This window comes from Bacillus sp. ABP14, from assembly GCF_001831375.1.
Lineage (GTDB): Bacteria > Bacillota > Bacilli > Bacillales > Bacillaceae_G > Bacillus_A > Bacillus_A paranthracis.
Window position 1 is genome coordinate 2,233,748 of sequence record NZ_CP017016.1, and the last position, 57,671, is coordinate 2,291,418.

Consider the following 57,671-nt stretch of genomic DNA (forward strand, 5'->3'; position numbering starts at 1 on the left):
TCTCTTTTATTTATATATTATTCCTAATTTTGGTTTATGCAAAATCATGTAAAAAATGGAGTGAAATATTATTAATAGGTCACTTGTGGTAAAATATGGTTGTTAACTGGTGGGAATTAAATATTAATAAAGGAAAAGGAGGAAAGAGAGTGAAAAATAATTCATTTAAAATAATTGAAGCAGCAAAAACAGGGAGAAAAAAAGTCCATCCAATCTTTGCTGTAATATTAGCCATTATATTTTTGACTTTAGGTGAACTATTTATGTTGTTTATGTTATTTTTACCGAAAGTTGAAACAACATTCATGAAAGGGATTTATGATAATATTAGAATGCTGTTAACATTTGGAGGAGCTATACTCATTTTATTTATATGGATTCGTTTTGTAGAAAAAAGGCCATTTTCATCCATTGGTTTTTGGAAAGAGAAATGGATGAAAAAGTATTTAAAAGGTGCGTTAATAGGGTTTGTATTTATTTCAATACCAGTTATTTTGCTGTTACTAATGGGAAGTGTAAAATTACAAGTACAACATATTACCTCAACGGTAATAGTAGGTATATTAGGATCCTTAGTTGCATTTTTAATACAAGGGGCAACTGAAGAAATTATTGTGCGAGGTTGGTTATTCCCGGTTCTTTCTATTAGAGGTCGTATATGGGTTGGAATAATTGTTACTTCTTTTTTATTTGGATTTCTTCATCTCCTTAATCCGGGAATTACAATATTATCTATATTGAATATAATATTAGTTGGAGTATACGCAGCTTTATACGTATTGAAAGAAGATGGTCTATGGGGAATATGTGCATGGCACTCAATTTGGAATTGGGCGCAATATAATGTATATGGTTTCGCCGTTAGTGGTACAAATGTGTATTCCACTCCAATTTTTAAGTCTATAACAAATGGACCAGAAATATTGCATGGAGGCACATTTGGTATTGAAGGCAGTATCATTACAACAATAATGCTCTCCATCGCTTCAATTGTTTTATGGAAACAGTTATGGGGGAGAAAAGCGAAATAAAGAGATTTTAGTTAATGAAAGAGGGAGAAACTATGGGGATTATAGCATTTGAGGGAGCGAGTGCGGTTGGTAAGAGCACAACGTGTCGTGAGTTAGAAAAGAATTATGGTGCTTATATTATACCTGAAGTGAATTTATTATTTGAAAGACCAAAAAATGAACATAGAACATGGTATTTTGAAAAACAAGTAGAGCGCTGGAAAATAGCAATGCAGAAGTCAGAGCAATATAAATTAATAATACTTGATGGCGACATTTATCAACCACTTAGTTATAATTGGTGTTTCCATTTTGAAGTATTTGATCAGCCATTATCTTTAATAGAAAACTTTTATAAAGAAAAGCTGATACATAGGGAAATTGGTTTTCCTGATCAATATTTTTATTTATATACGAATGATGAAGAACTTAGAAAACGGAAAGAATTTGACGAGACAAAAAGAAGAAGAAACTTTGAAAAGCATTTACATATATCAAAAGCGTTTCAACGTTATTATGAAAATTTAAATACCGTTACAGACGGGTACTGTAAATTAATTGAGGCAAAAAGTGTAAAGTCGAATGAATTAGAAATTGTGAAAAGTTTAAACAGTTTACATGTGTGTGAAGAGAGTCGTTTTGATGTTTCAAGATTAGATGCGATTACGAAGTGGTTAAAAGAAAATCGCGCATAAAAAGAACGAGTACCTTATAAGGTACTCGTTCTTTTTATGCATATTGAATATGTAAGTTCGTTTCATAAATTGTTTTTAAAATTTGTAAGTTTGCTTGTTCATTTTTATGAATAGCATTTTTATATTTAGGTAAGAAAAGTTGAGAAGGATAAACTGGGAGTTCACCGCAAATATCAATACCATAAATAGATTTATTCATAATTAGAGAATGAATAAATTGTAAAAGTCTAGATAATTTCATGTGCCCTTGATCCCAATTGGTAATAGTAACTTTTGGATCTAAAACATCTTTATCAATGCTTACATATATTGTTTCTGTATGAATATGTGAAAGTATTGTATGTATAGATACTTCATGTGATATATCAATTGGAAAAATTTCTACGTATGGACAATCATTAGAATGAATTGTAAGAGAAGAAGGCCCAATAATGATTACCTTCTTTAAATTATCATTATTTCGAAGAGAAAATGATACCCAAGATCCACAGGAAATAAGAGTCTGTTCATTTGCTTCCTTTAAGTTCATATCAGTATGATGATCAAATAGTATAAGGGTAAAAGGTTTGTCTATTTCTTCTAGTAATAAGTAAGATACATAATGATAATTTCCAGACCCTATAAAAGTAACTCCCTTTTTCTTTCTACGATTTAATGCCCTTTTTATATGCATTAAAGAGGGATTTTCGCAATATAGATTTGCGTGTTCTAAATGAGTAAAATCAATATCTTCATGTGAATAAGAATGTAGTTTATTTTGTAATAAATACGTATCATCAAAGTTTAAAAATGTTAAACCGTTATGCAATAAACTCATATTTATTCATCTCCTTTATATTTAGGCTAGCATATATTTTTATAAATTTAAAACGAAATGCTTAGAGGTGGATCGCATTTGAAAAAGATGGGGAATTTTTACAGAATAATCTTTCGATTTATAAAGAAAAGAAATATAATATGAGGAAATACATATGTGGTTTAGAAAATATGAAATGGGATATACGGGAGGCAACAAGCAAGATGAAAACATTATTTAAAATAATAGGTATTATAGCTGGTATGGCGGTAATTGGTGTAGGTGTAACGTATGGTATGCTGTATTATTTGAATAATAGTAAACCAGCTGCAAAAAAGGTATCACCAGCGGCGCCGGCTGCAGAAGTACTCGCTGATAGCAATGTAAAAGCTGAAGATGCAAAGGTTTTAGAAAATGGCAATCATTCATTGTCAAATAGCGGATTTAATAAAAATTTTAAATGGACTGATGAGAATATACAGATAGCATTACATGAAATGGCACATCAAAAAACGAAAGCTGATCAAAAGTGGGGCTATATTTTTATTACACAAGAACGTATTGAAAGTTTACTTGATATTGTAAAGAGCAATGATCTAGTACAAGGAAAAACATATGCAGATATTTTAGAGAGATGGAAACAAGGAAAATATGAAAAAATGGATGCGGATCACAACAAGATTTGGAAATTACAAAGTGGAAATTTAGGCGAAGGAAAAGGTGTAATGTCAGAAGCCGAACAAAAAGAGTTAATTAATCAAGTGTTTATGCAAAAAGGTACATATTCAGGTAGTAAATTAATTGCAGGTGGGGGACAGACTAATAAATAAGAGGATATGTTGAAACACCTTTGTTGTCATTATTACAAAGGTGTTTTTTATTGACACAAGAAATAAATGGGAATATGATTCATATATGAAATAAATTAGAGGGGCTTAAATATACATATGAATAACAGAGAGCTTTACGGTAATATTCGTGATGTTTATCATTTACTCCAAAAAAATCTAGATAAGGCAATTGAACAGTATGATATAAGTTACGTACAATTTGGAGTGATTCAAGTACTCGCAAAATCTGGGAAAGTATCTATGTCAAAGTTAATTGAAAACATGGGATGCGTTCCAAGTAATATGACAACAATGATTCAACGGATGAAGCGTGATGGTTACGTAATGACAGAGAAGAACTCGAATGACCAACGTGAAACGCTCGTTTATTTAACTAAAAAAGGTGAAGAGACGAAAAAGCAAGTAGATGTGCAATATAGTGATTTTTTAAAAAAGAATTGTGGTTGTTTTACGAAAGAAGAAGAGGGGCTTTTAGAGGCTCTATTATTAAAGTGGAAGAAGCACTTGAATTAAATATAGTAAAAATGTAACATTCTGTTACATTTTTATTTATATAAATACTTCATATGTGAAATAAAAACTAGTACAGTGAAAATTAAAGAAGGGATAATAATAAATAATTATTTCATATATGAAATAAAGGGGAGTTATATATGGAGTTAAAGTCAATGATACGTATTTTGGCAATTGTAGCTTTTTTTGTTGGATTAGATTCATTATTAGTCGCACCTTTATTACCAGTAATTACAGAAACAATTAGTATCCCTGATGGGAGTGGAGGGTTATTAATTACTATTTATGCACTTTGTTATGGAATAACTGCACCCATATTTGGAACGATGTCTGATAGAGTTGGAAGGAAACGTATGATCATAATAGGATTTACTATTTTCTCTATTTCTACATTTTGTACGGGATTAGCGAAGAGTTTTGAAATTCTTTTATTATTTCGCGGCCTAACAGGTTTATCTGGTGCAATGATTATGCCAAGTGTTTTTGCATTAGTAGGTGATAAAGTTACATATGAGTCAAGAGGAAAAGCGATGGGAACGATTATGGGAGCAATGATAGGTTCAACAGTCATTGGAGTACCTATAGGTGCATTTTTATCTGAAGTAGGAAATTGGCAATGGACATTTTATAGTATAGGACTATTAACTTTATTTCTTACATTACTAGTCAATCACATATTAAGAAATGAAAAACAGAGAAATGATGTGCATGTTTCTATAGTGAAAACGCTAGGTGCACAATTTAAAATGGTTTCAGTTTTATTTGCATTATTAGCAACTTTTCTATGGACAATTGGATTACACGGCATGTTTTCATACATAGGTGTTTATTATGGGGATAATTTTGGCCTTTCCGTTGGTGAAATAGGTATTGTAATCTTTTTGGCGGGAGTTGGTAGTGTAGCTGGTAACATTTTGGGTGGGAAGTTAGCTGATAAAATAGGAAAGAAGAATGTTATATCCATTGCGAGTATTGTAACCTCAATAAGTGTAATATTATTCTCGCTTTCCATAGAAAATCTAGTAATTGCAATTACTTTACATATCATTTGGAGTTTATTTATTGGATTTGGCCAAGCATCACTAACGGCACTAATTTCAGAATTAAAACCAGCTGTGCGAGGGACTGTAATGGCATTAAATAGCTCTGCCATGTATATTGGGATGACTATTGCTTCTGGCATAGCGTCACTTGCCATAAGTAATGGATTTCCGTTTTCTTCTTTAGGAACAATCTGTGCAATTGCTAGTTTACTTGTCCTTCCAATCATATTTGTTCTAGTTAAAGAAAAAACATCACCTAATAAAAAGAAGATGACTATATAAGTAGTAGTAAAGAAAACGTGGGTTGATATTCTTTAAAGGATTTCAACTCATGTTTTCTTTCATATTATTTTATACTTTCATAACCTTTAAGAGTGAAAGAAACGACTGTACTACAGGGGAAATCCATCTAGATTTATGATAGATTATATGGCTTTGAATAACTGTTGGAGTTTCAATAGGCTGAAAACAGAGTTGCTCTTTTTGACAACTTTCTTGTACAACGATGTAAGGAAGAATTGAAATTCCTAACTCACACATAACAGATTGTTTAATAACTTCAACGTTGGACGTTTCAAATGTTTTAGCTGGAATATTCCCGCTTTGACGTAAAAAACGATCTACCATTGGTCTATAACCGCAGCTTTGTTCGGTAAAAATAAACTGAGTATCCTTTAATAAATAAAATGGGTTAGAGTGTATACAGTAATGGGGAGGTAAAATCCATCCAAATGTTTCATTACTAAAAGTGCGTGTAATAAAATCATTATGTTCTATACTTTCTCCAATTATGAAGACGACGTCTGTTTCTCCTTCACGTAATTTTTGTAATGCTTGTTCGTTTGTGTTTGTTTCAAGTACGATATTTACTTTCGGATTTTTCTGTTTATAAGCGCGTAATAATTGTGGTAAACGGTACACTGCTAATGATTCGTTTGATGTAATACTCAATGTACCTTCTAATTGATCGGTATTTTGAGGGATTTCTTGCGCTTTTTCATAAATTGCAAGTAATTCTAAAGCATAAGGATGAAATTGATGACCTGCTTTTGTAAGAAGTACTTTTTTTCCTAACCGATCGAAAAGAGGAATATGTAAATCGTTCTCTAATGCTTTCATATGCGCTGTAACTGTAGATTGCGCATAACCTAATGCATGAGCAGCTTTAGAAAAACCACCATACTTAACAATCGCACAAAATGTTTTAACGTGTCTCATTTCCATAAACAATCCCTCTTTTATTATCATGATTTGTGAATGATTATATCACGTATTTCAATTTTCCAAATGATTAAATTCCTTATAAAATGAAATTGTAGAAATATTTATTCATTTAACATTGGAGGAGAAAAGATGAGTGAAAAGGGCTATCATGTAGCTGTTGTTGGGGCTACGGGTGCAGTAGGTCAGAAAATTATTGAACTGTTAGAAAAAGAAACAAAGTTTAATATAGCTGAAGTTACGTTACTTTCGTCAAAAAGATCAGCTGGTAAGACAGTACAATTTAAAGGGCGAGAGATCATTATACAAGAAGCAAAAATAAATAGCTTTGAAGGGGTAGATATTGCCTTTTTTAGCGCTGGAGGAGAAGTTTCTAGACAATTTGTAAATCAAGCTGTCTCTAGCGGTGCCATCGTCATTGACAACACAAGCGAATACCGAATGGCACATGATGTACCGCTCGTTGTTCCGGAAGTGAATGCGCACACTTTAAAGGAACATAAAGGGATAATAGCAGTTCCGAATTGTTCAGCATTACAGATGGTAACAGCTCTTCAGCCAATACGAAAAGTATTCGGATTAGAACGAATTATCGTTTCCACTTATCAGGCTGTATCAGGTTCTGGTATTCATGCGATTCAAGAATTAAAAGAACAGGCTAAGTCAATACTTGCAGGTGAAGAAGTGGAGAGTACTATATTACCAGCGAAAAAAGATAAAAAACATTATCCAATTGCATTTAATGTACTTCCTCAAGTAGATATATTCACGGATAATGATTTCACCTTTGAAGAAGTAAAGATGATTCAAGAAACGAAGAAAATTTTAGAAGACCCAAACCTGAAAATGGCAGCTACTTGTGTACGTGTTCCAGTTGTATCAGGGCATTCAGAATCGGTTTATATAGAACTGGAAAAAGAAGCTACCGTTACGGAAATTAAGGAAGTATTAATGGATGCACCAGGTGTTATTTTGCAGGATAACCCTAGTGAACAGCTGTATCCAATGCCATTATACGCAGAAGGGAAAATAGATACATTTGTCGGTAGAATTAGAAAAGATCCTGATACACCAAACGGATTCCATCTTTGGATCGTTTCCGATAATTTATTAAAAGGTGCGGCATGGAACTCGGTGCAAATTGCAGAAACGATGGTGGAAGAGGGAATCATTTAGTATGAAGGAAACTAGGGAACTGTTAAAGATTACAGTTTCCTAGTTTTTATTTTATAACTGTTCGCTTTATTCCAGCCGTATTTGATTTGAAAGACAGTAAAAAACATCAAGAATGAATACAGTTTATTTGGTACGATATGGATAAATTCAATAAGGGGGAATTAGATGTATCAAGTAAAGGGGTATTTTTCATCGCTAAAAGGAAGTCATTATGAAATCGGTAAGCAACAAGGGGAATTTGTAAAACAACATCCTTACCTTATTCCGCAATTTATACAGAAAGAAAAGTTAATATCGCATCAGCATTGGACAGAATCTAGGAACATATTACATAATTATTGTCCAGGAATTAATGAAGAGATTGAAGGATTTTGTGAAGTATTAAAAATTCCATCTGAAAATATGATGTATTATTATCAAACACTATTAAAAGCAGGTTGTAGCCATTGTGCTGTTTTACCTAAAAAGACAGATTTAAAGCATACTTATGTATTAAGAAATTATGATTTGTCACCAAAAATAGATGATATGCGTTTTTGTTCAACTCATGTTGAAGGTGCGTATACACATAGTGGCTTTTCTACTCAATATTTTGGCCGAACGGAAGGGGTTAACGAGCATGGATTAGCTATTACATTTTCAGCATGTGGTCAACCAGTAGGAAATATTGAAGGTCTACGAAAGCCAGTAGTAAGTGGTTTACAATGTTTTGCAGTAATTCGACTGTTATTGGAGAAATGCAAAAATGTGCAGGAGGCTAAGTCACTATTAGAAGAAATACCGATTGCTAGTAATATAAATCTAATAGTAGCCGACCCTTTAGATGCAGTATGTATTGAAATATTTGATGGATATAAATCAATAATCACAATTGTTGAGGAAAGCCAAGATTTTATCGTATCAACAAACCATGCAATTAGCTTACCTATTCAAAAACTGAATAGTAGAAGATTAGAACAATCTACAAACAGATATCATACATTGTATGAACATTTAAATCGAAATGAACAAGTGAGTATAGAGTCTTTAAAAGGATTAGTACAAAAAGAATATCCTGCCGGGCTGACGGTGCATAATTATGAAGAATGGTTTGGAACTTTACATTCCGTATTGTTTGATTTGCATGAATGCACAATGAATATTTGTTTCGGGTCTCCACTTTTAAATGACTGGTACTCGTTGGAGGTTGGAGAGAGTCTTCCTTTTTCTGAGGTGAATGTGAACTTTGAAAATAAAACTTATACTGATTTTTGGAGAGAAGAGAATAATAAATTGATTCCAAAAGGGTAAATGGGGTAATATGGTAGCACCCAAGGAGGTTATTTATACTGGAGGGATTACCGATGCTAAACATTTTATTAATGATTGTTTTTATCATTTTTTTAGCCGTTTCCATGTATATTGCGTATCAAAAAAGAAAAAAAGCAGAAATAAAAGGATTGAAGAGTGCATTAACTTCAATTTGTTTCTTTTCACTTGCAATTTTTAATTTGTTCGCATATTGGTTTCAGTTCGGTGGTATGTTGACAGTGCTATTTTCAATCGTATTATTGTTAGTTGGGGCTTATTTTACAAAATATATTCCAATTTCCAAAAAGGTACACTGAAACTTATAGTTAATACTTTATTTCATTATGAAAAGAGATTATTCTACTAGGTCGTTATGAAATGACTTCATAGGATAATCTCTTTTGTTCGTTTAATTTTGTAAAGAATGTACGGTTAGTTTCAATTGTTTAATAAATTCTCGAGTTGCAGCACACATATATTTATCTTTTCTATAAATAAGCCCTATTTCTATTGTTGGAGTAGGATTTTCTATTTTAATAGCTTGAATGTTTGTATTTTGTAAAAAGTCTATATACGGTTTTGGTAAAACTGTAATTCCCATGCCTTTTGAAACCATTTGGATTAAAGATTCCATTGTACTAATTTCTAAAATTGGTTTTGGTTTAAAGTTGAATTTTTGACAATGAGATGTAATTAGTTCGGTTAAAAAGAAATTTTTAGGTAAAAGAATTAAAGGGTAATTCTGCAATTCAGCAATAGATACATGATTATGTTCAGCTAATTGATGACCAGTTGGTACGACTATTATAAGTTCACTTTTGTAGAGAGGGATAGAAATAATTTCTTTATCTTGCACCGGTAGAAATGTAATGCCAATATTTAGTTCGTTTTGTAATAATTTTTCACGAATATCTCCTGTGCGAAGTCCTAATACAGAAAGTTCTATATTGGGATATAAATTATTAAAATTTAAAATAGCTGGTGGTAGTAAGTAATTTACGACGGTTAATAATGATCCAATTGTTAAGGAACCTTGTTGTAATCCGTTTAAATCTTGAATAGCAGAACGGGCTTGTTCAACTTCATGAAAAATTGTTTTACTATGTAATAATAAAATTCTCCCAGCTTCGGTTAAAGATATTTTTTTACCAATTCGATCGAAAAGGGGCATTCCTACTTCATGCTCTAATGCACGTATTTGTTGACTTAGTGAAGGCTGTGAAATATTTAATTTCTCAGCTGCTTTTGTGAAATGTAATTCTTTTGAAACAGCTAAAAAGTATTCAAGTTGTCGTAATTCGATTGGAATCACCTCAAGTATAATAATAGGCTATACCTATCATTATTATATAAATAATTGAATTGAACAATGATTTTAGGGGGTTTATAATCATCTTTATATAACAGAGAGGGTTGTAAAAATTAACCGAGAGAAAATACATGTAACACCTTTAAAGGAGGAAATAGAATGGCTAATGAATATCAATTATTATCTTTAAATATAGGATTACCAAAAGAGGTTACATACGGCGGAAAAGTAATTCATACAGGCATAAATAAGAAACAAGTAAAAGAACCGGTGTTTTTATCCTTTGTAAAATTTAATGGAGATGGTCAAGCGGATTTAGTTCATCATGGTGGAGTAGATAAAGCGGTTTGTGTGTATTCGGGAGAACATTATAGATATTGGGAAAAAGAGTTGAATCAAGTACTTGTATATGGAGCATTCGGAGAAAATATAACAATTAGTGGTATGTGTGAAGAGGATGTTTGTATTGGTGATACATTTCAAATTGGAGAAGCAATTGTACAAGTAACGCAGCCAAGGCAACCTTGTTTTAAATTAGCTAAGAAATACAATATCCCGAAGTTACCACTATATTTTCAAGAAACAGGATATACAGGGTTTTATTTTCGCGTATTAAAAGAAGGATGGGTATCACCTGCTGATACATTAAAGTTACTGAAGTCGGATCTGAAAGGTGTGACAGTAGCTTTTGCTAATCGTATTATGCATAAGGAAAAACAAAATTCGGAAGGGGTGAAGAGGATCTTACAAGTACATGCACTTTCTACAAGTTGGAGAAATACATTTGAAAAGCGAATGAGAGGAGAAGAAATTAATACGAAGGAAAGACTAGAAGGGAAAAAATAATAAAAAATATTTTTTTATAAATGGTGCATTTCTATTAGTAAAAACGAATTAGAAAGCGCTATTTGTATATTATAAACTTATTAATATTCAAAAATCTTAATATCTTTTTATTCGACTTATTTTCGAATAGTCGAAACATAAAATTAATTAGACTTTTTTTTTATATTTTATGATAGTATATTGATTGGTAAGACCTATTACTTTAAGAGCAGGTTCTACAACTATATCTAATTTGATGGAATTAACATATGGAGGGACAACATGGGGAATGTTGAAAGTTTTGAAAAACTTCTTTTAGAAGAACCGAAAAGAGAGCAGTTATTTCCTTTATTTGAAGAAGTGTTTGGGATTTCAAGTCAAACATTGCATGATTTTTCAGAGAGAGGTTATTGGGATGATACATATAAAGCTTTATCATTTTTACAAGAAGATAAAGCGATTGCAAACGTTGCGGTATTCTCGTTACCATTGCTAGTGAATGGTGAAAGAATAAATGCAGCAGGCATTCAATCGGTAATGACACACCCTAATTTTCGAAGACAAGGACTCATGACACAATTAATGAGTAAAATGATAGAAGAAATCGATAAGAAATGTGAATGCACATTATTGTTTACGGAAAAACCTGAACTATATACATCATATGGTTTTAAAGTTGTGCAGGAGTATTTGATGACTATTCCATATGATAAAAAGAATAATAATGATTCTTTACTTAGAGAGCTAGATTATTATATGGAAGAGGATAGAAAATTAATACATGAAACTATAGATAGTAGCCAAAGACTTTCAAATAATTTTTCAACATTAAACTTCCGTCCTTCGTTTTATTTGAATATGTATGATTCGGAATGGAATGGAAAATTGTATTATTCAGAGAAGCTAGATGCTCTAATTGTGTATGAAGTAGATAATGAAAAGTTGAAATTATATGGAGTGTTTGCACCAGTAATTCCAGTTTTAGATGAAATATGCGGGGAAATTGCTGAAAGATTTACAGAAATCGAATTTTACTTCTCTCCAGATCAATTAGGGGTTGAGGATGTACAGTTTACAGAATTACAGTCAAGTAAGTATTTAATGATTCGAAGTAATAGAGAGTTGGATTTGAAAGGTTATAAATTCCCAGTATTAGTAGAATTTTAAATGTGTATATAGATGCTTTATATAGGGAGGAACTATGAAAATATCACATATACCAGAACATATTGAGCAACTTACTATAATGAATGTACCTGAATATTATAAGCTTAATAACAATCATGCGCTTATTGTCCGCTCGAAAGCCGAAACAGATTTTTGGCTTAAAACACATTATGGATTCGAAGTAATGAATGGTCATGTATTTTATACAGAGACGATGACAGACTTTCAAGCTGAAGTTCAATTGCGTATGAATCCAAATTCAAAATTCGATCAAGCTGGTCTTTTTGTTATGGTTTCGGAAAAGTGTTGGCTGAAAACTTCATTAGAATATATTCCAGATGGTCCATCTCATTTAGGAGCTGTCGTAACGAATAATGGATATTCCGATTGGTCCACGCAAGACTTTCCGACAGAATTAGCTAACGAGCAACTTCGTTTTCGAATTGTTCGTAAACGTGGTGATTATACAATATATGTGAAGAAGATCCACCAATGGGAACAAATAAGAATCGCTCATTTGATGGAGGATATAGGAAATAAGCCTATTAAAATAGGTTTTTACACGTGTAGTCCGTCTAAAAATAATGGATTTGAGACTGAGTTTTTAGAGTTTACAACTGAAAAAATATAGATGAAAAACCGTATTCTTTTCATTAGGAATGCGGTTTTTATATGTATATAATAAAAAGCACATTTATTGACCGTAAAGTCATTAATGCTTATCATTTAATAATGTTAAATATTAATTTACATAATATAATAGGAATAAGAAAGAAATTACAAACTACAGCGCTTAAATAAGGAGGGATATGAGTTATTCGGGGGTAATTTCATGGGAAAAGGAGATTATGTATGAAATCATTTCGTAAATTATTACAGTATTTAAAACCATACATGTTCTTCGCTATTATTGGACCACTATTTATGGTACTTGAGGTTGCGATGGACTTAATTCAACCGACTATTATGCAACATATTATTGATGTTGGGATAGCAAATCGGGATATGAATTATGTAATAAAAATGGGACTTCTTATGATAGGAGCTGCAGCACTTGGTTTAGTTGGAGGGCTTGGGTGTATGATGTATTCTACAAAAGCAGCTGTTAATTTCGCTACTGACATACGAAAAAATGTGTTTGCGAAAATAGAAACATTTTCTAGTGAAAATCGTGATTCGTTTGGAACTGGAAAGTTATTAACGATAGTGACAAATGATATTACATCTATTCAATCAGCGATGACGATGACATTACGTGTTCTCGTTCGTGGTCCTTTGTTATTTATCGGAAGTATCATAATTGTTTTTGTAACAGCACGCGAGTTATTTCCTATATTACTCGTAGTCGTTCCAATTTTATTACTTGCGATTATATTCATTGCGAGTAAAGCGAGCGGGACGTTCAAAAAGGTGCAAGAAGCATTAGATAAAGTGAATACAAAGTTACAAGAAAATTTATTTGGAGTACGTGTTATTAAAGCGTATGTAAGACAAAAATATGAAATTAATCAGTTTGGAAATGTTAATACAAATTTAACGAAGATAAATATTCGAGCGGTGCAGCTCATTTCCTTAATGATGCCAATCATAATGTTAGTTGTAAGCGGAGGGATTGTCGCAACATTATGGATTGGTGGAGAAAAAGTATTTAACGGGACTCTTCAAGTAGGAGCTATATTAGCGTTTATAAATTATTTGAATATCATTTTAATGTCACTTATGTCTATCAGTATGGTATTTATGCAAATCGCGCGAGCATTTCCGTCTGCGGATCGAGTACAGCAAGTTTTAAATACTGAGGTTGATATTACGAGCGAAACAAATGCGCTTGTACCTAAGGAAATTGAGGGGAATATTGATTTTAAAAATGTTAGTTATAGTTATACGAAAAATAATGAATATGTTTTAAAAGATATTTCATTTCGCATATGTAAAGGTGAAAAAGTAGGGGTAATCGGTTCTACAGGAAGTGGTAAATCTACTTTAGCAAAATTGTTACCACGCTTATACGATGTTGATCAAGGTGAAATATGTATTGATGGAATAAATGTTAAGGCATACGATTTACAAAAACTTCGTGGTTCAATCGGGTTTGTACCTCAAAAGGCATTGTTGTTTTCAGGTAGTATAGAAGAGAACTTACGTTATGGAAAAGAAGATGCAACGAAGGAAGAGCTGGAAGTGGCGGCTTCATCAGCTTGTGCGACTGAGTTTATTAACAAACTGGAAGATTCTTATCAATATCATGTAACACAAGGTGCGACGAATTTATCAGGTGGACAAAAACAACGTGTATCCATTGCAAGGGCGCTTGTGAGAAAGCCATCTATTCTTGTATTAGATGATTCTACATCAGCAGTTGATGCTAAATCAGAATCTAACATTCAATCAGCATTAAGGAGAGAATATAAAGGAACAACAACATTATTAATTGCTTCTAAAATCTCATCAATAATAGATGCTGATAAAATTCTCGTTTTAGATAATGGTGAATTAGTTGGTGATGGTACACATGAAGAACTGTTAGAACAATGTGAGGTATATAAAGAAATCTATCTTTCCCAAGGCGGTAATTTATATAAAAAAGGTGGGAAAGAACATGCGTAATTTTCAAGGACAATTTGCTAATAAAGGTGGGCGTAACGCATCAAAGATGGGGAAGGCTAAAAATACGAAAGGAACTGTGATGAGAGTATGGAACTATATGGGCTACCAAAAGGCTGCCCTTACGTTTGTTATATTCTTAGTGTTTGTTACGACGTTACTTGGGTTATTAGGTCCGTATTTAATGGGAGTAATTATCGATCAATATATTGTACCAAAAGATTTAAGCGGTACGGCGAGAATGTGTTTGTTACTTATCGCGATTTACGGTGTAACAGTATTCTTAACTTGGTTACAAACATTTGTAATGGTTAATATTGCATTAAAAACGATACAAAAAATACGACAAGATATTTTTGAGAAAATCCAAACACTTTCTTTACGGTTCTTTGATGTACGTTCTCAAGGGGATTTAATGAGTCGTGTAACAAATGATATAGATAATTTGAATCAAGCGTTGACACAAAGTGTTGTACAAATTATTTCATCAGCGCTAACTTTTATAGGTGTGACGATTGCGATGTTCGCATTAGATTGGATCTTAGCAATTGTTACTTTAATTACAGTACCTATTATGTTTTTCGTTACAAAAAAACTAGTTGCTTATAGTGGCAAAAACTTTGCAAAGCGTCAAAAAGATTTAGGAGAATTAAATGGATTTATTGAGGAAGCTATAACAGGAGCGGATGTTACAACGTTATACGGGAAAGAAAAAGAAACCGTACAAAATTTCAATAAAATTAATGAACAACTAAGAGTTTCAGCAACGAAGGCGGATACATTTTCAGCTTTTATTTTTCCAAGTATGAACTTTATTAACAACTTAGGTATGGGACTTGTAATTGGAACTGGATCAGTAATGGTTTTAAATGGAATGACAACTGTAGGTGTCATTGCAGCTTTTATTAATTATTCTCGTCAGTTCTCAAGACCACTTAGTCAATTCGCAACTTTAATGAATACGATTCAAGCGGCAGTTGCTGGGGGGGAACGTGTCTTTGAAATTATGGATGAAGTACCGGAAATCAAAAATAAAAAAGATGCATTCGTTGTACAAAATTTACAAGGCCATGTTGCACTCGAGAATGTTTCATTTGGATATGAGGAAAATAAAACGATTTTAAAAGAAGTGAGTCTGAAAGCGCGGCCAGGGGAAACAATTGCTTTAGTAGGACCAACTGGATCGGGTAAAACAACAATCATTAATTTGCTAACGCGCTTTTACGATATACAGCAAGGGCAAATTCATATTGATGGAAAAAACATAAAAGAATATGATATGAATTCGTTGCGAAGTAAAATAGGAGTAGTTTTACAAGATACGTATTTATTTGCTGGGACAATTATGGATAATATACGTTATGGGCGATTAGATGCTAGTGATGAAGAAGTAATCAATGCAGCTAAGGCAGCATCTGCACATTCTTTTATAAAACATTTACCGAATCAATATGAAACAAAAATAGCTTCAGAAGGATCGAATTTAAGTCAAGGACAGAAACAACTTCTTGCGATTGCAAGGGCAATTTTAGCAGATGCAGATATATTAATTCTCGACGAAGCAACATCTAATATTGATACGAGAACGGAATTACAAATACAAGAAGGACTAAACAATTTAATGAGAGGTCGAACCAGTTTCGTAATCGCTCATCGACTGAAAACGATTGAAAAAGCAGATCAAATCCTTGTTATAAAAGATGGAAGTATTATAGAAAAAGGGAATCATGAATCTCTCATGGAAGATAGAGGGTTGTACTTTGATCTGTATACGAGTCAATTTAAAATTTAATAAGAATTTCGATATGGTGCGGTTTCTCTAGAAAGAGGAAACCGCACTTTTATATTTATAAAGATAATTAGAAATATAGACTTGAATTTTTTGATACACGAATTGTTAGCAAATACTAGCAACTTCAGTGCCAGACGGAAGAAATAATTTACGTGGTATTGTAATAATCTCAAGAGCCATCTGGGCTGAATGGAGAAGTATTGGAGTTAACTCTAAAGCGTGTGTTAATAATAATATAAAGCTTGTTAGGATTGCAAAGCTTCCCCAAAAGAAACTTTTTGAAGTGTTACGGAAATCTTTTATTAAGGAAAAGAAAGAAAAAAATGCTGTAATAACAAGAATTAAAAATTTATACTTATCAGCCATTAAACCCCTCCTAAAGAACAATAACTTATATTATAGCGTATTTTTCTGTATTATTATAAAGAGATTTTAAAATGAATGATAAAAAGTAGAGGCTGCAACTTAAAGGAATGACGGATTACCTTGAGCGTAGAGGCTGGTGGTATGAAGTTAAGTAAAAATTTTATTTTAGTGAAACAGAAAAATCACTCGGCCTCAAAAAGAGGATACTTTTATTGAGTAATCCTCTTTTTTTTAATAAAGGAAATTTAATTGGTTATAATGGAAAGCGCACTGAAAACTAATAAAACGGCCATAATGATGTTAAATGATTTAGTATGCTTCAACAAAAGTTTTTGAAACATGGAACCGAATAATGTCCAACTAAATGTGCTCATTAATCCAACTACACCTAGAAATAATGAAAAAAGTAGATAACTTGAATATGAATTGTAGTAAGGAAGAATAAAAGTTGATACTACAGTTAGTCCGAATAGTATTCCTTTAGGGTTAATAAACTGAAGGAAAATCCCAACTGTAAATAAATTTTTATTATATTTTTCATCGGGATTTATGCTAGTTTTACTTGTGAGTATTTTAAGAGCTAAATATAGCATATATGCTACACCTAAGATTTTTAAAGGGAATTCGATTATAGGTAGGATTTTAATTAATACAATATTAAAGAAACTACATAAGGAAGTGAGGATGAAAAAACCGAAAGCTACTCCGAAGCAAAATTGCATACTCCTTTTTAAACCATGTTGATTAGCGTATGTCATAGCTAAAAAATTGTTAGGTCCGGGTGTGAAGCTACTTATAATAACAAATAACAAAAAAGAGAATATAGGCATTTCAAAACCCCCTAATTATTTGGTGTATGTTATAATGACCGAAAATAACAATATAATGTGTGCTTTTTATTATACATAACGGTCGTTATATTGTATATAGTTTAGGAGTGTTTCTTATGGAAGAAATTCAACTTATTCTGGCAAAAAATTTAAAAACAATACGAGAGAAAGAAAAATTAAGTTTAGAAAAAGTTGCCCAATTAACAGGTGTGAGTAAAACAATGATTGGACAAATTGAACGTGGAGAGTCAAGTCCAACATTAACAACGATATGGAAAATAGCTAATGGGTTGAAAGTGTCTTTTACTTCTTTAATTAATAATCCCCAACTGGATACGAAAGTCGTTTTACGAAGTGATGTTCAAGCATTATTAGAAGACAATGGGAGATATAAAGTGTATCCATCTTTTCCTTTTCAAGATAATAGGAACTTTGAAATCTATACAGTTGAAATTGAAACTGAAGGAAAATTAAGTTCGGAAGGTCATAAAGAAGGGACCGAAGAATTTATAACGGTGTTTGAAGGGGAATTGACAATTGAAATAAATGATTGTCAATATAAATTAAATAGTGGGGATTCAATTCGCTTTAAGGCGGATAGACCACACTCTTATCATAATTTCGGAAGAACGCTAACTAGGTTAAGTATGACCATGCATTATCCGAATATATAAATTTACTATTACAAGAAGAATATAAAGAAAAGTGCGTTGATAAACCATCTATAAAAGATGGTTTTATTTTTGAAATTCATAAAAAAGGACACTCGTTTGAGTGTCAACATAGTATTGCTCTCGCGTATAGGATTGGAGTTTGTTTCTCATATACGTATTGAGATGGTTCGCATTTGAGAAACTACCTTCACCTTTAATGTAACATTGGCAGAGAGCAGTGTAAATTGATAATGTATATACGGAAAATTTAGTATAGATACTTTGTACTATGAATATAGTACAAAGTATTTCTTATTGCATAATCACTTACGTGAAGTTATTAAAATATAAACTAAAGGAATGACCTAGTAGTTACTATTTTAGCATTTAAGAATGATTATTATAAAAAGAATGAATCATTTTTTAATCGATTCGTATAATTGTTAAAGAGGCACCTGTTGAACCACCTCCAACTAAATTAACTATGGATAATACGCCGAATAGTTGAAGTGAAATTGTATTACCAGCAGTTAAATTAATTATTAAATTATTATTATAATTTGAAGTTGATAATGCGGGAGAAAAAATAGATCCGGAAAGTGGAGTCGAAGAGTTTAATAGTAGCCTTGTACCAGCAAGTAGTGCAGTTGTTGTATTAACTTGATAGGTTAAATAATATCTCCCAGTAACAGGAATTGTAAATATATCATTTGAAGCATTCACTGTAAAATTACCGAGACTTTGGTTATTGGAAAGTGGAATATTAGTTCCGCCTAATATAACTGAAATGGGACCACCTGACGTATTATTAGCGAACATGGAGTTTGTTGTAATATTAGGCCCGGTGATGCCTGTAGGCCCGGTGATGCCTGTAGGCCCGGTGATGCCTGTAGGCCCGGTGATGCCTGTAGGCCCGGTGATGCCTGTAGGCCCGGTAATGCCTGTAGGTCCAGTGGTGCCTGTAGGCCCAGTAGGACCTGTAAGCCTGTATGGAAGTATAATTTCAAGAGCTATTGATAATAGTCCTTTTTTCATTTTTTCATTCTTATCTTGAATATAAATCACCTCATTTTTAAATTAAAATGTAACCGATTTAGTATTTTGGAATGGAACTATCATTTTATTATATTAATACTACTAGTTATAGTAACGGTAAAAAGTTTACTTTGTGTAAAATCATTTGAGTATGAAAAAGTAGTTATGGAATTTTACTAAAATGATAGAGGTTTTATTTTGTTAATTAGTAAACAAAATGTGGAATGAGGTAGTAAATTGAACAGTAATGAAAAATTATCTTTGAATAAAGGGATGGTAAGGCCAGAGAATATTGGACCTACTTTTCCGGTTCTTCCGCCAATTTATATTCCAACAGGAGCAACAGGAGCAACAGGAGCAACAGGAGCAACAGGAGCAACAGGAGCAACAGGAGCAACAGGAGCAACAGGAGCAACAGGAGCAACAGGAGCAACAGGAGCAACAGGAGCAACAGGAGCAACAGGAGCAACAGGAGCAACGGGAGCAACAGGAGCAACAGGAGCAACAGGAGCAACAGGAGCAACAGGAGCAACAGGAGCAACAGGAACAACAGGAGCAACAGGAGCAACAGGAGCAACAGGAGCAACAGGAGCAACAGGAGCAACAGGAGCAACAGGAGCAACAGGAGCAACAGGAGCAACAGGAGCAACAGGAGCAACAGGAGCAACAGGAGCAACAGGAGCAACAGGAGCAACAGGAGCAACAGGAGCAACAGGAGCAACAGGAGCAACAGGAGCAACAGGAGCAACAGGAGCAACAGGAGCAACAGGAGTAACAGGAGCAACAGGAGCAACAGGAGCAACAGGAGCAACAGGAGCAACAGGAGCAACAGGAGTAACAGGAGCAACAGGAGCAACAGGAGCAACAGGAGCAACAGGAGCAACAGGAGCAACAGGAGTAACAGGAGCAACAGGAGTAACAGGAGCAACAGGAGTAACAGGAGCAACAGGAGCAACAGGAGTAACAGGGGCAACAGGAGTAACAGGAGCAACAGGAGTAACAGGAGCAACGGGAGTAACAGGAGCAACGGGAGCAACAGGTCCAACTGGAGTTATTGGCCCCATAACAACAACTAATTTATTATTTTACACTTTTTCAGATGGAGAAAAACTTATATATACAGATTCAGATGGGCTAGCTCAATATGGTACAACTCACATATTATCTCCAGATGAGGTTTCGTACATTAATCTGTTTATTAATGGAATACTTCAACCACAACCATTATATCAGGTTAGTACTGGTCAGCTAACTTTATTAGATAATCAACCACCATCACAAGGTTCTTCAATTATTTTACAATTTATCATTATTAATTAAAAAAGACAGATTCTTAAATAAAAAGGATCTGTCTTTTTGCTCTACATTAAAGTAGTTAAAACTAAGTGACGATAAATTCGATTGTAATTGGAATTCCGCCGTCTAATGCATCTCCGCCAGGAATTGTAATAGCACCAGTAGGTCCAGTAGTAACACTGGAGTTCACACTAGGTTGAAGAATGCCGTTTACATATAAGTTATAATACGTAAAAGTCGGAAAAGCAGTTGCAGTAGTACCAGCATCGTTTAAACAAGCTGTAGCAGCAATTGCAAAAGCTGCACCAGTTCCGGTTCCAGCTCCTAGTGTAGATGTGAATCTTCTGGATGCCATAAATGGTTGAATAATTGGCAATTAATTTTCACTCCCTAAATTATTTTTTGAACAAAGTATGGGATAACTTGTCCAATATATTGTATGAAAGTTTTTGATAATAGAAACGGCTTCATGATAATAGAAGGAACACAATTTTAGTAAAGGTATTGTTGTTAATTGGTGGTTATATGCCAATGTTTAGTTTTTATACTCAAGTTAAAATGTGCTTTTAAACCTAAGAGATAAACGTGGAAAAATAAAATAAACTTTTAAGTTTAGGTGTTTAATCTAAGCAGTCAATTATTAAAAACATATAATTAATATGTGAGTCATGAACATAATTAAATATCGTTCTTTCAGTTTAATTATAATTCATGTTTCCTATTTTAAGTGAATGAAACCTATACACAATTTTATTGTTCTTATAATAGGAAAATACTCAAATAAAAGAAAGGTAAGGAGGAAATAAATGAAACATAATGATTGTTTTGGTCATAACAACTGCAATAATCCGATTGTTTTCACACCAGATTGTTGTAACAATCCACAAACAGTTCCAATTACTAGTGAACAATTAGGAAGATTAATAACTTTACTAAACTCTTTAATTGCGGCTATTGCAGCGTTTTTTGCAAATCCAAGTGATGCAAACAGATTAGCTTTACTCAATTTGTTTACTCAGCTATTGAACTTGCTAAATGAATTAGCACCTTCTCCAGAAGGAAATTTCTTAAAACAATTAATTCAAAGTATTATTAACTTACTTCAATCCCCTAATCCAAATCTAAGTCAATTACTTTCTTTATTACAACAATTCTTCAGTGCTCTTGCACCATTCTTCTTCTCTTTAATTCTTGATCCTGCAAGCTTACAACTTCTATTAAACTTATTAGTTCAACTAATTGGTGCTACTCCAGGAGGAGGAGCAACAGGTCCAACAGGTCCAACAGGTCCAGGAGGAGGAGCAACAGGTCCAACAGGTCCAACGGGTCCAGGAGGAGGAGCAACAGGTCCAACAGGTCCAACGGGTCCAGGAGGAGGAGCAACAGGTCCAACAGGTCCAACAGGAGCGACGGGTCCAGCAGGTACTGGTGGTGCAACAGGTTTAACAGGAGCAACAGGCCCAACGGGAGCAACAGGTCTAGCAGGAGCAACAGGCCCGACAGGAGCAACAGGTCTAACAGGAGCAACAGGCCCGACAGGAGCAACAGGTCTAGCAGGAGCAACAGGCCCGACAGGAGCAACAGGCCTAACGGGAGCAACAGGAGCAACAGGAGCAACTGGTGGCGGAGCTATTATTCCATTCGCTTCGGGTACAACACCAGCTGCGTTAGTTAACGCGTTAATAGCTAATACAGGAACTCTCCTTGGGTTTGGTTTTAGTCAGCCTGGTATAGCTTTAACGGGTGGAACAAGTATCACGTTAGCGTTAGGTGTAGGTGATTATGCATTTGTAGCACCACGCGCAGGTGTTATTACGTCATTAGCAGGTTTCTTTAGTGCAACAGCTGCATTATCTCCATTATCACCTGTTCAAGTGCAGATACAAATATTAACTGCACCAGCTGCAAGTAATACGTTTACAGTACAAGGCGCACCTCTATTATTAACACCAGCATTTGCTGCAATAGCAATTGGTTCTACAGCATCAGGGATCATACCTGAAGCTATTCCAGTAGCAGCTGGGGATAAAGTATTATTATATGTTTCCTTAACAGCAGCAAGTCCAATAGCTGCAGTAGCTGGATTTGTAAGTGCAGGTATTAATATCGTCTAGTTTGCTGTAATGTCTGTTAGAAATTTGAACTGGCATTTGTATATAGCCCTTCCTAATTGTATTAGGAAGGGCTATATTTTATGGAAAGATAGGCGATAAATCAATTGAGAAAGTACTCTTTGTTAAAAAATCAAAATTTATGATTTATAATCTATTGTTTATGGAATAAGTTATAGGATATGAAAAATTATCTATAAATAAAAAAGATGAATTCTATTAGAAATAGAATTCATCTTTTAAATAAAAGGGAAGTACATTATTTATCGTGAGCGTTGCAATGTTATTGTTCAAATTAATAATAAACTATTTGTTTTTATTACAGTTACATCCTTTTTTCTTTACATAGCCTTGCTCGGCTAAGTCTCTTTGTGATTGGGAATTGGAAGATTGAGAATTTGAAGACTGAGAGGATGCTGATGAACTACTATTTTTATTATTAGAGTAGTTTTTTCGATAGTTATAATTACTCATAGTACTATCACCTCCAATTAAATATATAACTATTATATGTAGCTATTCTATTAATTGTTACGATAATAAATAGGAATGGGTATACAATAAAAAAATCTCCTACGTATTTTCCGAGGAGATAAATAATTGTCCTTTCATAATATAAATTAATATCCCCAGTAAAGAGGAAAATAATACGAATCTTGGTAATATAAATTTTGTTGTGGATTAGGAGGCTGAGTTGTTGGGTTTATCGTTCCACGGTTTTTATTACAATTTACTGGGGGACCAATTACTGTAGTGGATTGAATAGGGGATACCGCTTGTTTCCATTGTTGCTCATCGAGACAGTAAGTATGGGCCATTATATTAGCGGGAGTTAATCTTAAAATATCAGAACCAAAAATAACTTCTGGTGTTGGGGCATCGAAAATTGCTAATAAATGAGTATTATCTGCTGTAGCAATTTCATAATGCCACCACGCTTGTGGAATGTTGGCAACTTGCCCTGGTTTTATCGGTAAGTTTAATAGTTGATTCGTAAATGGATTAAGTAAAGAAACAACCGCAGATCCTGAAATACAGTAAACAAGTTCAGCTGCATTTTGATGAATATGTGGTTCTACAACATTTCCTGTACTTAAATAGATATCTAATAAAGAAGTATTTTCTAACGTATTTAATTGATTCTCGCCAAGTACGTTTATATAATTTTGGGCATCTTTCTGAAAAAAATTACTTTTATTTAAATCATAAGTGAAATTAATTGAGGGGGAAGTGTAGTCGATATTAGAACTCAATTGTATTACCTGCCTTTCTATTAGTAAGTAAGGTTATAAAATTAGGATATGTGTCTAGTGTTTGTTATGTGCGGTTGTTGGTATCATAATAAATTTGCCTATGCCATAAAGAATATGGGTTGTATTTCGTATTTTGAATAACAGACCAATCCTTTTTCATAGAGGTATTGGTCTGTTATTCAAGATAGTTTTTGCTGAATAATTAATTGTGCTTTAGCGGTATTGGCGTAATTTAGCCACTCTAATGCCAAGTTTTGTTTTAAACCAAAATGGATTTCTATGATGTCAAAATGAGATACCTTTGTTTTAAGTGGAACAGGTATACCGTTGACTTTTGCATTTTTCATGTTATGTGCAATTTTTGGAAATGCAGAGAAAGTAAAATCAATAATTGTAGCACCATCTGGTAAATAAATAGGTTGTAAATCTGAAGTATAAGCCGTTATGGTATTTTCAAATAGTTCGTACGATACTAGATTGTGGAACACAATTGGATCTGTAGTTAATAAATTGTTATGCACAATTGTATCATTCATTATTTTATAAGATATGGATTGGACATTTGCAGTTCTATTATTTAATAAAGAAAAAATGCCATTATCTTTTAATGTTTTTGCTAATTGTGTTTGAATGATAATTGTTTGTTCAGTATTATTCATATTGACTTTAGTTTTTAAATTGTTATTAAAATAGCTATTTTCAAGTGCTATATTGTCTTCGAAATAGTTTATAGTTGGATTGTATAATTGATGTATCATTCCAAGAATTTTATAGCAATCTAGTACACTTGTAGTTGTAATACAAATTTGTGAAACCTCTGATACGTTTTGTATTTCTTGTAATTGTGAGTAAGCAGTATAAATCGGAGGGAACTCATAGCTTATTTCAAATGAAAGGTTAGTATCACAAAAAGAATGAATTCCTTTGCTTAAATTGGTTATATTTTTTTGAAGATGTGGAACATATCCCGTTAAGAATTTAAGTACCTTGCTATATCTTTCTTTATGTAAAAAATAAAGGTGTTGAGATGAAACTATATTCGTATATCCATTCATACTTTGGATTGATGGAAAAAAGTAAAGAACGTGTTAATTTAATATTACATCAATCATTAATAAGGGGTGAAGGTTCATGTCATTTAGTGAAATGATTAGAAATGAAGTGCTTGGCTGGGCAGGTGTCTCTGAAAAACCGCATCGATTTGGCGGCATTGAAATAAATTATGGCAAGAAAGAACTTGGTCATCTGCATGGAGATAAGTTAGTTGATTTACCATTTCCAAAGTTAAAGCGGGATGAATTAGTAAAACAAGGATTGGTCAAACCACATCACGTATTACCTGAATCAGGATGGATAAGTTATTATATAAAGAGTGAAGAGGATATACCATTTGCAATTGAGTTATTTCGTATGCAATATGACCGATTAAAAAAATAATGAAATAAAATAGATGAGTAAAAATATATTTTCATGTCACATCCCTCCTTAATCGTTCGTCTTGTATGTAGAACGATAAGGAGGGATTTTATTATGAAGAAATTTGATGTAGCCATTGTTGGTGGTGGGCTTGCTGGATTAACAGCGTCTATATATTTAGCGAAAGCTGGAAGAAAAGTGATTGTTTTAGAAAAGTCCAATCGCTTTGGTGGTCGAGGGATGACTATTAATAAAAATGGGATCTGTATGAATCTTGGTGCACACGCCTTATATAGAGGAGGAGCCGCATTTTTAACTTTTAATGAGCTCGGTATGAATCTACCGGGTGGAATTCCATCTACAAAAGCACATGGAATATGGAAAGGGGATATTTTCACCATACCAACAGATTTCCGCTCAATTTTATCAACACCACTACTTTCGTGGTCTGCAAAAGTACAATTCTCACGTCTTATGATTCGTTTAGGGAATTTAGATGTAAGAAAAGTTCAAAAAGTGAGCCTAACTACATGGGCAGAAAATGAAATAAAAGATCCAATGGTTCGAAATATATTTTATGCGCTATGCCGAACAACATATACGTTTGCTCCTACAATACAATTAGCATCATCTGTACTAAAGCAAATACAGCTTTCGATAAAAGATGGGGTATTTTATGTAGATGGTGGCTGGGAGACGATAATAACAAAATTAAGAGACATTGCGAATCATGCCGGGGTGCAATTTTTGGATAAAAAGCATGTTTTGGAAATAGAGCATTACGAAGATAAACAAAGAATATATTGTTTTGATGATGAGGTATTTGAAGTAGGTACAGTCATTGTGACGACTCCACCGAAAGAAGCTTGTAACATAATTAAAGGTGTGGAAGGAACAAGTTTGCATAGATGGAGTAAACAATCGGTACCGGTTACTGTTGCTGCATTAGATATTGGTTTGAGACGATTACCTAATCCGACACATCAATTTGCATTAGGGTTAGATCAGCCTATATTTTTCACGAATCAATCAAGAGCAGCTAAATTAAGTGATGATGGATCAATTGCAGTGAGTTTAATTAAGTACCATAATCCTGTACTAGAGATGAAATATACTCATGAAGATAAAGAACAGTTAGAAAGTACAATGGATTTGCTACATCCAAATTGGAAAAGAGAAGTTGTTGCACAACAATATTTACCGAAAATAACAGTAGTATATGATTTTCTTCATATAAACCGAGTTGAAAAACCAGGTCCTAATATACCTGAAATGCCAGGTGTTTATGTAGCAGGAGATTGGGTAGGGCATGATGAAATATTAGCTGATGCTGCAGTGGCAAGCGGAAAACATGCAGCTTTACACATTTTAAAGCATTCCGAAAGTGAGGTAGTTCATCATGGAAACGGAGCAGTTATATGAAGCATATCAACCATTATTATTTTCATTAGCATACAGAATTCTTGGGAGTGTTATGGATGCTGAGGATATCGTTCATGACGTTTTTATCTCGTTAAATAAAATAGAGGACGTTCAATCTATAGAAAATATGAAAGCATATTTATGTAAAATGGTAACAAATCGATCAATTGATAAATTACGTTCAGCAGCACATAAACGGAACGTATATGTCGGAATGTGGTTACCAGAACCATTTGTGGAAGAGACTGATGACCCATCAGAGTCATTTGTAATGAAAGAATCAATTTCTACGGCATATTTATTACTTTTACAACAATTGTCTGAAGTAGAGAGGGTTGTTTTCATATTAAGAGAAGTTTTCGATTATGAGTACGAAGAAATCGCTTCGATTGTTGATAGGAGTAGTGCGAATTGCCGGAAAATCTTTCAACGTGCACGAAAAAGTATTTTAGATAAGCCGAAGCAGTCAAAGTTAAGTACGAAACAAATGGCTGCTTATGTGGAAAAGTTTGTATCATCATTACAATGTGGAGATGCGCAAGGCATGTTAGAAGTATTAAAAACAGATGCGATATTGAAAGCTGATGGTGGTGGCAAAGTTACAACTGCAATTCATCCAATCTATTCTGCAGATAGAATTATTCGTTTATTCTCTGGAATTAGAAGTAAGTTCCCATCAGCGTACAATGTTGATTATAAGATAGTAAATGGTGCCCCAGGTGTTATTGTTAAAGTGAAAAATAAAGTGACTTATGTACTTTCATTCACATTTGAGAATGAGAAAATCTCAAATATTTATATGATGGTTAATCCTGAAAAACTTATGCACTTAAATAGAATAGTATAAAAAAGACGCATTTCTTTAGAAGTGCGTCTTTTTATTATTTCTCTAACATTTCAAGAGGTACGTCTTTTTCGCCAGCTACCTCAAATTTAATTTCCCCGTCTTCTTCATAAATACGTGAAATAATCGGTATAGTAATCATTAATTTTTTATGCTGCTTTCGCTTTCGAGCGGCATCTAAGCTAATCACGTTCATTGTAAGCATCCTTTCTTCTAATAAATATATAAACAAAAGAAAATGCGTCCGGAAAGGGCGCTTAATTGAATTTGAAATACCGATTCATTTAAATGAGGTTTATATGATTTAACAACTGCAATTGAAATAAAAATAGTATGAATGGAATAATTGCACGTAGAAATTAACTTTACCAAAAAACGAAACAATATGCTATAAAAAATTGCAAATCTTTATCATATAACGAGAAAAAGGTTTTCGTTTCGCATATAATGAAAGTAGACGGGCAACGAGAGCTTTCTCATCATATTGCTTTGGAAAGGCGATGAAAAGAATGGATACGTTAGATTCATTATTACTTCAACTTGAACAATATGGAGAAGAGCATGATCGAAATAAAAAAACACGGGAAGAAAAATTACGGAATATTTCTCGTGAGATGGGGCAGTTTTTATCAATTTTAGTAAAAGGGTGTAGCGCAATAAACATTTTAGAAATTGGAACTTCTAATGGTTATTCTACATTGTGGTTAGCTAATGCGGTAGAAGAAACAAATGGAAATGTAACAACTGTGGAGCTTTCTTCAGAACGAGTTGGAGAGGCACTTGTCAATTTTGAAAAGGCAAACTTGTTGCAAAGGATTGATGTTCATAATCAAGAAGCAGGGGCATTTTTAGATGCGCAACTAGATCATTCATTTGATTTTATTTTCCTAGATTCAGAGCGTACGCAATACATGTGGTGGCTTGAGCATATAAAACGCATTTTACAACCAAAAGGTTTTCTAGTTGTTGATAATGCAACCTCTCATGCAAGTGAATTAGCCGAGTTTAGAAAAATGATTGAAGAAGATGAAATGTTTGAAACGGTGTTATTGGCATTCCAAAATGGAGCGTTTGTAGCACGCAAGAAGAAATAGGACTGAGCGTAATATAATTATCACATTGTAAAAGGTGTATGTCAAAATATTGAGTACAGAAGGATAGGAAGAACATAATTTATATAACATACGAAGAATCGGCCTTCAGCATGTGGTTCTCTAGGTCTTAAGTCTGAGGAAAATTATGTTGATTACAGGTATACTTATAGTAAGAAACAGGGAATGACTGCATAAACAGACATTTCTAAAAAAATCGATTTCAAGCAGTCAGAATGCATATGAAATACGATATAATAGATGAAATATAGTGCATATAAATTCGCACATATAAATAAAGGAGCGATTTTGTTGACTGAACTCGAGAAAAAAGAACCTGTATCGGTTGTGAAAGATAATAATGTAGAAGTAGTAGTGGATACAGTTATAAAAGATGAAGAATTAGAGGAACTGAATAAAGAAGCTGATCTTTATGTACAAAAGTTAAATAGCGAGCAAAATACAGATTTATCAAAAGTATTGTCTCAGCTAGGAGATTTAGGGGATAAAGAGCAACAAGCAGCAGGACAAACGTTATCAGCATTAAAACGTCCTGTCACAGCGATGATGAATGGAAAGAACGAAGAAATTCCAAATACATTGTTAGAGTTACGAAAAGTGGTATCAGAGCTTGATCCGAATTCATTAAAAGCAAGTGGTATGAAAAAAATTATGTTTAAAGTATTCAAGAAAAATCCACTTGAAACATACGTGCATAAATATCAATCTATAGATAAGCAAATTGAGGAGATTATAAGATCGCTTCTAATTGGTCGTGATAATTTACAAGAAGATACAGTCGGTCTTGAAATGCTTAAAGAGCAATCACACGATAAAATTCACGCGCTTGATAAGCAAGTATACTTAGGGAAAAAACTTGCTGGCATGCTGGAAGCTGAGAAACAAAATCCAGAACGTCAAAGGGATATTCCATTAATTAATGATGCATTAGAAAAGATTTTAGTGCGTACGCGCAATATGCAGCAAGCGAAAAGTGTGTTATTACAATCTATCGCATCAGTAGACATTATTAAGAAAAATAATGAAAAGTTAACAGAGGCAATTCGTAATGCAATTACGATGACGCAAAACGTTGTAACAGTTTCTGCTGCTATCCAGTTAGCATTAACAAATCAGCGTAAAACAATTGATGCAGTGAATGCAACAAATGAAGCAATTGAGTCTATGGTATTAAGTAATTCTCAGGCATTAAAACAAAATACAGAAGAAACAACGAAATTACTTGAAAATCCTGCAATTAGCATGGATAAATTACGTGAATCATTCCAAAACGTATTTGCTGCAATTGAAGCTTCTGAAAAATCGTCAGAACGTATTATCGAGTCAAGTAAGAAGTTTGTTATTGAACTAGACACATTTAATGATGAAATGAAACAAAAACTCATTCAGCGCCCAAGAAAATAGCAGACTTTTAGAGGAGGTGAAAAAATGAGTTTTATTCAAACTGTATTATTACTACTCGGTACATTGTTTTTAATCGCATTTACTGTCGTTGTTTTAGTTGTATATTTCGGACGTAAACTGTATTTTTCGTGGACGAAGCCATATAAAAGAGCACACGATTCTTTAGATAAGTTATCGAATAAATCATTACCGTTTCTACAAGAATTTACACAACATCCACTCTTTTATCGTTGGATTCGTACGGAAGGAAAAAAAGAACAACATATATTAAATACGCTTTTCTGTGCATCAGGTCAACGTACGAGAGAGCAAGTATTCTCAATGTTACCGAAAGAAAAACAGAAAAAAGTACATGTAATGGCAAAAACGACGAAAAAGCTTACTAATGAAGATATTGATGTAGCAGCGATGAAAGTAAAAGATTTTTTAAGACAAGAAACGCAGCAAACAGTAAAACCGACAGATTTATCGTTTTATAAATTGTATTTTTATGATCGATATCCAGATGCATTAAATACAATTCAAGCGTATAAACGCTCAATAAATCCTTCATTACAACGAACGGTTGATGATATTACAATTTCAGTATTAAATGCTTTGCCATATTATCAAGAGCAGCGTATGTTTGAACAGCAACATAAACTTGAAACGTTCTTAATGAAAGATTTAATAGCGATGCTATCGTTAGTCGTACAATTACCACCTTCACAACGGCCAGAAAAAGAAGAAGAATTAAAAATCTACTTGCAAAATTTCCAAAAAGAAATGGAAGAAGTAGAGCGAGATATTCGTGACTCGATTGATCACGATTTGAATGTGAAGATGAGAGCAGCGACTGAGAAGTTTAAGAATAAATAAAAAAGGCGCCTTAAAGCTATAAATACTTAGCTTTAAGGCGTTTTTTATTACCTGTTATTTTGCTGTAACGGTAGTATGACTAGATGCAACACTTTCATTATGCAATCGATCAACCGCAGTTACTACATACGTATATGTTTCTCCAGGGATAGCCGTTTTATCTACATAAATTTCTCCAGGCTTTGTCTTTCTTACAGTAGTAAGTAAATTTTTCGGATTTTCTATATTCACTTCACTTTTTCCATTCACGCGGTAAATAGCGTAATAAGCAGAATCATTCTCTCTATTATCAATGATACCTACAGCAATACCTTCATCTCTTGGAATTGCACCTTTTAAAGTCGGTTGTTTTGGTGGATCATGATCAAGCCAAGGCATAGAGGGGATTAATGCAGGATATTTATATATGTCTTTTGAGAGTCTATCTTTAATTCCTAGTGGATTGTTATTAATATCTTTCAAGCTAAAATGCATACTACCTTTTATTTCAGGATATAACCGATTTAATTCAATTTGTCTTGGATATTCTTCTGGATTAGACCAAGCTGGGACAGAATTATTATTAATTTTATAGGCCGCCTGACCGATGTATAGGTGGATCGGTTTATTATTTGTTTCTTTTACCCACCAATCTACTAATATGTCATACGCAGCAGGAGTGAAACCTATATTCCAATATATTTGCGGTGTGATGTAGTCAATGTAACCTTTTTGTATCCACTCACGTGTATCAGCATAAAGATCATCAAAGTTTCTTTGGCCGGCAGTTGTGTTAGAGCCAGTCGGATCATCAGCTATATTTCGCCATACGCCAAATGGGCTTATGCCAAATTTCACATATGACTTTTCTTGTTTAATAGCAGTATTTAAATCTCTTACAAGTTCATTTACATTGTCACGTCGCCAATCTTCTATATTTGTAAATCTACCGTTATTATATAATTCGTACGTTTTTTGATCGGGGAATTGTTCACCCACCACTTTATATGGATAAAAATAATCATCCATATGTAATGCATCAACATCGTAATTTTGTACGATTTCTAAAGCACCTTCAGTTATAAACTTTTTTACTTCTGGAATACCGGGGTTGTAATATAATTTTCCGCCATAAGGTACAACCCAATCCGGGTGCTGTCTTGCAGGGTGATTATTTGATAATCGATTTATATCAGTGTGATTCATTGTTATTCGGTATGGATTAATCCATGCGTGAAATTCTATATTTCTTTTATGTGCTTCTTCAATCATAAATGCTAGTGGGTCGTATCCGGGATCTTTTCCTTGTGTACCGGTAATATATTCAGACCAAGGGCCGTAATTGGAAGGATAAAAGGCATCAGCAGTTGGTTTTATTTGTACAATGACTGCATTCATACCAGTGTTTTTTACATCGTCTAATAATTTAATAAATTCTTGTTTTTGATTTTCAATTGGTAAGCCAGTTTTTGAGGGCCAATCAATATTAAGAACAGATGCGATCCATACAGCACGTAATTCGTGTTTTTTGTACGTAGTAGTTACTTCAGCATAAGTAAGGTGAGGGGAAATGAAAGAGAAAGGGATGAACAAGATGACGATGCAACATATCATAAATAAACGTTTAACGATCATGTATACGCCTCCTTATCATATGATTATCTAAGATAATATACGAGGCAAGGTTGGCCTTGCAATAGAGAAAATTGTATATTGAAACATTAATTTAATAGGAAAAATATTTTTAATGAAATTTACTTTCAGTATAACTAAATTCATTTACTACTTCATATGCTTGTTAGTAAAGTGAAACTTCCTTTCATTTGAAGGGGAATAAATTATAAGTATAGGAGGATTCATAAATGAAGGTTTTGTTCGTTTGTTCTGGAGGAATGTCCAGCGCAATTGTTGTAAACGCTTTAAAAAGGGAGGCGGAGAAAAAGGGTATGAACATGGAAGTGCATGCGATTGGAACAAATGAGGTAGAGGAAGAAGTAAAGAATGGCTGGGACGTTGTAATGGTTGCACCTCAAGTTAGACATCGATTTGATTCTGTTAAAAAATTCGCAGAAGAGGAATCTATCCCGTGCGGTATTATACCGCCGCAAGCATATACACCTCTTGGTGGACCGACTTTATTAAAGACTGTAAATGATTTAATTCGTTAGGGGGAACCGTTATGAATAAGTTTGTCACGTTTCTCGATAAAAACTTATCTGGACCGATGGCAAGACTTTCTGAACAGAGACATTTACAAGCAATCCGTGATGGAGTGATTTCAGCATTACCATTTATCATCGTAGGAAGTTTCTTTTTAATCATAGCATTTCCACCTTTACCGAAAGATAGTTTCATATCCGTTTGGGCATTAAAGAATCAAACAAGTATATTAATACCATATCGGTTAACGATGTTTATTATGTCTTTATATATAGCATTTGGAATAGGATATAATTTGGCGAAAAGTTATAAACTAGATGCTTTATCAGGAGCACAGCTTGCAGTATGTTCACTGCTATTAACATTAACTCCTGAGTTAATTGATAAAAAAGGATTTATGCTTCCGATGACAAATCTCGGAGGTCATGGATTATTCGTGACGATGATTGTTTCTATTTTATCCGTAGAGATTTTAAGGTTTTGTAAGAAGAAAAATGTAATGATTAAAATGCCAGAACAAGTACCGCCATCTGTGTCGCGTTCGTTTGAAGCACTTATACCTGCTGCATTCGTTATTATTATAATGAGTCTAGTAACTGTCGTTTTTAGCATTGATTTACACCATGTTGTTGATAAACTAGCAGCACCATTAGTAAAAGCTGGCGATAGTTACTTCGGTGTAATGATTCCAGTGTTTTTAATTACGTTTTTTTGGTCATTCGGAATCCATGGTGTGTCGGTTGTTGGAACTGTTGCTCGGCCATTATGGGAAGTATATCTAGGGAAAAATGGAGAAGCAGTTGCTAGTGGAGCAGATCAGTTGCCATTTATTTCACCAGAGCCGTTATATCAATGGTTTATATGGATTGGCGGTTCTGGTGCGACATTAGGGCTTGTATTAGCTATGATTGTATTTGGTCGATCAAAATATTCGAAAGCATTATCAAGAACCTGTATTGTTCCGGGTATTTTTAATATAAATGAGCCAGTCATATTCGGATTACCGATTGTACTAAATCCAATTTTAATTATCCCATTTATCATTACACCACTTGTAACGGCAACTGTTGCATATTCTGCAACTGCAATGGGATTTGTAACACCAACGCATATTATGCCGCCATGGACATTACCTGCTCCAATTGGTGCTTATTTAGCAACAGGTGGGGATTGGCGTGCGATTGTATTAGTTTTTATAAATATAGCAATATCGTTCCTTATATATTTACCATTCTTTAAAATGTACGACAAAAATATGCTTGAAATTGAGAAGAGTGGTGAAGGCGAATCTGTTAATCCATAATCTTTATGCTTTAATTTATGAGTGATAGGTATTTTGCCTATCACTTCTTTCACATGAAGTCCAGAGAGGATGAAATGGAATGAATATAAAATTTAGTTATAAAGGTGTATTTTTATTATTATTTGGAGTGATATGTGCGAATTTACTTTTTGTGCCTTTATTAAGAATGCTACATCTATCACAAATGCATAGTATATGGCTTGTTACAAGCATTGCGGCAAGCATTTTGCTTACAGTAGTTGTTTCTTTCATTGATGGATCGTTTGCATCGAAAGCTCAGTTGTTTTTTAGATTTATATTCTTTTCGATCGGTTGTACGTTTGTAACTTACATGATTGTTTTTTAATAAATAGGAGGTCACGCATGTTATGTATATTGCAGGTGTAATGTCCGGTACGTCATTAGATGGAATAGATGTAGCGCTCGTTCGTATAGAAGGGAGTGGTGTAGATTCTAAGGTTAAACTCATCCATTTTACTACAGTTCCATTTCGTAATGATATAAAAAGTGAAATACAACAAGCATTATCAATAGAAAATTCAAATGTCCAACTCATATGTAGTTTGAATTTTAAGTTAGGTTTATGTTTCGCCAACGCTGTAAAAGAAGTTTGTAAAGAGGCCAATTTTTCTTTGGAACAATTAGATTTGATAGGTTCTCACGGACAAACGATTTATCATCAGCCAAAGCCAGAAGGGAATATGATAGCTTCCACATTACAAATTGGGGAGCCTGCAGTAATAGCATATAACACGAACACGACGGTTATCTCAAATTTTCGAACGATGGACATGGCAGCAGGAGGACAAGGTGCACCACTTGTGCCATATTCAGAGGTTATTTTGTATCGTGATCCAAGTAAAAATAGACTACTACAAAATATCGGCGGGATTGGTAATGTTACCGTAATACCAAGTCAAAAAAGTGATCAGAACGTTATAGCTTTTGATACTGGTCCAGGGAATATGATAATTGATGAAGTATGTCAAAGGTTATTTCAGTTGCCATATGATCAAAATGGTGAAATTGCAAAACAGGGTAGAGTTGTAGATGAAATTTTGACATATTGTATCAGTCATCCATTTTTGAAAATGAATCCACCGAAATCAGCAGGTAGAGAACAGTTTGGAGAAAAATTTGCAAGTGAATTATTGAAGCGGTTTGAAAAGCATAGTAAAGAAAATATATTGACGACTGTCACGATGTTTACTGCAAATTCAATTGTTCATCATTATAAGAAGTTTATCTTGCCGTATTATGAAATCGATGAGGTGATATTAGGCGGTGGTGGCAGTTATAATAGCACACTTGTTGAAATGTTGCGAAATGGATTGAAGGATGAAAACTGCGCAATATTCATTCAAGAAGATATAGGCTATTCTTCAGAGGCGAAAGAAGCTATTGCCTTTGCAATTTTAGCAAATGAAACATATCATCGTAATCCGAGTAACGTGCCGAGCGCAACAGGTGCAAAGAAATCTGTAGTTTTAGGGAATGTAACGTACCCTTCAATATGAAGAAAATGAGGAGAACGTATATGAAGTATATGATTGGAATAGATGGCGGGGGAACGAAGACAGAAGCAATTGCATTTGATAAAGACGGAAATGAACTTGTAAGAGCTAATAGTGGATTTGGAAACATATTAATAGATTTTGAAGAAGCTCTTGTGCATATTATGGAAGCGATTGATCATTGCCAGATAAGTGTAGTGAAAGAGCATTGTGTGTGTATTTGTTTAGGATTAGCAGGTATAAGTGGAGCAAATATAAATGAATTAACATTACGTCTAAAAAAGAAGTATGGAATACAAATTGAAGTTTTTAATGACGCAATGATAGCACATGCAGCCGCTTTAGAAGGAAAGGATGGAATTTTAACGATTGGTGGCACAGGTGCGATTTGTCTAGGGAGAAAAGGAGAAGTACATGAGTATAGCGGTGGATGGGGACATATTTTAGGAGATGAAGGAAGCGGATATTGGATTGCATTACAAGGTTTAAAGAGAATGGCAAATCAATTTGATCAAGGCGTTACACTTTGTCCATTAAGCTTAAGGATTCAAGATGAGTTTCAATTATTAACATCGTCTCATATAAAAAGACTAGTTTATAGTTCTTCAAAAGATAAAGTTGCAGCAATCGCACCATTAGTTATTCGGGAAGCTAGAAATGGGAATGATGCTGCACATGAAATTATGATGCAAGCTGGAAAGGAATTAGCAAGGATTACAATAGATGTTTATAACAAGATGCAGTTTGATTTATCAGCTTCCATTGCAGTAAGTGGTAGCATATTGCGTTTCGTTCCTGAAATATATGATGAATTTAAGAAATGCTGTGAGAAAAGCATAGGAAAAGTTACATTTACATCACAATCACAATCTGCAGTGAAAGGAACATATTATTTAATGAAAAATACATATTTTAAAAAATAGCTGTATGAGAATTTTTGTATGATTTGTAAATATATGATGTTAAAATGTATAAAGGGATGTGGATAGAAACGTACAATATACATAGTTCTTGAATATTGTATAAGTACTCCTACGTAGAAAGTGAATGATTACATGATTAATAGTATGCAATTTTTGTATTTGGTCGCTTCTTATTTATTTGGAAACATATTGACCGCTTATATAGTAACGAAATGGAGACATAACGTTGATATTCGTGATGAAGGAAGTGGTAATCCTGGCGCAAGAAACATGGGGCGCGTATATGGAAAAGGGTATTTCGTTGCTACATTTTTAGGTGATGCGATCAAAGGGGCAATCGTAGTTTCTATTGCAAAATACCTTTTTGAAGATTCTACATTCGTAATGCTAACATTATTGGCTGTAATAATTGGACATATTTATCCAGTTTTATTTAAAGGTAAGGGCGGTAAAGGTATTTCAACATTTATCGGAGGACTAATCGCATTTGATTATTTGATAGCGCTTACCCTCGTTGCAGTTTTCATTATATTTTATTTAATCTTTAAAGGATTTACGAAGCCAGGACTAATTACAATTGCTTGTTTACCACTTTGCATGATTTTGTATTCTTACTCAATTGTTACGACTATTTTAAGTGCACTCATCATTGTACTTATTTTATATGTAAATCGCGAATGAAATAAACATTTAATAAGTGGGGTTAATCTCCACTTATCATTTTTTATTAAATAGATAAAGGAGATAGGGCATGGGGTTAATTTATAAAGTTGCTGATCAAGTTTGGGAATTTGAAAGTATTCATAAATTGAATTATAAAACATTTGTAGAAGAAATTCCGCAACATGAAGAAACGAAAGATCGTGTTCGTATAGATCGTTTTCATGAAGAAAATACATATTTAATTTGTTTGGATGACGATAAGTTAGTAGGTATGGTTGCGTTGCGAGGAAAACGACCATTCTCGTTAGATTATAAAATTTCAAATCTAGATTTTTATTTGCAAGAACATGGAGAAAACGTATATGAAATTCGTTTACTTTCAGTAGAAAGTGCATATCGAAATGGAAGAGCGTTATTAGGTTTAATTCGCTTTTTACATCGTTATTTGCTTCTAAATGGATATGAATTGGCACTCATTTCTGCAACAACACGTGAACTACCTTTATATGAGCAAATGGGATTCAAATCTTTCCATTCGTTAGTTGGTACAGAAGCAGCAGCATTCCAGCCAATGTATGTTACCCCTGCTATGTTTGAAGCGTCGAGTGTTGGGGGAATTATGACGAAAGAGTATACGTTTTTACCCGGCCCAGTAGATATTGAAGAGAATGTTCGAAAGGCATTTTCTACTAAGCCTATTTCACACCGTTCTAAGTCATTTCAAGTGACGATGGATAATGTAAAGAAACGATTACTTCAAATGACAAAAGCAAAACGTGTGCAAATCATGTTAGGAACAGGGACATTAGCGAATGATGCCATTGCTTTACAGTTACGTTCTTTAAAAGGAAAGGGGCTCGTATTAACAAATGGGGAATTTGGTAATAGATTAGTCGGGCATGCAACACGCGCGCAATTACATTTTGATACGTATAAAAAAGAAATGGGGGAACCATTTCTTTATGCAGAATTAGAAAAAGTAATGGAAAGTGGAAATTATGAATGGCTTTGGTTTGTTCACCATGAAACATCAATTGGAATGTTAAATGATTTAGACGAGCTAAATGCTCTAAGTAACAAGTATCAACTGAAACTATGTGTAGATTGTATCAGTTCGATTGGAGCAATACCAATAGATTTAAAGGATATATATTTTGCAAGCGGTGTTAGTGGAAAAGCGATTAAATCATATACAGGATTATCTTTTGTTTTTCATAACCATATTGTAAAAATAAATGAAGCAGTACCGGCCTATATGGACATTGGCATGTACGAAGAAAATGAAAGTATTCCATATTCTCATTCATGGAATTTAATTAATGCTTTGCAAGAAGCATTGAAGAGATTTGAAGATGAAACAGCATTTGTAAAAATAAAAGAGACATATGATTATATGGAAGAAGCTATTACGACTATAGGATTAAACCTTGTTTCACCTAAAGAACATGCCGCGCCAATTATACTTACGATTCAATTAAGCGAAGGCCAGTCCTCTAAAACGATAGGTGATGAGTTAGCATTACAAGGATATATTGTCCATTATGAATCAGCGTATTTACAAAAGAATAACTGGATCCAAATTGCATGCCTAAATCATTACAAAGAACGTGATATGAAAAGGATGTTGAATTGTTTACAAATGTTTGTATTACAGAGTGAGGTACATATATAAAGACTTTTTCTTAATATAGATGGTTTCGTATAAAGGAGTTGCTACATACGAAAACTTAGGAATAGAACATTGGAAGAGGTGTTAGTATGATAACTAAAAAACTACCATTACATATAGACGATATTAAAAAAGCTCAAAGCATTCTGGATAGAAATGCTCGTAAAACTCCATTAGTAAAATCATTTTATTTGACTAGTAAAACGGGTGGAGAAATTCACTTGAAATTAGAAAATATGCAATTAACAGGTTCGTTTAAATTCCGTGGTGCGTTTAATAAAATGTCACAGCTGACAGATCAAGAAAAAGAGAGAGGAGTAATTGCTTGTTCTGCTGGTAATCATGCGCAAGGAATTGCTTTATCTGCTCATTTACTCGGTATTAAAAGTAAAATTGTAATGCCGATTTCTGCCCCTCAAGCGAAAGTTGATGCAACGAGAGGATATGGATCTGAAGTGGTTTTACATGGTGAAACCTTTGATGATGCGAAGGCAAAATGTGAGGAGATTATTAGAGAAACAGGTGAAACATACTTACATCCATATGACGATGTAGAAGTAATGGCTGGTCAAGGTACAATAGGATTAGATATTCTTGATGATATGTGGGATGTTGATACGGTCATTGTACCAATTGGTGGAGGAGGAATTATTTCTGGAATTGCTGTTGCATTAAAATCTTTTAATCCGTCGATTCATATAATTGGTGTCCAAGCAGAAAATGTTCATGGGATGAAGGCATCTTATGACAAAGGTACAATTATAGAACATTATGAGGCACCTACGATAGCAGATGGTTGCGCAGTAAAAATACCAGGCAATTTAACTTTTGAAGTTGTAAAAGAATTAGTAGATGATATTGTAACAGTATCAGAAAAAGAGCTGGAAGTAGCGATGAAAGACTTATTACAGCGTGGGAAAGCTGTTGTAGAAGGTGCAGGTGCTTTAGCTACTGCTGCTCTACTTTCAGGGAAAGTGGATACATATATTAAAGGGAAAAAAGTAGTAGCGGTTATATCTGGTGGGAACGTAGACTTACAGCGTATTTCGAGTGTTTGTGAGCAATTTTTTGTAGCGAATGAAGTGAAATAGTTTTATGAAAAAGGAGCTAAGTGAAATTATATTAGCTCCTTTTTCATTATGTTTGTGCGGGAGTAAATAATGACTCCATTTTTACTTTGCTCTTTTCTCGAATTTCAGCGTCTGCATGGCGCATCACGTATTTATGAGCTACAGCGATCGCCAAAACATCATCTAATAAGCCAATCCCAATAATAGCAGCTATATCTGGAATGAAATCGATTGTTAATACGTAATAAGATAAAGCGGCTAATATGATGAACTTCGCTTTAGTAGGTAATCCTTTTTTTCTCATTATGTAATATAAAATAATACTTTCATATACGCTAGATTTACCGAGATTTGCTGAGCTTTTCTTGAATTTTTTCCAAAGTGTCTGTTTCTCCATATAAACACTCCTTTTACAAAAACATAGATTTTTTAAAAGGATAGACAAAGAAGTGAGGAAATAATCAATTTTATTGTTTTTCTTATTGTATATTTCCATGAAAATAGGGAATTACCTGTTCAAAATAATAGAATGTTGGGTATGTAACGATTCTCAGTGTTTTGTTACGTGGTATGTGTTCGTGATACGGCGGTAATAAATCAGCATACTCTTGTGATATTTGGCAATACACAGAAACAGGAGATGTACCTGGTATCGGGAAATATGACCTTAATTTACTTATAGGGAAATAAGTCACTGTCTTGCTTAACTAGAGCAGCACAAGAGCAAATAGAAGTAGCTAAACAATATATAATCCAATTAGGAGTTTTTTAAGTGAGTACATTGAAGATATTAGGGGAGCATAACATCGTTAAAAATGGCAGCTGATTTCATTTTACAACTTGATGGATTAACATATTTTACTTCTGATCCAACTTCAGATGCTCAATTTAAATAAGTTGGAGGAGCATCTTGATTGTAGAGATTGGTAGTATGAGTATTAACTCAATATCAATACGTCGACTGTTATTCTTTTAACTATGACAACAATTCCTCGACTCCGACGCAATCTATTAAAAGCACTTTTAATGAAGGGGCTATTTTAATGGTCTCTTCAATATCTAAATTTCCAAAACCCACTGTATATAATCCGAATCCTTCTTTTCCATCTATATATAGTAATGCCATTCCACCTTCATCATCACCAATTGCTAGTGAATTTGGTATATATTTTTGAATATCATGTGCTTCATTCATCTCTATGCAATCAATAGGGCCCCAAATACGTATGTAAATTTCATTTTTTACATTAATCTCTGCATTTGTACATTGTTGAATTACTTCTAAATAATCTAATGGCACATCTATTGATGAGAACTTTTGTAATTTTTGAATAGCCTCTTTACTCGCTGGTGATTCATAAGCTTCTAATGTGAAGGCCTTATTTAATTTTTCTAGAATATTCATTAATAATCAATCCTTTCTTAACTTTACTTTAAGTTTATCAAGCATTTTATATTGTTGTTCTAAAGTTTCTGAAATGTTTTCTTTAGAAAATCCTGCGTGTTCAAAAGCAGATAGAAGATTTTTTAATTCATCTTGTAAAGCAGAACTCCATTTTCGATTACCTAAGCTTAAACGCCCACCGCGTAATTCTGTGCATTAGAAATTATGGTGTGAGATAATCCTTTTCATGACCCGATAGTCACTGTTGGTGCGAGTTTCTCGACGGATGTAAGACCAGCTACTGCCATTCTAGCCGCTATATCTCTGGCTGATTTTTTATCATCAAATCCTGTTTCCTCTGAACACACATTGCATCTTCTATCATTGTAACATCTTGATCATCTCTGTATTACGGAATTTTTCGGCACTTAGTTTCGAATCTGCTCTTACTTGTATAATTGAATTGATAGATGTAAAAGCATTTGGTCTTGCATCATTAAACCTTTGAATGCACAGTTGATAAGAGGCTCAAATCCATTGAAAACACAAATGCTCTATTTCATTATAGATTCTGTATTTCTTCTAGCATTTCAGGTGTTACTTTGTTTTGAATTATTTTTTCCTCTCTTTTCTCCCATCTTCTTGAAAGTAGTCACTTCGGTGATGGCTTTTTATTTTCTCAGATGAAGCCGATGAGTTTGAGTTTTAGAATTTTATCGTGGTATTATTTATGTAACAAGGGGATGTTGTAAGAAAAAATACAAGTTGAGGGGAAGATGAGAATGGGAATTTATAACTATGAAGCGAAAGAGGATTTGCAAGTAGGAGAAGTTTGTTTAGAACGAGATATTTATGAAATTATAAACTTTTACAAGAAAGGGTCAATAGTTTTATGTGATTCAGTATCTCGTTTCAGTGCGAATTCAGACAGAATGTTTAAAGTGATAAATAGGATAGAAACATATATGCATAAAAATAAAGACTATACATATCAGGTTTCGGATAGGCCCAAGTTGATTTATGTAGTTGAACAGGTAAGATAAGGAAAGCATTCATAACGGATGCTTTTTTCTTTGTTATATAGAATGTACACATTAAACGTGAATTTGAAAGAAATGTATGTAGATGATTTAATTTATTAAACATTTATTAAGCGGTATGGGGGAAGCAAAATGAAGATAATAGAACTACCAATTGAATTCGAATTTAACGGGAAAAAACAATGTATTTTTCCAAGTTTAATTATATTACATAATGAATTAACATTAGTCGATACAGGATATACAAATTTTTTACCTTTAATTGAAAATGCAATATTAAAACATGGGTATGAGCTGAAAAACTTAAAAAATATAATTATTACTCATTATGATGACGATCATATAGGATCTTTATATGATTTCCAAGTTAAATATCTTCACGTTCATATTATTGCTAGTGAAATTGAATCTAACTACAATTAATGGTGATATAAAATCAGAGAGATTAGTTCAAGCAGAAGAAATGTTAGAACGTATGCCAAATGAAGAAAAAGAATTTGGTAAATGGTTTATACAACAGTTAAAAAATATAAGACATATTTTCGTCGATGAAAAAGTACATGATGGCCAAATGATTTTGAATGGTGAATGTCAAATAGTAGCGACCCCAGGACATACTTCGGGACATATTTCATTATATTTTCCGAATTTAGATTTTGTAATTACGGGAGATGCGGCTGTTCAAGAGAATCGTGAGTTAGTAATAGCTAATCCGGATTTTTGCTTAGATATAGAAAAAGCGGAAGAGTCTTTAAAGAGAATTAAAGACCTTAAAGCTGTAAAGTATTATTGCTATCATGGAGGGGAATTCAATATATAAAATAATAAAAAACCGATCTTTTCTATATAAGAAAGATTGTTTTTTTTAATTCATAGATTCTGCAATTTGAATTAAAGCCTTTACGTTATATTTTCCTTGTATATAGCGTTTGTTACCAATTGCAATTGTGTATTGAAAACCATTTTTCTGAAATAGGAGCTCATATGCTGAATCGAAATGAGGATTGTATAATGCTTTTATATTATTTTTTAAGCTATAGAACTTAGCGCCCCTATGTACATAGAAATCTAATTTGTTTTGAACTGGTGAAACAGTGATTTTAAAAATCCCATTAATATCTTCATTGTAGTATTGGAGGTTTAAGTAATCGTTATAGATGTATCCTTGAAATTCGTGAATTTCGAACGGGAATTTTGTAGGAGTAAGTATATGTTCCTTACACTTCATTTCATATTCTTTTACGATAGTAGCTTCTTTCATAAGTGGATTGCCATCATAAATTTGATTTATGAGAGATATTTTATTGTTTTTTGTTACTATTTCCAAAATGAAACCGATAGTAAATTCATCATTAGTGCCTTTGAAATAAGAAATAAGAATTGTAGTATCTTCTTTTGGAGATGGTACGGTTTTAATTTCATGAATAGGTTTTTCCTTTTGGAAAGTAGGTAGTTTAACTCCTTCTGTTACATATGACTGCATTAATTATTTATCATTTTTGAGCAAAGCATGTTTGAATTCACTGATTACATCTGTTTGAGATTTTGCCGTTATAATTGTGGTGGATTGAAAATATAGTAAGTAAAATATGCAAAAAATCCTTATGAATGTAGTTGTCAATTTTATCACCCTATAACTATATTTCCGTAACATTGAAATATATATGTATAGGGGGGAGAAGATGAGTTTATTGTTTGATGTAATTGCAGATATCATTTTATTTTATCCTCGAAATGACATGAAATTAAAACATCATATTGCCAAATTAAGCGAATTTGAGTGGTTTCGAAAGTTACACGAAGATACAAAGTATACAAAATTAATTTGGAGTAATAGAAAAGTTAAGAAGTTCATTTTGTCTTCTACTAACATGGAAGCATTAATAAATTCTGAGAAAAAACAAAAAGAACTTGTCCAACTAGTACATGATGAATATAAAAAAAGAAGATAAGAATTTTTTTATTTTTCATATTTGGGGAAACAAATGGTACAATGAAAGCTAATGTGAAAAATAAGGAAAAGAAGTGGTCAATGTGAAAAACTTTTTAGAATTAGGAATTAGTGAAACGTTTAATCATACATTACGTGAAAATGGAATTACAGAAGCAACCCCAATTCAAGAACAGGCAATTCCTGTTATACTGTCAGGTAAAGATATTATTGGGCAGGCGAAAACAGGAACGGGTAAAACGTTAGCATTCGTGTTACCAATTTTAGAAAAAATCGATCCAGAATGTAGCGATGTTCAGGCTTTAATTGTTGCACCAACAAGGGAACTAGCGCTGCAAATTACAACTGAAATTAAAAAAATGCTTGTGCAACGAGAAGATATTAATGTTCTAGCAATTTATGGTGGTCAAGATGTAGCACAACAATTGAGAAAATTAAAAGGTAATACACATATTGTTGTTGCAACACCAGGACGATTATTAGATCATATACGACGTGAAACTATTGATTTAAGTAATCTTTCAACGATTGTATTAGATGAAGCGGATCAGATGCTTTATTTCGGTTTCTTATATGATATTGAAGATATTTTAGATGAGACACCTGGTAGTAAACAAACGATGTTATTCTCAGCAACGATGCCAAAAGATATTAAAAAATTGGCGAAACGTTATATGGATGAGCCGCAAATGATTCAAGTACAAAGTGAAGAAGTAACGGTAAATACAATTGAGCAGCGTGTCATTGAGACGACAGATCGTGCAAAGCCAGATGCACTTCGTTTTGTTATGGATCGTGATCAGCCATTTTTAGCAGTTATTTTCTGTCGTACAAAGGTTAGAGCAAGTAAATTGTATGATAATTTAAAAGGACTAGGTTATAATTGTGCTGAACTTCATGGTGATATACCTCAAGCGAAACGTGAAAGAGTTATGAAGAGTTTCCGCGAAGCTAAAATTCAGTACTTAATCGCAACGGATGTAGCAGCTCGTGGACTTGATGTAGATGGTGTAACGCACGTATTTAACTATGATATCCCTGAAGATGTAGAGAGTTACATTCACCGCATTGGCCGAACAGGACGTGCAGGTGGATCAGGTCTTGCAATTACGTTTGTTGCAGCGAAAGATGAAAAACATTTAGAAGAAATTGAAAAAACGCTTGGCGCACCAATACAAAGAGAAATAATCGAACAACCGAAGATAAAACGTGTAGATGAAAATGGAAAACCGCTACCAAAGCCGGCTCCGAAGAAATCAGGCGAATATCGTCAAAGAGATAGCCGTGAAGGTTCAAGAAGTGGTTCTAAAGGTCGCACAAGAAACGATTCAAGAAATAGTTCAAGAAATGAAAACAACCGATCATTTAATAAGCCAAGTAATAAAAAAGGTAGTACAAAGCAAGGGCAGCAAAGACGTGGCCGTTAAATAGTTATAATTGTAAAGAGTCGCAAAATATTGTGGCTCTTTTTTTGTTTGTATACAACAAGGATGATGGCAAGAAAAAAACAAAAATTTCATTCACCGTATTTAAAACTTATAAGGGGAATTTTATAGTCCAAAACCAGTAGAACAAGGGTACTACAACCATGTCGTAATTCAAGAACAAGTGCAACTTACGTATGGACAATATTTAATCGGAAAAAATCGAGAGCAAGCAATTCGTACTAGCTCCTCTGATGATGATACGAATTATGAAAAAATCAATTGGTATAACGATATGAAAACATCTTTTGCAAACAAAGAATTGGCCGATTTGGTAAAAGAAATTTGTAACTTTGTTAGTTTTGTTCGATGGGAACTCGAGATGCACAACTGCCATCCTTATTGGGAAATTGCTTACTACGACGATGAAGATAATGCAGTGTGAAGTTAACAAAAGGGATAGGATAGTATGCGAAATAAGAAAAAAGGACTAGCAGTCGTACCTGCCGTCCTTTAATAGGAGAAAAAGTAATCTTATTTAGAACTACGCATAAACAGAAAATCTGCTTGTAATTAGTTTTGCCATAAATATACGTGTCTATACAAAAAAGGGATAAGTAAAAAAATACTTATCCCAGGAAGGGAAATCCCAAGCACCAAAATGGCTCGTATTGGTCTGCAGGTTCAAAAGTAGTATATGTAAAACAAAAAATCTCATACAAAAAGCAGACAACGATTTTGGTTGTCTGCCAGTGAGCTCAATGAGTTAGCTAATTGTGATAATTTGCATCCCCATTGCGAGAAGAGTGAAGTTGCTAGTTCAAACAGCTTGTTCGTATTATTTTCGATTCCCTAAAAAATATACAGAGAAAGCAGATAAGTGAAAAATCTATCTGCTTCTGCTGTAACAAAAGAAAGAAGTATTAGCCGTGGACACGGCGGCTTGAAAATAGTATGTATTTTTATTTGGAAAATATTCAGGAGGTGAAGAAACATGGAATGTTTAATAAATGGTGTTTGCGAAATTAATCAACTAATTAGTAAAACAAAGTAGAAAAAGAATGAGCAAATATAACAATAAAAAGGTAAATGTTCAAAAGAGTGATGAGTATAAAGTAAAACAGAATAGCTATATTAAAGCTTGATTTTCATAAAAAATAAAGCACACATATAAGTGTGCTCTTATGAACGCTTTAAATTTATGTGACTACATAGTCACCATACAATAAAATATGCTTGTTTAATATAAATGTGTGTTAAATCTATAACATATATTTTGGAATGTATAAGGAATATTAAATGTTGAATGTTAATTAGTTAAGCATATTGTTTTTATTAACGAATTTGTGCAACTGTTAAAGCGGCAGAACGAATATCTACTGTACCAATTACTTCAACGGGTACAATTTGAATTAAATCACCAGGGTTTAAGTTTATTAGAATGACACCGCTGGATACATCTACTTCACCAGTGCCAATGATATTAGAACGGACTGCGGTTCCTGATCCTGCAATAATATTAGTTGATGAGTTTAGTGTTAAGAAAAAGCGCGCTGCTTCCGGGGCTACTGGAACATTATCGAGGCTGATTGTTAATGTATAACTGATTTGATAAATACCAGCTACTTGAATTCTAATACCAGTTCCTGTACTAATTGTATCATTGATTACAGGGACAGTAATGTTTGGATTTGGGCCCGTACTAGGTAGTAGTAGTGGCGTGAATAGTGTGGCAAATTGAGGTGAAGTAGCATTAAAAGCAAAACCGAGAGCTGGTAGTGTACTGGGGGCTTGTGCTCTACAATTAAAGTTCGTGAGCTTACGACTAGATGATCGCATATTTTCACTCCTTTCTTTCATTTAGATTGCGTGAGTAACAACCTCACGTTTTGGACAAGCACAATACAATATATGAAAATTTATAGTGAATAGTGCAGAAGTGTACTGTTATGGGTAACACTAATTGCCTATTGTACAAAGGAGATACTACGCTTACAGAAATAGTTTGTAACCTAAAGTTGAAAAAATAGTATGAATAGAGTTGAAAATGCTATTTAGAAATGAAAGGAAACATAATAAAAAGGAACATACATATAAGCATGCTCTTTGACAAGAAAGGTAGATTTTTATGAGTGGATTCCTCCATACAATAAAATATGCTTGTCCGGTTAATAGTTGAGAAAGGGAGAATGCATATGGAACGAATGGAAGCGTATAACAAAATAAAGATTTCATTTTATAGTAAAGGGGAATAGATATGTGTATTTATTGGGAAAACGTAGTCAAAGAGTTCTTTAAGAGGTAAGAACTGGAACGAAATAAAAGAGCAGCTAGCAAAAGCTAACTGCTCAATACAAGGAGATACAGAGAAGACTACTTTACATGAATGTTGGCATACAGCCTACATTCAGTATTGACCGAATATTTATTTTAAATCCAATTTATTTAAAGTAAACATCCCAACAGATAAAATGGCTGCGCTTGCTACAGAACCTAGCCAGTCTCTCCAGCTTAATGAATTTAAAGATGCATCTGTTAAATTCATAATTAAGAAGATAGCAAACATTAATACACCAAATGCTAAACATCCCCAAAATGTTTGCAAATATTTAATTATCTTCTTTCGGAACTTGCGCATATAAATCACCCTTATTAATAATTTATATTTTTATAAATAAATTATCGCATGTGTAAAAATTAAAAGTATGAAATATGCAAAATTACATATTGGAACTTAACAAAATAATCCATTCATAAGTAAATAGATCGAACAGAGGGAAACCGTTTCGTATGAATCAATTGTCATTTTTTGAAGTTATCGATGAAAAGGAGATGCGTAGATTTGTGGTAAAGGAGCTGAAAAACTACAAAGTATTGTGCATTTGAATGAAGAATCAAGAAAAATAGGATCAAGCGGGGGCATCGTTCTTTTCCTCAAATGAAAGGTGACGGTAAGAAACATGAGATACATTTTAAACAAATTAAACGGAAGTTAAAAAATAAAAATTTATAAAGGAAATAGAAAGTAAGGTGTTGTATATATACAATAACAGGAAACTTTTTACTAATTAAACATATAATTAAAATAGACCGACAGTCGGTCTAGCGGGAAGGAGAACGTGAATGCGAATAATTAAGGAGTATGAGGAGCGTAGAAAAGAAATTTTAGAAACAGCTGAACGATTATTTCTTACGAAAGGTTATACGAAAACAACAGTAAATGACATTTTAAAAGAGATAGGGATAGCAAAGGGGACTTTTTATCACTATTTTAAATCGAAAGAAGAAGTAATGGATGAGATTATTATGAGGATTATTAAAGAAGATGTTGCTAAAGCGAAAGTAATTGTCTCTAATCCAAATATACCAGTATTAGAAAAGTTATTTCGAGTTTTAATGGAGCAATCTCCAAAATCAGGGGATGTAAAAGCTAAAATGATTGAGCAATTTCATCAACCAAATAATGCAGAAATGCATCAAAAAAGTTTAGTGCAGTCTATTATTCATTTATCTCCTGTATTAACAGAAATTTTAGAACAAGGAATTGAAGAAGGGATATTTTCGACTTCATATCCACAAGAAACGATTGAACTATTACTATCTTCAGCGCAAGTCATATTTGATGAGGGGTTATTCCAATGGAAGACGGAAGAAATGATGAGGAGAGTGAAAGCTTATATTAAAATGATGGAAGTATCTGTTGGAGCGAAAGAAGGATCCTTTAATTATATGCTGGAGGTTTTAATGAAACAGAAATGATATTTTTTCTGTTTGTTTATTATAGACCGACAGTCGGTCTAAATTAAAGGAAGGGTGTGATTATGATATCTATTAGTATAAAACCTTCGATGAAAGATTTTTATTTAATGGTGAGTGGGCAAATTATTACTATTTTGGGTTCAACACTTTTACGTTTTGCTCTGTCATTATATGTGCTAGATTTAACAGGGCGTGCTGATATATTCGCAGGATTATATGCGATAACGAGTATTCCGTTTTTGCTAGCTCCTCTTGGCGGAGCGATAGCAGATCGTTTCAATCGCCGTAATTTAATGGTTATTTTTGATTTTATAAATACTGCGATTGTATTAAGCTTTATAGTTTTGTTATTTACTGGATCTGTATCTATTCTATTGATTGGAACAATTATGTTTTTACTGGCAATTGTTAATGCAATGTACGCACCAGTTGTAATGGCAAGTATTCCGCAATTAGTTCCAGAGAAAAAATTAGAACAAGCGAACGGTATCGTAAATGGTGTGCAAGCATTATCTAATATAGTTGCCCCTGTATTAGGAGGAATATTGTACGGCATAATTGGTTTGAAAATGCTCTTGATAATAAGTTGTCTTGCTTTCTTTTTATCTGCGATTTTAGAAATGTTTATTACAATACCTTTTATAAAGAGAGTGCAAGAAAGCCATATCATACCGACAATTGTAAAGGATATGAAAGAAGGGTTTATATATGTTTTAAAACAACCATTTATTTTGAAGGCTATGTTACTTGCAGCTTTACTAAACTTAATTTTGACACCGTTATTTATTGTTGGAGGACCTATTATTTTACGAGTAACTATGCAGATTAGCGATACGATGTATGGAATCGGGATGGGGTTAATTGATTTTGCCACCATATTAGGTGCATTGTCAATCGGTTTCTTTGCTAAAAAGTTACAGATGAAAACATTATATTATTGGATGCTTATTATAGCTCTATTAGTAATACCGGTGGCGCTATCGGTCACACCATTTATTCTTAATTTAGGACACTATCCACCATTTATCCTCTTTATACTTTCTTCTATTTTAATTGCAATGATCATGACAATTGTATCCATCTATGTGATTACTGTAGTTCAAAAGAAAACACCAAATGAGAACTTAGGAAAAGTAATGGCAATTATAACAGCGGTATCCCAATGCATGGCACCGATTGGTCAAGTCGTTTATGGTTTTATGTTTGAAGAATTCAGTATGAAAATTTATTTACCTATATTAGTTATTAGTTTCATAATGTTATTAATAGCAGTTGTGACGAAGAAAATACTATCCAATGAAGGGAACTAGCTTTATATGATTAGGAGAATGTTAAAAAGAGATTTCTCTCAAAATAAAATGATAATTACTATTTTATTTATGTTTATCATGTTATCAAGTCTTTTAATGGCTAGTGCTTTAAGTAATGTTATAAATCTATTGAACTCAATGGATCAATTGGTTAAAGTATCAAACGCACCGCACTTCGTACAAATGCATGCCGGAGAAGTAAATCAAAAGTCAATTGATTCCTTTGTAGAAAAAAATCCGTTTGTAAAAAAACAGCAAACGGCTGAGATGGTTCAAATAAATGGATCTAACATTTTTATTAAAAAGAAAAATCAAGCAGAACATAATAGTGTAATGGACATTAGTTTCGTGAAACAAAATAGTAAGTTTGATTTTTTATTAAATTTAAATAATGAAGTGGTCGATGTTACGAAAGGGGAAATAGGTGTACCCATTTATTATATGCAAAAATATAATTTGCGTATGGGAGATAAAATATGGGTTATTAAAGATAATAATGAACTAGAATTTACGATTTCAGCATTTGTTCGTGATGTTCAAATGAACCCATCAATCGTTAGTTCAAAACGATTTGTAATAAGCAATAAAGATTTTGAAAGAATAAAAAGAAATTTTGGAGAAAGCGAATATCTTATTGAATTCCAGCTAACAGACGAAAATAAAATAAATGAATTTGAAAATCTATATAAGTCATCGAACTTACCACAAAAAGGTCCCTCTATTACGTATTCACTATTTAAAACACTCAATTCATTAACAGATGGAATAATAGCTGCAGTACTTATCATAATAAGTGCATTATTAATGTTAATTGCAATGTTATGTATTAGATTTACGATTATTACTTCGATGGAAGAAGATTATCGGGAAATTGGTGTTATGAAAGCTATCGGCATTACAAGTAAAGATATTCAAAAACTATATGTAACAAAATATGTTGTTATTTCAGCTGGTGGGTGTATATGTGGATATATACTTTCACTATTTGTTACAAAGATATTCACTTCGAATATCACTCTTTATATGGGAGCGGCAGATAAAAGTATTTTACACAATGTTGTGCCATTCATAATTACAACACTATTATTTTTAGTCGTTATCTTGTTCTGTCGTATCATTTTACGGAAATTTAGGGGAATTACGGCAATAGATGCTTTACGATCAAGAGATAATCTAGGAAAGAGGAAGGTGAAAAGTTCTTTTTCTCTTTCTCAAACTAAAATTACAAATGTGAATATATTTATTGGTATACAAGATGTTATAAAAAGATTTAAGTTATATCGCGTATTAAGTATCGTATTAATAATAGCTGTGTTTATGATTGTTGTACCTGTTAACTTTTTGTATACGATTCAGTCACCGAAGTTTGTAAATTATATGGGGACAGGAAAAAGTGATATTCGAATAGATTTACAGCAAACTGAAAATATAGAGAAACGTTTTAAGGGTGTTATTTCATATGTAAAAAATGATAAAGAAGTAGAAAAATATGCAACATTTGTTACGAGTACATTTAAAATGGTAAACGCTGATGGTACACATGAAAACTTAAATGTAGAAATGGGAGACTTCACTAAATTTCCATTAGACTATATCAAAGGTAGGGCACCAAAAAATGAAAATGAAATTGCTCTTTCTTATATGAACGCAAATGAATTAAAAAAGAATGTAGGGGATCGTATCGTTTTATTTGTTGATGGGAAAGAGAAAACACTAACGATTAGTGGTATGTATCAAGATGTAACAAATGGCGGGAAAACAGCTAAAGCGAGCTTTTCTTATAATAACCAAAACATATTATGGTATGTAGTAAATGTAGATTTAAAGTCTAATGTTGATTTGCAAGAAAAAGTGAAGGAGTATAAACAAAAATTTAGTTCTGCAAAAATAACAGATACGGATGATTATTTAACGCAAACTTTAGGAGAAACAATTAAACAATTAAGACTCGTGACTCAAGTGGCTATTTTGATTGCGATATTGATATCAGTTTTAATTACTGCAATGTTTTTCAAAATGTTATTAGCAAAAGATTCTTCGCAAATTTTAATTATGAAAAATATCGGTTTTTCTAGTAAAGATATTCGTATACAGTATATAACACGTTCTATCGTCATTGTATTATTAGGCATTGTGATAGGGACATGTATAGCTGCTACGTTTGGTGAAATGTTAGTAAGTTGGTTAGGGTCTTTTATGGGAGCTGCTCATATAAAGTTTGTCGTGAATCCTATCGTTTCTTATGTAATATGTCCAGCTATATTATGTATATGTGTGACTGCAACAACGCTTTTCAGTAGTTTTACTATGAAGCAAACAAACGATGTAAAGCCAAATGGGGAGTAGGGGTGTATCACTTGAAAAAAATTTTAGAAGTAAAGCAAGTAAACAAAACATATTCAATGGATGGAAATACAAATTATCACGTGTTAAAAAATATAGATTTAGAGATTTATGAGGGAGAATTTGTATCAGTCATGGGGCCTTCTGGTTCTGGGAAATCGACGCTACTATATAATATTAGTGGAATGGATCAAATGTCATCAGGAAGTGTAAAAATTGATAGTACAGAATTATCATGTATGAAAGAAGAAGCGTTAGCAAAATTACGCCTTACTGAAATAGGATTTATTTTTCAGCAGAGCAACCTTCTTAGAAACTTGAACCTATTTGATAATATCATCTTGTCAGCATATTTAGCGAAATGTGAGAGTAAGAAAATAGTAAATAAACGTGCTCTAGAGCTAATGGAGAATATGGGGATAAGTGATATAGCGTCTCATTATATAACCGAAGCATCTGGGGGACAATTACAAAGAGTCTCTATTTGTAGAGCGCTCATTAATAATCCAAATATTATTTTTGCAGATGAGCCGACTGGTGCTTTAAATTTAAAAGCAACAGAAGAAGTAATGCAAATATTATTAAATATTAATCGTGATGGAACGACCATTATGTTAGTCACTCATGATGTGAAAGTAGCAGCAAAAACAGAAAGAATTCTTTTTATGGCGGACGGAGAAATTGTTAGTGAAATACAGTTAGGTAAGCTTAGGAACGATGATTTAAAAGCGCGAGAAGAGAAGTTGTTAAACTGGTTAGCTGTACTTGGATTTTAAAGAGAAAAACTCCTATTGAATGTAGGAGTTTTTTCTTTGTCTTAAAGTTCTAAAAGGTATATAATAATTTTCTGAATATTGAAACTGGAGGGGTGCAAATGAAAAATGAAACGTTGCACACGCAAGAAGATATTATTAAAATGCTGGATTCATTATTAAGACCAGCAGAACCATTTTGGAATGAATTTTATGCGAATAGAGAAAAAGATGTTCCGTTTTTTGAAAATGTTCCAGATGAGAATCTAGTTTCGTATATACAAAAAAAACGGGTTTCAAAAGGGAAATTACTGGAACTTGGATGTGGTCCGGGTAGAAACGCAATTTATCTAGCACATGAAGGGTTTGATGTAACAGCAGTAGATTTATCTATAGAAGGCATTAGCTGGGCGAAAGAGAGGGCGTTAGCAAAAGGAGTAGAAATTGAATTTATTTGTGATTCAATTTTTAATTTAGAGGTTCAAAATGAATTTGATTTTGTATACGATTCGGGCTGTTTACATCATATTCCACCACATAGAAGAATAAATTATGTGGATTTAATTAAAAACGCATTGAAATCAGGTGGTTATTTCGGATTAACATGTTTTGCGGCAGGCGATTTAGATGAGCGAAATGGCTCAGAAATAACAGATTGGGACGTATATAGAGGATGGAGTCTACAAGGAGGTCTTGCTTATTCGGAAGAAAAACTAAGAGAGATATTTAAAGGATTTGAAGTGATTGAAATTAGAAAGATGGAACAGATTGAACAACCAAGTACTATGTTTGGAGAATCATTTCTTTGGACAGCATTATTTAAGAAGAAATAAGAAAGTAGATAATTGACAAACTCATCGTTTTTATAGACAATATACTTATGAGAATGTATGTTCGTTTTTTTGTTAACCGATGTATATTTTGCATAAATACATAACAAGGGGTTGTCTCTAAATGAGTAACACAAATCAAAAAATTACTACGTTTTTAATGTTTGAAGGAAAAGCTGAGGAAGCAATGAATTTTTACACGTCGCTATTCGATCAATCAGAAATTGTAAATATCTCTCGTTACGATGAAAACGGACCTGGTAAAGAGGGTACTGTCATTCATGCAACGTTTACGCTAAATGGCCAAGAGTTTATGTGTATTGATAGTTATGTAAATCATAACTTTACGTTCACTCCAGCTATGTCTCTTTATGTAACTTGTGATACGGAAGAAGAAATTGAAACAGCTTTTAATAAACTAGCGGAGGATGGAGCAGTACTTATGCCTTTAGGTGCCTATCCGTTTAGCAAAAGATTTGGTTGGTTAAATGATAAGTATGGTGTGTCTTGGCAGTTAACGCTTGCGGAATAAATTGTAATTGATTTGTTTAATGGGTGTAGTTAAGAGGTTGAAAATTTAAATAACAAATAAAAAGGTGTTCCAACCGTCAACAAGTTTGGAATGCCTTTTTATTTGTTTAAATGAATTTGTATTTTTTCTATTTAGAATATTTTATTTTTCTTACTACTTTTTATCTGTTAATATAAATATAGAAAAATATGTATTAATTATTGGTTAGGTTAATAGAAAAAAACATAAATAGTAAATGATCTTACACTTAAAATGTAACAAGATAGCTAGGGGGAATAGTTATAATGGATACAACTCAACAAAACAGTAATGCATGGGATAAAAAGGTTGAAGAAGGTTCTAGATATACACAACCTGTAAGTAGCGAGGTTATTGAAAGAAGTAAATCAGGTGAATGGGAAATCACAGTTACCACAGAAAAATCAGTTCCTAGAGATTGGTTTCCAAAATCATTAGATGGATTAAAGATACTTTGCTTAGCGTCAGGTGGAGGGCAACAAGCACCTGTTCTAGCTGCTGCTGGGGCGGATGTAACAGTTACTGATATATCAAGAAAGCAGTTGGAACAAGATAAAAAGGTAGCAGAACGGGATGGGTTAAATTTAAAAACAGTTCAAGGAGATATGTCAGACCTCAGTGATTTTGAGGATGAATATTTTGATATTGTTGTAAATCCTGTTTCTAATTTATTTGTAAAAGATGTACATCTTGTATGGAATGAAGTTTCAAGGGTTTTAAAGAATAAAGGTATTCTCATTTCTGGATTTACAAATCCGTTACTATGGATTTTTGATGATAATCAAGAACAAAAAGGTATTCTTGATGTAAAACATTCAATCCCTTCATCGACATTGGATTATTTACCAGAGGATGAAGTTCAAGATTACATCGATTCAAATCAAACAATAGAATATGCGCATACACTGGAAGATCAAATCCAAGGCCAAATTGAAGCGGGTTTTATTATAACAGGTTTTTATGAGGATGATTTTGGTGGAACAAGGATATTAGATAAGCATATTAAAACATTTATTGCTACAAAAGCTATAAAGTTAAAGGTTGATTAAAAATTTTGACTTGTCACACGAGACGTTAGTCGAAGAAGGTTCTTAAAATAGTATATATAAAAGGAAAAGGGTGGCACTTTCCATCCTTTTCCTTTTATATAATTAGGTTATGCTTTTTATATTAAGAATTTTGCTGGCCGAATCTCTTCCCAAGTTTAGCTAGCAGTTCAGGTTGATCCCCTTGGCTCATTACAACTTCAACAAAGGTAAGCTGATCCTTATCAATACTTATTTTAGTTAAGACTTCTTGTAACTCTGTTTCATTTTCTACTTTACATGTTAGGCTTTTTTCTTCTGTTCCGAATACTTTCGCTAGTTTTGTGTACTCCCACATTTGTATGTCATTATACGGTTCGTTTTGACCATGAATTGCACGTTCAACAGTATAACCATTGTTATTAATTAAAAATATAATCGGTTTTAAATTTTGACGAAGCATGGTCGATAACTCTTGGACAGTTAATTGGAAAGAACCATCACCAATAATTAAAATGTTGCGCCGCGATAAATTAGCGAGCTGTGTACCAAGTAGAGCAGGTAACGTATAGCCGATCGATCCCCATAATGGTTGCACTACATATGTAGTATTGTTTGGTAAAGGGATAGCGGCACTACCAAAGAAAGGTGTTCCTTGCTCTGCAAGTAAGACGTCGTTTTCTTGTAAGAAATGGTATATTTGTTGCCAAAAACGTTTTTGTGTAACCATTTGTGCTTTTGGATTGAACTCTTCTGTTATAGGTAGTGATTCTGAAATAAATGGCTTAATATTAAGCGTTTCTTCATTTCGATGCTTAATTACATCACTTAACTGTTGTAAAACATCTTTCATTACAACTGGCCCGTATTTTTTATCTGTAATTTTCACAGTGTAGGGATGAATTTCAATAACTTGTTCTTTCGTAAAACCTTGTGTGAAGCCACCTGTAATAGTATCAGTTAACTTCGCACCAATACTAATAATACAGTCAGATTCATCAATTCTTTTACGCAAGTATGGAGAACTTACATCACCAGTATAAATCCCTATAAATTGAGGGTGTTTTTCTGGAAATATTCCTTTTCCCATACTTAACGTTGCAATAGGAAACCCTGTTTTTTCTACAAAT

At 33.2% G+C, this 57,671-nt stretch carries 57 protein-coding genes and 5 pseudogenes (1 of these 62 cut by a window edge); 44 read left to right on the top strand and 18 right to left on the bottom strand.

Going from position 1 to position 57,671, the window contains the following annotated elements; genetic code table 11:
• Positions 1-149 precede the first annotated feature (149 nt).
• Both BGI23_RS11625 and BGI23_RS11630 read left to right on the top strand, forming a co-directional pair.
• A complete protein-coding gene (locus BGI23_RS11625) occupies positions 150-1,031 on the top strand; it encodes a CPBP family intramembrane glutamic endopeptidase (RefSeq protein WP_070805991.1) in 882 nt (293 codons plus the stop codon).
• 14 nt (positions 1,032-1,045) lie between these two features.
• Complete coding sequence (locus tag BGI23_RS11630) at positions 1,046-1,705, top strand: nucleoside/nucleotide kinase family protein (protein ID WP_157441031.1); 660 nt, start codon at positions 1,046-1,048, stop codon at positions 1,703-1,705.
• A 34-nt stretch (positions 1,706-1,739) separates the two neighbouring features.
• Here BGI23_RS11630 and BGI23_RS11635 read toward each other — a convergent pair whose 3' ends face one another.
• Positions 1,740-2,522 carry an arginase family protein gene (locus BGI23_RS11635; RefSeq protein WP_070805992.1) on the bottom strand — a complete coding sequence of 261 codons (783 nt, stop codon included), beginning with the start codon at positions 2,520-2,522 and terminating at the stop codon, positions 1,740-1,742.
• Between the two features lie 203 nt (positions 2,523-2,725).
• On the opposite strand from BGI23_RS11635, the gene BGI23_RS11640 reads away from it, so the two are divergent.
• The 3 genes from BGI23_RS11640 to BGI23_RS11650 all read left to right on the top strand — a co-directional run bounded on the left by BGI23_RS11640 (position 2,726) and on the right by BGI23_RS11650 (position 5,190).
• Entirely contained in the window at positions 2,726-3,331 is a 606-nt protein-coding gene (locus BGI23_RS11640; protein ID WP_070805993.1) for a PRK06770 family protein, read from the top strand.
• A 117-nt stretch (positions 3,332-3,448) separates the two neighbouring features.
• A complete protein-coding gene (locus BGI23_RS11645) occupies positions 3,449-3,865 on the top strand; it encodes a MarR family winged helix-turn-helix transcriptional regulator (RefSeq protein WP_070805994.1) in 417 nt (138 codons plus the stop codon).
• Between the two features lie 140 nt (positions 3,866-4,005).
• Complete coding sequence (locus tag BGI23_RS11650) at positions 4,006-5,190, top strand: MFS transporter (protein ID WP_070805995.1); 1,185 nt, start codon at positions 4,006-4,008, stop codon at positions 5,188-5,190.
• Positions 5,191-5,259: 69 nt separating this feature from the next.
• Here BGI23_RS11650 and BGI23_RS11655 read toward each other — a convergent pair whose 3' ends face one another.
• Positions 5,260-6,132, bottom strand: coding sequence for a LysR family transcriptional regulator (locus tag BGI23_RS11655; protein WP_070805996.1), 873 nt, complete (start codon positions 6,130-6,132; stop codon positions 5,260-5,262).
• Positions 6,133-6,261: 129 nt separating this feature from the next.
• Here BGI23_RS11655 and BGI23_RS11660 point away from each other — a divergent pair, with 129 nt between their 5' ends.
• The 3 genes from BGI23_RS11660 to BGI23_RS11670 all read left to right on the top strand — a co-directional run bounded on the left by BGI23_RS11660 (position 6,262) and on the right by BGI23_RS11670 (position 8,912).
• Positions 6,262-7,305, top strand: a complete 1,044-nt coding sequence (locus BGI23_RS11660; protein WP_070805997.1) for an aspartate-semialdehyde dehydrogenase — start codon at positions 6,262-6,264, stop codon at positions 7,303-7,305.
• A 165-nt stretch (positions 7,306-7,470) separates the two neighbouring features.
• Entirely contained in the window at positions 7,471-8,595 is a 1,125-nt protein-coding gene (locus BGI23_RS11665; protein ID WP_070805998.1) for a C45 family autoproteolytic acyltransferase/hydrolase, read from the top strand.
• 53 nt (positions 8,596-8,648) lie between these two features.
• Positions 8,649-8,912, top strand: a complete 264-nt coding sequence (locus BGI23_RS11670; RefSeq protein WP_000932119.1) for a hypothetical protein — start codon at positions 8,649-8,651, stop codon at positions 8,910-8,912.
• Between the two features lie 92 nt (positions 8,913-9,004).
• Here BGI23_RS11670 and BGI23_RS11675 read toward each other — a convergent pair whose 3' ends face one another.
• Entirely contained in the window at positions 9,005-9,907 is a 903-nt protein-coding gene (locus BGI23_RS11675; protein WP_070805999.1) for a LysR family transcriptional regulator, read from the bottom strand.
• A 156-nt stretch (positions 9,908-10,063) separates the two neighbouring features.
• Here BGI23_RS11675 and BGI23_RS11680 point away from each other — a divergent pair, with 156 nt between their 5' ends.
• From BGI23_RS11680 to BGI23_RS11700, 5 genes are all read left to right on the top strand, one after another.
• The gene (locus BGI23_RS11680; RefSeq protein WP_070806000.1) at positions 10,064-10,750 is read left to right on the top strand and encodes an MOSC domain-containing protein; all 687 of its coding nucleotides are present in this window, start codon (positions 10,064-10,066) and stop codon (positions 10,748-10,750) included.
• Positions 10,751-11,011: 261 nt separating this feature from the next.
• Complete coding sequence (locus tag BGI23_RS11685; protein ID WP_070806001.1) at positions 11,012-11,896, top strand: GNAT family N-acetyltransferase; 885 nt, start codon at positions 11,012-11,014, stop codon at positions 11,894-11,896.
• 34 nt (positions 11,897-11,930) lie between these two features.
• Positions 11,931-12,527 carry a DUF1349 domain-containing protein gene (locus tag BGI23_RS11690; RefSeq protein WP_000703153.1) on the top strand — a complete coding sequence of 199 codons (597 nt, stop codon included), beginning with the start codon at positions 11,931-11,933 and terminating at the stop codon, positions 12,525-12,527.
• A gap of 221 nt (positions 12,528-12,748) precedes the next feature.
• Positions 12,749-14,503: an ABC transporter ATP-binding protein gene (locus BGI23_RS11695; RefSeq protein ID WP_070806002.1), complete on the top strand. Its 1,755-nt coding sequence runs from the start codon at positions 12,749-12,751 to the stop codon at positions 14,501-14,503.
• Positions 14,496-16,292 (top strand): ABC transporter ATP-binding protein, encoded by a 1,797-nt coding sequence (locus BGI23_RS11700; protein ID WP_070806003.1) that lies wholly within the window; start codon positions 14,496-14,498, stop codon positions 16,290-16,292. Before BGI23_RS11695 ends, BGI23_RS11700 begins: the two co-directional genes overlap by 8 nt.
• A gap of 105 nt (positions 16,293-16,397) precedes the next feature.
• On the opposite strand, the gene BGI23_RS11705 is transcribed toward BGI23_RS11700, so the two are convergent.
• A complete protein-coding gene (locus BGI23_RS11705; protein ID WP_070806004.1) occupies positions 16,398-16,658 on the bottom strand; it encodes a hypothetical protein in 261 nt (86 codons plus the stop codon).
• Positions 16,659-16,750: 92 nt separating this feature from the next.
• Here BGI23_RS11705 and BGI23_RS28945 point away from each other — a divergent pair, with 92 nt between their 5' ends.
• A complete protein-coding gene (locus BGI23_RS28945; RefSeq protein WP_353824113.1) occupies positions 16,751-16,813 on the top strand; it encodes an N-acetylmuramoyl-L-alanine amidase C-terminal domain-containing protein in 63 nt (20 codons plus the stop codon).
• A gap of 90 nt (positions 16,814-16,903) precedes the next feature.
• Here BGI23_RS28945 and BGI23_RS11710 read toward each other — a convergent pair whose 3' ends face one another.
• Positions 16,904-17,488, bottom strand: a complete 585-nt coding sequence (locus BGI23_RS11710) for a LysE family translocator (protein WP_070806005.1) — start codon at positions 17,486-17,488, stop codon at positions 16,904-16,906.
• A 59-nt stretch (positions 17,489-17,547) separates the two neighbouring features.
• Between BGI23_RS11710 and BGI23_RS11715 the strand changes: the two genes are divergently transcribed.
• Positions 17,548-18,162: a helix-turn-helix domain-containing protein gene (locus BGI23_RS11715; RefSeq protein WP_157441032.1), complete on the top strand. Its 615-nt coding sequence runs from the start codon at positions 17,548-17,550 to the stop codon at positions 18,160-18,162.
• Positions 18,163-18,564: 402 nt separating this feature from the next.
• Here the strand turns inward: BGI23_RS11715 and BGI23_RS11720 are convergent, their stop codons facing one another.
• Positions 18,565-19,206: a BclA C-terminal domain-containing protein gene (locus tag BGI23_RS11720; protein ID WP_070806007.1), complete on the bottom strand. Its 642-nt coding sequence runs from the start codon at positions 19,204-19,206 to the stop codon at positions 18,565-18,567.
• 207 nt (positions 19,207-19,413) lie between these two features.
• Here BGI23_RS11720 and BGI23_RS11725 point away from each other — a divergent pair, with 207 nt between their 5' ends.
• Positions 19,414-20,496, top strand: coding sequence for a DUF4183 domain-containing protein (locus tag BGI23_RS11725; protein WP_157441033.1), 1,083 nt, complete (start codon positions 19,414-19,416; stop codon positions 20,494-20,496).
• Positions 20,497-20,557: 61 nt separating this feature from the next.
• Here the strand turns inward: BGI23_RS11725 and BGI23_RS11730 are convergent, their stop codons facing one another.
• Positions 20,558-20,848 (bottom strand): DUF4183 domain-containing protein, encoded by a 291-nt coding sequence (locus tag BGI23_RS11730; protein WP_001121647.1) that lies wholly within the window; start codon positions 20,846-20,848, stop codon positions 20,558-20,560.
• 430 nt (positions 20,849-21,278) lie between these two features.
• On the opposite strand from BGI23_RS11730, the gene BGI23_RS11735 reads away from it, so the two are divergent.
• The gene (locus tag BGI23_RS11735; RefSeq protein ID WP_070806008.1) at positions 21,279-22,586 is read left to right on the top strand and encodes an exosporium glycoprotein BclB-related protein; all 1,308 of its coding nucleotides are present in this window, start codon (positions 21,279-21,281) and stop codon (positions 22,584-22,586) included.
• A gap of 617 nt (positions 22,587-23,203) precedes the next feature.
• Here BGI23_RS11735 and BGI23_RS11740 read toward each other — a convergent pair.
• Both BGI23_RS11740 and BGI23_RS11745 read right to left on the bottom strand, forming a co-directional pair.
• Positions 23,204-23,836 carry a cupin domain-containing protein gene (locus tag BGI23_RS11740; protein ID WP_070806009.1) on the bottom strand — a complete coding sequence of 211 codons (633 nt, stop codon included), beginning with the start codon at positions 23,834-23,836 and terminating at the stop codon, positions 23,204-23,206.
• A 179-nt stretch (positions 23,837-24,015) separates the two neighbouring features.
• Positions 24,016-24,849, bottom strand: a pseudogene (locus BGI23_RS11745) (TGS domain-containing protein); the annotation flags it as partial.
• A gap of 118 nt (positions 24,850-24,967) precedes the next feature.
• Between BGI23_RS11745 and BGI23_RS11750 the strand changes: the two are divergent.
• The 3 genes from BGI23_RS11750 (at position 24,968) to BGI23_RS11760 (ending at position 27,521) form a co-directional block, all read left to right on the top strand.
• Positions 24,968-25,273 carry a luciferase domain-containing protein gene (locus BGI23_RS11750; RefSeq protein ID WP_070806010.1) on the top strand — a complete coding sequence of 102 codons (306 nt, stop codon included), beginning with the start codon at positions 24,968-24,970 and terminating at the stop codon, positions 25,271-25,273.
• Positions 25,274-25,366: 93 nt separating this feature from the next.
• Positions 25,367-26,674, top strand: a complete 1,308-nt coding sequence (locus BGI23_RS11755; protein WP_070806011.1) for a phytoene desaturase family protein — start codon at positions 25,367-25,369, stop codon at positions 26,672-26,674.
• Complete coding sequence (locus BGI23_RS11760) at positions 26,652-27,521, top strand: sigma-70 family RNA polymerase sigma factor (RefSeq protein WP_070806012.1); 870 nt, start codon at positions 26,652-26,654, stop codon at positions 27,519-27,521. Before BGI23_RS11755 ends, BGI23_RS11760 begins: the two co-directional genes overlap by 23 nt.
• A gap of 34 nt (positions 27,522-27,555) precedes the next feature.
• On the opposite strand, the gene BGI23_RS28400 is transcribed toward BGI23_RS11760, so the two are convergent.
• Positions 27,556-27,714, bottom strand: coding sequence for a hypothetical protein (locus tag BGI23_RS28400; protein WP_001100983.1), 159 nt, complete (start codon positions 27,712-27,714; stop codon positions 27,556-27,558).
• 304 nt (positions 27,715-28,018) lie between these two features.
• On the opposite strand from BGI23_RS28400, the gene BGI23_RS11770 reads away from it, so the two are divergent.
• The 3 genes from BGI23_RS11770 to BGI23_RS11780 all read left to right on the top strand — a co-directional run bounded on the left by BGI23_RS11770 (position 28,019) and on the right by BGI23_RS11780 (position 30,892).
• Entirely contained in the window at positions 28,019-28,612 is a 594-nt protein-coding gene (locus tag BGI23_RS11770) for an O-methyltransferase (RefSeq protein ID WP_041184107.1), read from the top strand.
• A gap of 309 nt (positions 28,613-28,921) precedes the next feature.
• Positions 28,922-30,034 (top strand): toxic anion resistance protein, encoded by a 1,113-nt coding sequence (locus tag BGI23_RS11775; RefSeq protein WP_000137416.1) that lies wholly within the window; start codon positions 28,922-28,924, stop codon positions 30,032-30,034.
• Between the two features lie 24 nt (positions 30,035-30,058).
• A complete protein-coding gene (locus BGI23_RS11780; RefSeq protein ID WP_000008359.1) occupies positions 30,059-30,892 on the top strand; it encodes a DUF3974 domain-containing protein in 834 nt (277 codons plus the stop codon).
• Positions 30,893-30,946: 54 nt separating this feature from the next.
• On the opposite strand, the gene BGI23_RS11785 is transcribed toward BGI23_RS11780, so the two are convergent.
• Positions 30,947-32,506 (bottom strand): glycoside hydrolase family 10-like protein, encoded by a 1,560-nt coding sequence (locus BGI23_RS11785; protein WP_070806013.1) that lies wholly within the window; start codon positions 32,504-32,506, stop codon positions 30,947-30,949.
• 227 nt (positions 32,507-32,733) lie between these two features.
• Between BGI23_RS11785 and BGI23_RS11790 the strand changes: the two genes are divergently transcribed.
• The 8 genes from BGI23_RS11790 to tdcB all read left to right on the top strand — a co-directional run bounded on the left by BGI23_RS11790 (position 32,734) and on the right by tdcB (position 40,194).
• Complete coding sequence (locus tag BGI23_RS11790; protein WP_070806014.1) at positions 32,734-33,039, top strand: PTS sugar transporter subunit IIB; 306 nt, start codon at positions 32,734-32,736, stop codon at positions 33,037-33,039.
• Positions 33,040-33,050: 11 nt separating this feature from the next.
• Positions 33,051-34,334, top strand: a complete 1,284-nt coding sequence (locus BGI23_RS11795; protein WP_070806015.1) for a PTS sugar transporter subunit IIC — start codon at positions 33,051-33,053, stop codon at positions 34,332-34,334.
• Between the two features lie 79 nt (positions 34,335-34,413).
• Positions 34,414-34,680 carry a hypothetical protein gene (locus tag BGI23_RS11800; RefSeq protein WP_001021970.1) on the top strand — a complete coding sequence of 89 codons (267 nt, stop codon included), beginning with the start codon at positions 34,414-34,416 and terminating at the stop codon, positions 34,678-34,680.
• A gap of 22 nt (positions 34,681-34,702) precedes the next feature.
• Entirely contained in the window at positions 34,703-35,851 is a 1,149-nt protein-coding gene (anmK, locus tag BGI23_RS11805; protein ID WP_070806016.1) for an anhydro-N-acetylmuramic acid kinase AnmK, read from the top strand.
• A gap of 20 nt (positions 35,852-35,871) precedes the next feature.
• Positions 35,872-36,771, top strand: coding sequence for a BadF/BadG/BcrA/BcrD ATPase family protein (locus tag BGI23_RS11810; RefSeq protein ID WP_070806017.1), 900 nt, complete (start codon positions 35,872-35,874; stop codon positions 36,769-36,771).
• A 132-nt stretch (positions 36,772-36,903) separates the two neighbouring features.
• Positions 36,904-37,452 (top strand): glycerol-3-phosphate 1-O-acyltransferase PlsY, encoded by a 549-nt coding sequence (plsY, locus tag BGI23_RS11815; RefSeq protein WP_000610858.1) that lies wholly within the window; start codon positions 36,904-36,906, stop codon positions 37,450-37,452.
• A 70-nt stretch (positions 37,453-37,522) separates the two neighbouring features.
• A complete protein-coding gene (locus BGI23_RS11820; RefSeq protein WP_070806018.1) occupies positions 37,523-39,106 on the top strand; it encodes an aminotransferase class V-fold PLP-dependent enzyme in 1,584 nt (527 codons plus the stop codon).
• A gap of 86 nt (positions 39,107-39,192) precedes the next feature.
• Positions 39,193-40,194, top strand: a complete 1,002-nt coding sequence (gene tdcB, locus BGI23_RS11825) for a bifunctional threonine ammonia-lyase/L-serine ammonia-lyase TdcB (protein ID WP_070806019.1) — start codon at positions 39,193-39,195, stop codon at positions 40,192-40,194.
• A gap of 46 nt (positions 40,195-40,240) precedes the next feature.
• Here the strand turns inward: tdcB and BGI23_RS11830 are convergent, their stop codons facing one another.
• On the bottom strand, positions 40,241-40,570 hold the full coding sequence (locus BGI23_RS11830; RefSeq protein WP_000415071.1) for a YkvA family protein: 330 nt from the start codon (positions 40,568-40,570) through the stop codon (positions 40,241-40,243).
• Positions 40,571-40,755: 185 nt separating this feature from the next.
• Between BGI23_RS11830 and BGI23_RS28950 the strand changes: the two are divergent.
• Positions 40,756-41,103, top strand: a pseudogene (locus BGI23_RS28950) (N-acetylmuramoyl-L-alanine amidase C-terminal domain-containing protein); the annotation flags it as partial.
• Between the two features lie 46 nt (positions 41,104-41,149).
• On the opposite strand, the gene BGI23_RS11835 reads toward BGI23_RS28950, so the two are convergent.
• Together BGI23_RS11835 and BGI23_RS28675 are read right to left on the bottom strand one after the other, a co-directional pair.
• Complete coding sequence (locus tag BGI23_RS11835) at positions 41,150-41,578, bottom strand: SMI1/KNR4 family protein (protein WP_070806020.1); 429 nt, start codon at positions 41,576-41,578, stop codon at positions 41,150-41,152.
• A gap of 284 nt (positions 41,579-41,862) precedes the next feature.
• Positions 41,863-42,173: pseudogene (locus tag BGI23_RS28675) on the bottom strand (WXG100 family type VII secretion target); the annotation flags it as partial.
• A gap of 166 nt (positions 42,174-42,339) precedes the next feature.
• Here BGI23_RS28675 and BGI23_RS11850 point away from each other — a divergent pair.
• The gene (locus tag BGI23_RS11850) at positions 42,340-42,600 is read left to right on the top strand and encodes a hypothetical protein (protein WP_000513518.1); all 261 of its coding nucleotides are present in this window, start codon (positions 42,340-42,342) and stop codon (positions 42,598-42,600) included.
• Between the two features lie 129 nt (positions 42,601-42,729).
• Positions 42,730-43,417 (top strand): annotated as a pseudogene (locus BGI23_RS11855) (MBL fold metallo-hydrolase).
• A gap of 45 nt (positions 43,418-43,462) precedes the next feature.
• On the opposite strand, the pseudogene BGI23_RS11860 reads toward BGI23_RS11855, so the two are convergent.
• Positions 43,463-44,251, bottom strand: a pseudogene (locus BGI23_RS11860) (hypothetical protein).
• 28 nt (positions 44,252-44,279) lie between these two features.
• Here BGI23_RS11860 and BGI23_RS11865 point away from each other — a divergent pair.
• The 3 genes from BGI23_RS11865 (at position 44,280) to BGI23_RS11875 (ending at position 46,417) form a co-directional block, all read left to right on the top strand.
• Positions 44,280-44,549, top strand: coding sequence for a hypothetical protein (locus BGI23_RS11865; protein ID WP_070806021.1), 270 nt, complete (start codon positions 44,280-44,282; stop codon positions 44,547-44,549).
• 73 nt (positions 44,550-44,622) lie between these two features.
• Positions 44,623-45,975 (top strand): DEAD/DEAH box helicase, encoded by a 1,353-nt coding sequence (locus tag BGI23_RS11870; protein WP_070806022.1) that lies wholly within the window; start codon positions 44,623-44,625, stop codon positions 45,973-45,975.
• 181 nt (positions 45,976-46,156) lie between these two features.
• On the top strand, positions 46,157-46,417 hold the full coding sequence (locus tag BGI23_RS11875) for a hypothetical protein (protein WP_070806023.1): 261 nt from the start codon (positions 46,157-46,159) through the stop codon (positions 46,415-46,417).
• Between the two features lie 890 nt (positions 46,418-47,307).
• Here BGI23_RS11875 and exsF read toward each other — a convergent pair.
• Both exsF and BGI23_RS11885 read right to left on the bottom strand, forming a co-directional pair.
• Positions 47,308-47,811, bottom strand: coding sequence for an exosporium protein ExsF (gene exsF, locus BGI23_RS11880; protein ID WP_001257912.1), 504 nt, complete (start codon positions 47,809-47,811; stop codon positions 47,308-47,310).
• 586 nt (positions 47,812-48,397) lie between these two features.
• Positions 48,398-48,610, bottom strand: coding sequence for a hypothetical protein (locus BGI23_RS11885; RefSeq protein ID WP_070806024.1), 213 nt, complete (start codon positions 48,608-48,610; stop codon positions 48,398-48,400).
• Positions 48,611-49,095: 485 nt separating this feature from the next.
• Between BGI23_RS11885 and BGI23_RS11890 the strand changes: the two genes are divergently transcribed.
• The 7 genes from BGI23_RS11890 to BGI23_RS11920 all read left to right on the top strand — a co-directional run bounded on the left by BGI23_RS11890 (position 49,096) and on the right by BGI23_RS11920 (position 56,565).
• Positions 49,096-49,731 carry a TetR/AcrR family transcriptional regulator gene (locus tag BGI23_RS11890; protein ID WP_070806025.1) on the top strand — a complete coding sequence of 212 codons (636 nt, stop codon included), beginning with the start codon at positions 49,096-49,098 and terminating at the stop codon, positions 49,729-49,731.
• A 62-nt stretch (positions 49,732-49,793) separates the two neighbouring features.
• Positions 49,794-51,041, top strand: coding sequence for an MFS transporter (locus tag BGI23_RS11895; protein ID WP_083322712.1), 1,248 nt, complete (start codon positions 49,794-49,796; stop codon positions 51,039-51,041).
• Positions 51,042-51,047: 6 nt separating this feature from the next.
• Positions 51,048-53,387: an ABC transporter permease gene (locus BGI23_RS11900; RefSeq protein WP_070806026.1), complete on the top strand. Its 2,340-nt coding sequence runs from the start codon at positions 51,048-51,050 to the stop codon at positions 53,385-53,387.
• Positions 53,388-53,398: 11 nt separating this feature from the next.
• Positions 53,399-54,160, top strand: a complete 762-nt coding sequence (locus tag BGI23_RS11905; RefSeq protein WP_070806027.1) for an ABC transporter ATP-binding protein — start codon at positions 53,399-53,401, stop codon at positions 54,158-54,160.
• Positions 54,161-54,258: 98 nt separating this feature from the next.
• Positions 54,259-54,969: a class I SAM-dependent methyltransferase gene (locus BGI23_RS11910; protein ID WP_070806028.1), complete on the top strand. Its 711-nt coding sequence runs from the start codon at positions 54,259-54,261 to the stop codon at positions 54,967-54,969.
• 121 nt (positions 54,970-55,090) lie between these two features.
• Complete coding sequence (locus tag BGI23_RS11915) at positions 55,091-55,498, top strand: VOC family protein (protein ID WP_044791804.1); 408 nt, start codon at positions 55,091-55,093, stop codon at positions 55,496-55,498.
• Positions 55,499-55,782: 284 nt separating this feature from the next.
• Positions 55,783-56,565, top strand: a complete 783-nt coding sequence (locus BGI23_RS11920; RefSeq protein WP_044791803.1) for a class I SAM-dependent methyltransferase — start codon at positions 55,783-55,785, stop codon at positions 56,563-56,565.
• Between the two features lie 121 nt (positions 56,566-56,686).
• Here the strand turns inward: BGI23_RS11920 and BGI23_RS11925 are convergent, their stop codons facing one another.
• Positions 56,687-57,671: the 3' portion of an alpha-keto acid decarboxylase family protein gene (locus BGI23_RS11925; RefSeq protein ID WP_070806029.1), read on the bottom strand. 701 nt of this gene lie beyond the right edge of the window; 985 of the gene's 1,686 nt are visible here — the last part of the coding sequence; its start codon lies beyond the right edge, outside the window — the gene reads right to left on this strand; the stop codon is at positions 56,687-56,689.

Bases quoted from the DNA above. Each gene is read 5' to 3' on its own strand.
- BGI23_RS11630 (WP_157441031.1), top strand. From the start codon at position 1,046: ATGAAAGAGGGAGAAACTATGGGGATTATAGCATTTGAGGGAGCGAGT.
- BGI23_RS11635 (WP_070805992.1), bottom strand. From the start codon at position 2,522: ATGAGTTTATTGCATAACGGTTTAACATTTTTAAACTTTGATGATACG.
- BGI23_RS11640 (WP_070805993.1), top strand. From the start codon at position 2,726: ATGAAAACATTATTTAAAATAATAGGTATTATAGCTGGTATGGCGGTA.
- BGI23_RS11645 (WP_070805994.1), top strand. From the start codon at position 3,449: ATGAATAACAGAGAGCTTTACGGTAATATTCGTGATGTTTATCATTTA.
- BGI23_RS11650 (WP_070805995.1), top strand. From the start codon at position 4,006: ATGGAGTTAAAGTCAATGATACGTATTTTGGCAATTGTAGCTTTTTTT.
- BGI23_RS11655 (WP_070805996.1), bottom strand. From the start codon at position 6,132: ATGGAAATGAGACACGTTAAAACATTTTGTGCGATTGTTAAGTATGGT.
- BGI23_RS11660 (WP_070805997.1), top strand. From the start codon at position 6,262: ATGAGTGAAAAGGGCTATCATGTAGCTGTTGTTGGGGCTACGGGTGCA.
- BGI23_RS11665 (WP_070805998.1), top strand. From the start codon at position 7,471: ATGTATCAAGTAAAGGGGTATTTTTCATCGCTAAAAGGAAGTCATTAT.
- BGI23_RS11670 (WP_000932119.1), top strand. From the start codon at position 8,649: ATGCTAAACATTTTATTAATGATTGTTTTTATCATTTTTTTAGCCGTT.
- BGI23_RS11680 (WP_070806000.1), top strand. From the start codon at position 10,064: ATGGCTAATGAATATCAATTATTATCTTTAAATATAGGATTACCAAAA.
- BGI23_RS11685 (WP_070806001.1), top strand. From the start codon at position 11,012: ATGGGGAATGTTGAAAGTTTTGAAAAACTTCTTTTAGAAGAACCGAAA.
- BGI23_RS11690 (WP_000703153.1), top strand. From the start codon at position 11,931: ATGAAAATATCACATATACCAGAACATATTGAGCAACTTACTATAATG.
- BGI23_RS11695 (WP_070806002.1), top strand. From the start codon at position 12,749: ATGAAATCATTTCGTAAATTATTACAGTATTTAAAACCATACATGTTC.
- BGI23_RS11700 (WP_070806003.1), top strand. From the start codon at position 14,496: ATGCGTAATTTTCAAGGACAATTTGCTAATAAAGGTGGGCGTAACGCA.
- BGI23_RS11705 (WP_070806004.1), bottom strand. From the start codon at position 16,658: ATGGCTGATAAGTATAAATTTTTAATTCTTGTTATTACAGCATTTTTT.
- BGI23_RS11710 (WP_070806005.1), bottom strand. From the start codon at position 17,488: ATGCCTATATTCTCTTTTTTGTTATTTGTTATTATAAGTAGCTTCACA.
- BGI23_RS11735 (WP_070806008.1), top strand. From the start codon at position 21,279: ATGAAACATAATGATTGTTTTGGTCATAACAACTGCAATAATCCGATT.
- BGI23_RS11750 (WP_070806010.1), top strand. From the start codon at position 24,968: ATGTCATTTAGTGAAATGATTAGAAATGAAGTGCTTGGCTGGGCAGGT.
- BGI23_RS11755 (WP_070806011.1), top strand. From the start codon at position 25,367: ATGAAGAAATTTGATGTAGCCATTGTTGGTGGTGGGCTTGCTGGATTA.
- BGI23_RS11760 (WP_070806012.1), top strand. From the start codon at position 26,652: ATGGAAACGGAGCAGTTATATGAAGCATATCAACCATTATTATTTTCA.
- BGI23_RS28400 (WP_001100983.1), bottom strand. From the start codon at position 27,714: ATGAACGTGATTAGCTTAGATGCCGCTCGAAAGCGAAAGCAGCATAAA.
- BGI23_RS11770 (WP_041184107.1), top strand. From the start codon at position 28,019: ATGAAAAGAATGGATACGTTAGATTCATTATTACTTCAACTTGAACAA.
- BGI23_RS11780 (WP_000008359.1), top strand. From the start codon at position 30,059: ATGAGTTTTATTCAAACTGTATTATTACTACTCGGTACATTGTTTTTA.
- BGI23_RS11785 (WP_070806013.1), bottom strand. From the start codon at position 32,506: ATGATCGTTAAACGTTTATTTATGATATGTTGCATCGTCATCTTGTTC.
- BGI23_RS11790 (WP_070806014.1), top strand. From the start codon at position 32,734: ATGAAGGTTTTGTTCGTTTGTTCTGGAGGAATGTCCAGCGCAATTGTT.
- BGI23_RS11795 (WP_070806015.1), top strand. From the start codon at position 33,051: ATGAATAAGTTTGTCACGTTTCTCGATAAAAACTTATCTGGACCGATG.
- BGI23_RS11800 (WP_001021970.1), top strand. From the start codon at position 34,414: ATGAATATAAAATTTAGTTATAAAGGTGTATTTTTATTATTATTTGGA.
- anmK (WP_070806016.1), top strand. From the start codon at position 34,703: ATGTATATTGCAGGTGTAATGTCCGGTACGTCATTAGATGGAATAGAT.
- BGI23_RS11810 (WP_070806017.1), top strand. From the start codon at position 35,872: ATGAAGTATATGATTGGAATAGATGGCGGGGGAACGAAGACAGAAGCA.
- plsY (WP_000610858.1), top strand. From the start codon at position 36,904: ATGATTAATAGTATGCAATTTTTGTATTTGGTCGCTTCTTATTTATTT.
- BGI23_RS11820 (WP_070806018.1), top strand. From the start codon at position 37,523: ATGGGGTTAATTTATAAAGTTGCTGATCAAGTTTGGGAATTTGAAAGT.
- tdcB (WP_070806019.1), top strand. From the start codon at position 39,193: ATGATAACTAAAAAACTACCATTACATATAGACGATATTAAAAAAGCT.
- BGI23_RS11830 (WP_000415071.1), bottom strand. From the start codon at position 40,570: ATGGAGAAACAGACACTTTGGAAAAAATTCAAGAAAAGCTCAGCAAAT.
- BGI23_RS11835 (WP_070806020.1), bottom strand. From the start codon at position 41,578: ATGAATATTCTAGAAAAATTAAATAAGGCCTTCACATTAGAAGCTTAT.
- BGI23_RS11850 (WP_000513518.1), top strand. From the start codon at position 42,340: ATGGGAATTTATAACTATGAAGCGAAAGAGGATTTGCAAGTAGGAGAA.
- BGI23_RS11865 (WP_070806021.1), top strand. From the start codon at position 44,280: ATGAGTTTATTGTTTGATGTAATTGCAGATATCATTTTATTTTATCCT.
- exsF (WP_001257912.1), bottom strand. From the start codon at position 47,811: ATGCGATCATCTAGTCGTAAGCTCACGAACTTTAATTGTAGAGCACAA.
- BGI23_RS11885 (WP_070806024.1), bottom strand. From the start codon at position 48,610: ATGCGCAAGTTCCGAAAGAAGATAATTAAATATTTGCAAACATTTTGG.
- BGI23_RS11890 (WP_070806025.1), top strand. From the start codon at position 49,096: ATGCGAATAATTAAGGAGTATGAGGAGCGTAGAAAAGAAATTTTAGAA.
- BGI23_RS11895 (WP_083322712.1), top strand. From the start codon at position 49,794: ATGATATCTATTAGTATAAAACCTTCGATGAAAGATTTTTATTTAATG.
- BGI23_RS11900 (WP_070806026.1), top strand. From the start codon at position 51,048: ATGATTAGGAGAATGTTAAAAAGAGATTTCTCTCAAAATAAAATGATA.
- BGI23_RS11910 (WP_070806028.1), top strand. From the start codon at position 54,259: ATGAAAAATGAAACGTTGCACACGCAAGAAGATATTATTAAAATGCTG.
- BGI23_RS11915 (WP_044791804.1), top strand. From the start codon at position 55,091: ATGAGTAACACAAATCAAAAAATTACTACGTTTTTAATGTTTGAAGGA.
- BGI23_RS11920 (WP_044791803.1), top strand. From the start codon at position 55,783: ATGGATACAACTCAACAAAACAGTAATGCATGGGATAAAAAGGTTGAA.